This window comes from Lysinibacillus sp. NPDC093216, from assembly GCF_050280325.1.
Taxonomy (GTDB): Bacteria; Bacillota; Bacilli; order Bacillales_A; family Planococcaceae; genus Lysinibacillus.
Genome location: NZ_JBNNVB010000030.1, coordinates 1 through 57,671, shown reverse-complemented (window position 1 = coordinate 57,671; position 57,671 = coordinate 1). Strand labels below are relative to the sequence as shown.

50 protein-coding genes, 2 pseudogenes, 1 riboswitch and 2 other annotated features (1 of these 55 running past the window's edge) are annotated in these 57,671 nt (G+C 36.1%); of the genes and pseudogenes, 9 read left to right on the top strand and 43 right to left on the bottom strand.

Annotated features, from left to right (window positions below):
* The 11 genes and pseudogenes from ACQKOG_RS23180 to ACQKOG_RS23130 form a co-directional block, all read right to left on the bottom strand.
* Positions 1-1,587 carry the 5' portion of a DUF6138 family protein gene (locus tag ACQKOG_RS23180; RefSeq protein WP_427448350.1) on the bottom strand. The gene continues 96 nt to the left of window position 1, outside the view, so only the first 1,587 of its 1,683 coding nucleotides appear in the window; it begins with the start codon at positions 1,585-1,587; its stop codon lies off the left edge, out of view.
* 209 nt (positions 1,588-1,796) lie between these two features.
* Positions 1,797-1,865 (bottom strand): annotated as a pseudogene (locus tag ACQKOG_RS23175) (IS200/IS605 family transposase); the annotation flags it as partial.
* A gap of 116 nt (positions 1,866-1,981) precedes the next feature.
* Complete coding sequence (locus ACQKOG_RS23170) at positions 1,982-2,365, bottom strand: hypothetical protein (RefSeq protein WP_402871642.1); 384 nt, start codon at positions 2,363-2,365, stop codon at positions 1,982-1,984.
* Between the two features lie 336 nt (positions 2,366-2,701).
* Complete coding sequence (gene proS / locus ACQKOG_RS23165) at positions 2,702-4,138, bottom strand: proline--tRNA ligase (RefSeq protein WP_427448349.1); 1,437 nt, start codon at positions 4,136-4,138, stop codon at positions 2,702-2,704.
* A gap of 64 nt (positions 4,139-4,202) precedes the next feature.
* Positions 4,203-4,422 (bottom strand) — a binding site (T-box leader).
* Positions 4,423-4,689: 267 nt separating this feature from the next.
* Positions 4,690-6,393, bottom strand: coding sequence for a putative bifunctional diguanylate cyclase/phosphodiesterase (locus ACQKOG_RS23160; RefSeq protein WP_427448348.1), 1,704 nt, complete (start codon positions 6,391-6,393; stop codon positions 4,690-4,692).
* 385 nt (positions 6,394-6,778) lie between these two features.
* The gene (locus ACQKOG_RS23155) at positions 6,779-6,949 is read right to left on the bottom strand and encodes a transcriptional regulator (protein WP_370083439.1); all 171 of its coding nucleotides are present in this window, start codon (positions 6,947-6,949) and stop codon (positions 6,779-6,781) included.
* Between the two features lie 259 nt (positions 6,950-7,208).
* On the bottom strand, positions 7,209-7,358 hold the full coding sequence (locus tag ACQKOG_RS23150; protein WP_049665318.1) for a hypothetical protein: 150 nt from the start codon (positions 7,356-7,358) through the stop codon (positions 7,209-7,211).
* 379 nt (positions 7,359-7,737) lie between these two features.
* Positions 7,738-8,561 (bottom strand): annotated as a pseudogene (locus tag ACQKOG_RS23145) (DUF4037 domain-containing protein).
* Between the two features lie 551 nt (positions 8,562-9,112).
* Positions 9,113-9,625, bottom strand: a complete 513-nt coding sequence (locus ACQKOG_RS23140) for a DinB family protein (protein WP_402871629.1) — start codon at positions 9,623-9,625, stop codon at positions 9,113-9,115.
* A 173-nt stretch (positions 9,626-9,798) separates the two neighbouring features.
* Positions 9,799-10,761, bottom strand: coding sequence for a tyrosine recombinase XerC (locus ACQKOG_RS23135; RefSeq protein ID WP_402871626.1), 963 nt, complete (start codon positions 10,759-10,761; stop codon positions 9,799-9,801).
* 347 nt (positions 10,762-11,108) lie between these two features.
* Positions 11,109-11,522, bottom strand: a complete 414-nt coding sequence (locus ACQKOG_RS23130; protein WP_402871623.1) for a hypothetical protein — start codon at positions 11,520-11,522, stop codon at positions 11,109-11,111.
* A 174-nt stretch (positions 11,523-11,696) separates the two neighbouring features.
* Here ACQKOG_RS23130 and ACQKOG_RS23125 point away from each other — a divergent pair, with 174 nt between their 5' ends.
* The 3 genes from ACQKOG_RS23125 (at position 11,697) to ACQKOG_RS23115 (ending at position 15,022) form a co-directional block, all read left to right on the top strand.
* Positions 11,697-13,187, top strand: coding sequence for a circularly permuted type 2 ATP-grasp protein (locus ACQKOG_RS23125; RefSeq protein WP_427448347.1), 1,491 nt, complete (start codon positions 11,697-11,699; stop codon positions 13,185-13,187).
* Complete coding sequence (locus tag ACQKOG_RS23120) at positions 13,141-14,106, top strand: alpha-E domain-containing protein (RefSeq protein ID WP_427448346.1); 966 nt, start codon at positions 13,141-13,143, stop codon at positions 14,104-14,106. Before ACQKOG_RS23125 ends, ACQKOG_RS23120 begins: the two co-directional genes overlap by 47 nt.
* 61 nt (positions 14,107-14,167) lie before the next feature.
* On the top strand, positions 14,168-15,022 hold the full coding sequence (locus ACQKOG_RS23115; protein WP_370081371.1) for a transglutaminase family protein: 855 nt from the start codon (positions 14,168-14,170) through the stop codon (positions 15,020-15,022).
* Positions 15,023-15,181: 159 nt separating this feature from the next.
* Here ACQKOG_RS23115 and bioF read toward each other — a convergent pair whose 3' ends face one another.
* The 16 genes from bioF to ACQKOG_RS23035 all read right to left on the bottom strand — a co-directional run bounded on the left by bioF (position 15,182) and on the right by ACQKOG_RS23035 (position 33,650).
* A complete protein-coding gene (gene bioF / locus ACQKOG_RS23110; protein ID WP_370081373.1) occupies positions 15,182-16,351 on the bottom strand; it encodes an 8-amino-7-oxononanoate synthase in 1,170 nt (389 codons plus the stop codon).
* A 3-nt stretch (positions 16,352-16,354) separates the two neighbouring features.
* Positions 16,355-17,086, bottom strand: a complete 732-nt coding sequence (gene bioW, locus ACQKOG_RS23105; protein ID WP_370081375.1) for a 6-carboxyhexanoate--CoA ligase — start codon at positions 17,084-17,086, stop codon at positions 16,355-16,357.
* Positions 17,067-17,570 (bottom strand): hypothetical protein, encoded by a 504-nt coding sequence (locus ACQKOG_RS23100; protein WP_427448345.1) that lies wholly within the window; start codon positions 17,568-17,570, stop codon positions 17,067-17,069. The genes bioW and ACQKOG_RS23100 overlap by 20 nt, the downstream gene beginning before the upstream one ends.
* Before the next feature lie 711 nt (positions 17,571-18,281).
* The gene (gene queE, locus ACQKOG_RS23095) at positions 18,282-19,010 is read right to left on the bottom strand and encodes a 7-carboxy-7-deazaguanine synthase QueE (protein WP_370081379.1); all 729 of its coding nucleotides are present in this window, start codon (positions 19,008-19,010) and stop codon (positions 18,282-18,284) included.
* A complete protein-coding gene (queD, locus tag ACQKOG_RS23090) occupies positions 19,003-19,476 on the bottom strand; it encodes a 6-carboxytetrahydropterin synthase QueD (RefSeq protein ID WP_370081381.1) in 474 nt (157 codons plus the stop codon). Before queD ends, queE begins: the two co-directional genes overlap by 8 nt.
* 3 nt (positions 19,477-19,479) lie before the next feature.
* Positions 19,480-20,139, bottom strand: a complete 660-nt coding sequence (queC, locus tag ACQKOG_RS23085; RefSeq protein WP_402871605.1) for a 7-cyano-7-deazaguanine synthase QueC — start codon at positions 20,137-20,139, stop codon at positions 19,480-19,482.
* A gap of 257 nt (positions 20,140-20,396) precedes the next feature.
* Positions 20,397-20,443, bottom strand: a riboswitch (PreQ1 riboswitch).
* Positions 20,444-20,618: 175 nt separating this feature from the next.
* Positions 20,619-22,493 carry a leucine-rich repeat domain-containing protein gene (locus tag ACQKOG_RS23080; protein WP_427448344.1) on the bottom strand — a complete coding sequence of 625 codons (1,875 nt, stop codon included), beginning with the start codon at positions 22,491-22,493 and terminating at the stop codon, positions 20,619-20,621.
* Between the two features lie 313 nt (positions 22,494-22,806).
* The gene (speE, locus tag ACQKOG_RS23075) at positions 22,807-23,661 is read right to left on the bottom strand and encodes a polyamine aminopropyltransferase (protein WP_427448343.1); all 855 of its coding nucleotides are present in this window, start codon (positions 23,659-23,661) and stop codon (positions 22,807-22,809) included.
* Positions 23,661-24,095: an adenosylmethionine decarboxylase gene (speD, locus tag ACQKOG_RS23070; RefSeq protein ID WP_082172725.1), complete on the bottom strand. Its 435-nt coding sequence runs from the start codon at positions 24,093-24,095 to the stop codon at positions 23,661-23,663. The genes speE and speD overlap by 1 nt, the downstream gene beginning before the upstream one ends.
* Positions 24,092-25,588: an aminotransferase class I/II-fold pyridoxal phosphate-dependent enzyme gene (locus tag ACQKOG_RS23065; RefSeq protein WP_427448342.1), complete on the bottom strand. Its 1,497-nt coding sequence runs from the start codon at positions 25,586-25,588 to the stop codon at positions 24,092-24,094. Before ACQKOG_RS23065 ends, speD begins: the two co-directional genes overlap by 4 nt.
* The gene (gene metK, locus ACQKOG_RS23060; RefSeq protein ID WP_427448341.1) at positions 25,588-26,763 is read right to left on the bottom strand and encodes a methionine adenosyltransferase; all 1,176 of its coding nucleotides are present in this window, start codon (positions 26,761-26,763) and stop codon (positions 25,588-25,590) included. The genes ACQKOG_RS23065 and metK overlap by 1 nt, the downstream gene beginning before the upstream one ends.
* A gap of 1,141 nt (positions 26,764-27,904) precedes the next feature.
* On the bottom strand, positions 27,905-28,402 hold the full coding sequence (locus tag ACQKOG_RS23055; protein ID WP_402871590.1) for an LURP-one-related/scramblase family protein: 498 nt from the start codon (positions 28,400-28,402) through the stop codon (positions 27,905-27,907).
* Between the two features lie 1,045 nt (positions 28,403-29,447).
* Positions 29,448-30,662: a formaldehyde dehydrogenase, glutathione-independent gene (gene fdhA / locus ACQKOG_RS23050; protein WP_402871588.1), complete on the bottom strand. Its 1,215-nt coding sequence runs from the start codon at positions 30,660-30,662 to the stop codon at positions 29,448-29,450.
* A gap of 432 nt (positions 30,663-31,094) precedes the next feature.
* Positions 31,095-31,751: a zf-HC2 domain-containing protein gene (locus ACQKOG_RS23045; protein ID WP_402871585.1), complete on the bottom strand. Its 657-nt coding sequence runs from the start codon at positions 31,749-31,751 to the stop codon at positions 31,095-31,097.
* Positions 31,738-32,226 (bottom strand): RNA polymerase sigma factor, encoded by a 489-nt coding sequence (locus ACQKOG_RS23040; RefSeq protein ID WP_402871584.1) that lies wholly within the window; start codon positions 32,224-32,226, stop codon positions 31,738-31,740. Before ACQKOG_RS23040 ends, ACQKOG_RS23045 begins: the two co-directional genes overlap by 14 nt.
* Positions 32,227-32,774: 548 nt before the next feature.
* Positions 32,775-33,650, bottom strand: a complete 876-nt coding sequence (locus tag ACQKOG_RS23035; RefSeq protein WP_427448340.1) for a tyrosine-type recombinase/integrase — start codon at positions 33,648-33,650, stop codon at positions 32,775-32,777.
* A 343-nt stretch (positions 33,651-33,993) separates the two neighbouring features.
* Between ACQKOG_RS23035 and ACQKOG_RS23030 the strand changes: the two genes are divergently transcribed.
* The gene (locus ACQKOG_RS23030; RefSeq protein WP_370081407.1) at positions 33,994-34,788 is read left to right on the top strand and encodes an enoyl-CoA hydratase/isomerase family protein; all 795 of its coding nucleotides are present in this window, start codon (positions 33,994-33,996) and stop codon (positions 34,786-34,788) included.
* 47 nt (positions 34,789-34,835) lie between these two features.
* Here the strand turns inward: ACQKOG_RS23030 and ACQKOG_RS23025 are convergent, their stop codons facing one another.
* Positions 34,836-35,651, bottom strand: a complete 816-nt coding sequence (locus ACQKOG_RS23025) for a hypothetical protein (RefSeq protein WP_427448339.1) — start codon at positions 35,649-35,651, stop codon at positions 34,836-34,838.
* Positions 35,652-35,992: 341 nt separating this feature from the next.
* Here ACQKOG_RS23025 and ACQKOG_RS23020 point away from each other — a divergent pair, with 341 nt between their 5' ends.
* Positions 35,993-37,168, top strand: coding sequence for an aminotransferase class I/II-fold pyridoxal phosphate-dependent enzyme (locus ACQKOG_RS23020; RefSeq protein WP_427448338.1), 1,176 nt, complete (start codon positions 35,993-35,995; stop codon positions 37,166-37,168).
* Between the two features lie 30 nt (positions 37,169-37,198).
* Here the strand turns inward: ACQKOG_RS23020 and ACQKOG_RS23015 are convergent, their stop codons facing one another.
* From ACQKOG_RS23015 to ACQKOG_RS22970, 10 genes are all read right to left on the bottom strand, one after another.
* Complete coding sequence (locus ACQKOG_RS23015; RefSeq protein WP_427448337.1) at positions 37,199-37,669, bottom strand: NUDIX hydrolase; 471 nt, start codon at positions 37,667-37,669, stop codon at positions 37,199-37,201.
* A 39-nt stretch (positions 37,670-37,708) separates the two neighbouring features.
* Positions 37,709-38,089 carry a hypothetical protein gene (locus ACQKOG_RS23010; protein WP_427448336.1) on the bottom strand — a complete coding sequence of 127 codons (381 nt, stop codon included), beginning with the start codon at positions 38,087-38,089 and terminating at the stop codon, positions 37,709-37,711.
* A gap of 371 nt (positions 38,090-38,460) precedes the next feature.
* The gene (locus tag ACQKOG_RS23005) at positions 38,461-38,664 is read right to left on the bottom strand and encodes a DUF2798 domain-containing protein (protein ID WP_427448335.1); all 204 of its coding nucleotides are present in this window, start codon (positions 38,662-38,664) and stop codon (positions 38,461-38,463) included.
* A gap of 270 nt (positions 38,665-38,934) precedes the next feature.
* A complete protein-coding gene (locus ACQKOG_RS23000) occupies positions 38,935-40,128 on the bottom strand; it encodes an MFS transporter (protein ID WP_370081419.1) in 1,194 nt (397 codons plus the stop codon).
* 73 nt (positions 40,129-40,201) lie between these two features.
* Positions 40,202-40,729 carry a TetR/AcrR family transcriptional regulator gene (locus tag ACQKOG_RS22995; RefSeq protein ID WP_370081421.1) on the bottom strand — a complete coding sequence of 176 codons (528 nt, stop codon included), beginning with the start codon at positions 40,727-40,729 and terminating at the stop codon, positions 40,202-40,204.
* Between the two features lie 377 nt (positions 40,730-41,106).
* Positions 41,107-41,526: a DUF1801 domain-containing protein gene (locus ACQKOG_RS22990; RefSeq protein ID WP_370081423.1), complete on the bottom strand. Its 420-nt coding sequence runs from the start codon at positions 41,524-41,526 to the stop codon at positions 41,107-41,109.
* A gap of 100 nt (positions 41,527-41,626) precedes the next feature.
* Positions 41,627-42,190: a GyrI-like domain-containing protein gene (locus ACQKOG_RS22985; protein ID WP_370081425.1), complete on the bottom strand. Its 564-nt coding sequence runs from the start codon at positions 42,188-42,190 to the stop codon at positions 41,627-41,629.
* A 64-nt stretch (positions 42,191-42,254) separates the two neighbouring features.
* Positions 42,255-43,208, bottom strand: coding sequence for a helix-turn-helix transcriptional regulator (locus ACQKOG_RS22980; RefSeq protein ID WP_427448334.1), 954 nt, complete (start codon positions 43,206-43,208; stop codon positions 42,255-42,257).
* Between the two features lie 151 nt (positions 43,209-43,359).
* A complete protein-coding gene (locus ACQKOG_RS22975; RefSeq protein ID WP_415730485.1) occupies positions 43,360-44,559 on the bottom strand; it encodes an AI-2E family transporter in 1,200 nt (399 codons plus the stop codon).
* Positions 44,560-44,623: 64 nt separating this feature from the next.
* On the bottom strand, positions 44,624-45,574 hold the full coding sequence (locus ACQKOG_RS22970; RefSeq protein ID WP_427448333.1) for an LCP family protein: 951 nt from the start codon (positions 45,572-45,574) through the stop codon (positions 44,624-44,626).
* Positions 45,575-45,750: 176 nt separating this feature from the next.
* Here ACQKOG_RS22970 and msrA point away from each other — a divergent pair, with 176 nt between their 5' ends.
* Together msrA and ACQKOG_RS22960 are read left to right on the top strand one after the other, a co-directional pair.
* A complete protein-coding gene (gene msrA / locus ACQKOG_RS22965; protein WP_427448332.1) occupies positions 45,751-46,272 on the top strand; it encodes a peptide-methionine (S)-S-oxide reductase MsrA in 522 nt (173 codons plus the stop codon).
* Between the two features lie 953 nt (positions 46,273-47,225).
* The gene (locus ACQKOG_RS22960; protein ID WP_427448331.1) at positions 47,226-47,573 is read left to right on the top strand and encodes a VOC family protein; all 348 of its coding nucleotides are present in this window, start codon (positions 47,226-47,228) and stop codon (positions 47,571-47,573) included.
* 72 nt (positions 47,574-47,645) lie between these two features.
* Here ACQKOG_RS22960 and recQ read toward each other — a convergent pair whose 3' ends face one another.
* Together recQ and ACQKOG_RS22950 are read right to left on the bottom strand one after the other, a co-directional pair.
* Complete coding sequence (recQ, locus tag ACQKOG_RS22955) at positions 47,646-49,421, bottom strand: DNA helicase RecQ (RefSeq protein ID WP_370081441.1); 1,776 nt, start codon at positions 49,419-49,421, stop codon at positions 47,646-47,648.
* A gap of 8 nt (positions 49,422-49,429) precedes the next feature.
* Positions 49,430-50,590, bottom strand: coding sequence for a TcaA NTF2-like domain-containing protein (locus ACQKOG_RS22950; protein WP_427448330.1), 1,161 nt, complete (start codon positions 50,588-50,590; stop codon positions 49,430-49,432).
* A 378-nt stretch (positions 50,591-50,968) separates the two neighbouring features.
* Between ACQKOG_RS22950 and ACQKOG_RS22945 the strand changes: the two genes are divergently transcribed.
* Positions 50,969-51,517, top strand: coding sequence for a MarR family winged helix-turn-helix transcriptional regulator (locus tag ACQKOG_RS22945; protein WP_370081445.1), 549 nt, complete (start codon positions 50,969-50,971; stop codon positions 51,515-51,517).
* A gap of 3 nt (positions 51,518-51,520) precedes the next feature.
* Entirely contained in the window at positions 51,521-52,510 is a 990-nt protein-coding gene (locus ACQKOG_RS22940; protein WP_427448329.1) for an alpha/beta fold hydrolase, read from the top strand.
* A gap of 122 nt (positions 52,511-52,632) precedes the next feature.
* Here the strand turns inward: ACQKOG_RS22940 and ACQKOG_RS22935 are convergent, their stop codons facing one another.
* From ACQKOG_RS22935 to ACQKOG_RS22925, 3 genes are all read right to left on the bottom strand, one after another.
* Positions 52,633-53,805, bottom strand: coding sequence for a CynX/NimT family MFS transporter (locus ACQKOG_RS22935; RefSeq protein ID WP_427448328.1), 1,173 nt, complete (start codon positions 53,803-53,805; stop codon positions 52,633-52,635).
* Between the two features lie 149 nt (positions 53,806-53,954).
* The gene (argS, locus tag ACQKOG_RS22930; RefSeq protein ID WP_427448327.1) at positions 53,955-55,634 is read right to left on the bottom strand and encodes an arginine--tRNA ligase; all 1,680 of its coding nucleotides are present in this window, start codon (positions 55,632-55,634) and stop codon (positions 53,955-53,957) included.
* A 337-nt stretch (positions 55,635-55,971) separates the two neighbouring features.
* Positions 55,972-56,192 (bottom strand) — a binding site (T-box leader).
* Between the two features lie 80 nt (positions 56,193-56,272).
* Complete coding sequence (locus tag ACQKOG_RS22925) at positions 56,273-57,301, bottom strand: hypothetical protein (protein ID WP_402871526.1); 1,029 nt, start codon at positions 57,299-57,301, stop codon at positions 56,273-56,275.
* Positions 57,302-57,671 lie beyond the last annotated feature (370 nt).

The window sequence follows — 57,671 nt, the reverse complement described above, 5'->3', positions numbered from 1 at the left end:
AAAAATTTGATATAACACATAACTACGTTGGTAATCTTCTTTGTTCTCCAGTTGATGTATCAATTCAGCTAGCAATTCTAGTTCATCAATGTGAATACTTTTTAACTGCTCGAGCTCCCCCTCATTTGCGCTAAGTAAAATGTCAATCAGTACAGGCATCCGTTCCACTGATAGGTCGTGCATGTTAAGAAAAGCTTCTGTATAGTTATTTTGTACAAGCTGGTGTTCTGAATCAACAAGTGACATATAGTTTTGCACAAGGGGAAAATAAGCATCGCTAAAAAGCCCTAAACCAAATACAGCATATGTTCCAGGCATAGTGGATAGCTCGCTAGGCTCCACGTCCTCATACCATGCATATTCCTCCATTGCCACTTTTGCATAGTCGGCAATCAATGGGAACAGGTTTGGATACGCTAGGCAATTTGCAAAAAATTGATGCAGCTCCGTTTTCGCAAGGCCTTGAATCGGTAAATAGTTTTCTTCCTGACTCTCTAACTGTAAGCTATAGCCCTTGACAAAGCCCGCTTGTAACAAATCGATGATGTAATGCAACGCTTCACGATAGGTTTCTTCTTCCTCAACAATGATGTGAATTGAAATGAATTTTCGAATATCATTGGCTGCTCCTTGAAAGCGCGCACTTTTCCTTCTATGTTCAAAATGATCACTGCCATTTTGTAAATAATCCTCCGCCTCTTGTGAACCAAGTTGCTGCGCCAATTCAAGATATTGCTTACGTGTATCAGGTTCTTTAGATCCGATTTGTAAGGCAATATAAACAAAGAACTCTAGCTCCTTCTGCTTAGGTCTAGCCGCTGAGTTTAGTATCCATTTCGTTTCATATTCTCCTGTCTCCTCAAAATAAACCGATAAAATATACTCCTCTGCCCAATCTTTAAATGCCGATGTATAATCATATTTCCACTGGTTTAAGCGTTCTTCATTCCCGCTATACTTCTCCAATAACCGTTGCATTATTGGTTCGATATCAGCTACGCGCTGATGGAAAAAATGAGGATTGACTAGGCAACGAGCAAAGAAAAATCCATCTTTCTTAGCAGGACATACAGGTAAATCAGCCATCACTTTTGTTTCAATAAAAGTAGCTAACGTTTGTTTCGCTAATGTGAATTTGTCGTTATTTAGTAGCTCTTTTTGATAGCATATCTCACGCCCATCATGCTCAAATTCCAAAATAAGTTGAAGGCGATAATCAAAAAGCTTCGCATGATATTCATCGGATTGGAAAACCGTATCCATTTTGGCACATAAAGCGGAAAATAATTCTTCTATTTGGTTGATGTCTGTAATTTCTTGCATGTAATCGCCCGCTGCTACTTTATAAGCATCATCATGCCAACTAAATGGTTCGTTTGTATAAATAGAAATCGTTCCATAATGAGGGGTTCCCCATTGTAATTTATTCAATTTTTCTGATGTCCATTTCACCTTTACATAATGTTTCACCCCTATATGGAGTCTGCTCCAGTCCTTCGTATTACTAATTCGGTCGTTTTCCTGCTGATAAAATCGCTCTAACTGCTGCCATACATCCGCCAAAAACTGTTCTATATACTGTGACAAATTCATTTCCCCCCATTTGATTGTTTTGTTCTATCAGTAGTTGATTTCGCGTCACAAAAAGGACAATCGTGATTTCTTAATTATCAAACTAGTACCTAATTTTTTGCACCAAAACCACGACTATCCTTGTTCGTATATTTCAATATCCATCAATTCATCACTAGACGGCAAAGTCAGTGCCCCCTTGGATATAGTTTGTGACACAAGTTTCACCCCCTTGTCTTTTGATTTTCAACATAATGTTTTATTGTCTCACTAGATACATTTCCAGCAGTTGAACTTGCTCCCTTAGCTTATGCATGGCGTTAATTGCTTTGACTTTCTTTGCTCTTGCCATTGTGCAATAAGATTTTCTGTCATTTCTTATCCACCTCTCGACATACGATGTAATGATTTAGAAAATCTCCCCCTTACCACTCACATCAAAAAAACCGACTCCATGTTTTTTTGCAAGCTCCTTCATCGTACTATATGCTTCATCCGCTACAGACCAGGCAAAAGCTGTGTAAATCATGGCATAGCCAATACTATATTCAGTCAAACGACTCTCTAACTCGTCCTCTTCATCCGCATCCAATAATTCCTCATCCACCAGATTCATATTGGGGAATTGTTCCACCATATCCTGATACCATTTTTGTAATGCTGGTGTTGTAACTGTTATTGTTACGTAGTCATGTGGTTCAGCCCATTTTGTTTGTTCATCATACCATTGCAAAAATGTTTCTTTATTGTTTGGAGCTTGCTCTTTATCAAAGACCATTAAATCATAACTCATTGTTTTCACCCTCCACAAAAAAAGAATATATGTTCTGTTTTTTATTCTAGCATACTAGCATTTTTTTGAAAACACAGAAAAAAAATCAAGATAAAAACACTGCATTTCCAGCTGGAGATGCAGTGGAAAACGAGTCGTAAACAAACAAAAACAGAAGTGAAAGAATATACCTTCTACGTTTGTTCTACTCAAATAGAAAACATAGAGGGGCATGCACACGACACAGTATGAGTATAGAGAACATCACAGAAATTGTATTACGAGCATTCAAGCGCAAATAGCACTCGTCGATAATATGACCACCGTCATCAAGGAAATTAATAAACACTACTCTTTTTAATATGCTTGAGCAAACCAAACTGTATGTTTCGCTTCATTTCCACAACAAATACAAGTTGTCTTCGTAGTTGGTGGGTTAAATGGAATGTTACGAGAAGTATATTTTGTCTCTTCTTTCACTTTTTCCTCGCAAGCATCAGCTCCACACCATCCAGCAAGAACCCAACCAGGAATAGATCCGTTTTCCTTGGAAATGTTAATGTGTTGCTGTAAATCTTCCAGTGTATCGATATTTGTATGGGCGTTTTCATCACGGAATTTACGTGCTTTATCGAATAAACGACTTTGCATCGTTGTTAGTTCTTCTTCTATTGCCACAACAATGTCGTTCAGGTCAATGGATTGCTTGTCATCTTCATCTCGTGCTTTTAACAATGCCTGGTTTTTCTCTAAGTCACGTGGTCCTAATTCAACACGAACTGGTACACCTTTTAATTCCCATTCATTAAATTTGAAGCCTGGTGATTGGTCGAAGTCATCAAGACGTACTCGAATTCCCTTCTTCTTAAGAATTGCAAAGATGTCATCTAGTTTCTCCATAATTTCAGGGTTCTTTTTCCATGGACCTACAGGGATTAAGACAACTTGGGTCGGTGCAATTCGTGGCGGCAAAATTAGACCCTGCTCATCACCATGAACCATAATTACTGAACCAATTAAACGTGTAGAAGTCCCCCAGGATGTTGTGTGTACATATTCATGCTGATTAGCTTTATTTAAATATTTAATATCAAAGGCTTCAGCGAATTTTGTTCCTAAATAGTGAGAGGTACCAGCTTGTACGGCCTTGCCATTTTTCATCATTGCTTCAATAGAAAATGTATCGACCGCCCCTGCAAAACGTTCTGAAGGTGTTTTTTGTCCATCATAGACAGGAATGGCAAGTAAACCTTCTACTACCTCCTTATAGATAGCCAACATTTGCATTGTTTCTTTTCGTGCATCTTCTTCATCAATATGTGCTGTATGACCCTCCTGCCACAAAAATTCAGATGTTCGAATGAATGGGAGTGTTTTCTTCTCCCAACGAAAAACATTTGCCCATTGATTAATTAAGACCGGCAAATCACGGTAACTTTTGATCCAATTCGAATAGAGATGGCCAATCATCGTTTCAGAAGTTGGACGAAGTGCTAAACGTTCTTCTAATTTCTCGCCTGCTGCCTCCGTTACCCAAGGAAGCTCAGGTGAGAAACCTTCGATATGATCTTTTTCTTTTTGGAAGAAGGATTCAGGAATTAACATAGGGAAATAAGCGTTGCGATGACCTGTTTCTTTAAAACGACGGTCCATCTCTTCTTGAATATGTTCCCAAATTTCATAGCCGTCTGGTTTAAATGCGATACAGCCGCGAACTGGTGTATAATCCATTAAGTCTGCCTTTTGGATTGTCTCGATGTACCATTTTGAAAAATCATTTTGTTGTGTTGTCATTTTCTCTCCTCCATTTCTGTAACTTTACCTACTGAAAAAATAAAAAGCACAAAGCTGTCCTCTAAATAAGGACGTCTTTGTGCCGACTAAACGTGGTACCACCTTGAATTTAGTTTTAAGAAAACCTTAAAACCCTCTAAAGTTTTGTAACGAAAACGACTCGGTTATGTTTGCATAACATCTCCGTGGTAGGTTTCAGATAAGAAGCGGTGATATAGCTCTCAGCAATTGCTATATTCTCTGTTTCACTATTCTTACTTACTTGGCCACATCAACAATTTATATTTTATATAACTTTAGCAAAACAGTTGAATAATTTCAAATATTAAAACGATTATTTTTCGGGAAATATCAGAAAATTGACTTTACATACTAGTGACCAAATTGTTTCTAACTAGTAAAAATTCACTATCTCTGAAAAAAGAAATATAGTAAAAGTCGCTACTCCTTTGCTCTTTCTGTATTCGTTGTAAAGTTGCTTTTCATAATAAAATAACCATAAACACTTAGAGGATCTTGTCCTAAATTTAGGTCAAGATCCTCCATATTGTCTACATGTAACTTTCTACTATCAGTTTCGTAAAGTCCTTTACCGATAATGGCTTACTGAAATAATAGCCCTGTACGTACTCGCAGCCATGTTCACGCAGCACATTTAATTCTGCCTCTTCCTCGACACCTTCAGCCACTACTTGCAGATTTAAGGCATGCGCCAGTGAGATCATAGCTGAAATCATAGCAATGCCTGATTTTTCAGGCACAATATCACGGACGAATGCACGATCGATTTTCAAAACATCTACCGGGAAAGTTTTTAAATAATTTAACGATGAATAACCAGTACCGAAATCATCTAATGAAATCGTAATACCAAGTGCCCTTAATTGCTTGATTGTATTAATTAAGTCCTCCGTATAATCCAGCATACTCATTTCTGTTATTTCGATTTCTAAAAACTGCGGATCAATTTTTGTTTCTGCAATAACTTCATGTACCATTTCGACAAAGCCTGTTGTACTAATATGAATCGGAGAAATGTTAACGGCAACACGTAAGTTTATATTATGTACTTCATTCCAAGTGCGTACCTGGGCAGATGCTTTTCTTAACACCCAAACCCCTATATCATTAATGAGCCCACATTGCTCAGCAAATGGAATAAAGCGATCTGGTGGCATATGACCTAGTTCAGGGTCATGCCAGCGAAGTAATGCCTCCATGCCAATCACTGTATTCGTTTTTAAATTGATTTTTGGTTGATAATGTAATTCTAAAATATCTTTTTTTAACGCTTGATGTAACTTTGTTTCAAGTAATAACCATTTATCGTTGATTTCCTCCATATTTGGACGATATAAGCGATATTGATTACCACGTGAAGATTTTGCAGCATACATGGCGATATCTGCATTTTTCAATAATTCCTCAGGAGAGTTCGCATGATCTGGGAAAATACTAATTCCTATACTAATACTTGCGTAAAATTCATACGAATCAACAACAAAACTCTCATTAAAGACGCTGATTATTTCCTCAGCCTTGTCCTCAATATAGTCAACGTCGTTTAGTATAATAACAAATTCATCACTGTTGTGGCGGTAAATAGAATTTGATGTATAATCAACGTTGCGTAGACGATTCGCCATTTCTACTAAGAACATATCCCCGATGATATGACCAAGTCCATCGTTAATGTTTTTAAAACGATTTACATCAATGAAAAATAACGCAAACTTCTCTCCTGTACGTCGAGATTGATGGAATTCATTTTCTAAACGTTGTTCTAACTTACGACGATTGGGTAGTCCTGTTAATTCATCATGATAAGCAATATGAGTTATCTTTTTTATATCTTTTTGTGCGGTAATATCGACCCTTATAGCAATATATTGATACGGTTTACCATTGTCATCAAGAAAAGGAAAAATCGTTGTCTTCACCCAGTAAAGGCTGCCATCCTTCGCTCGATTACACACCTCGCCATTCCACATTTCACCATTGCCTATAGTTTTCCACATCTCTCTAAAGAAGGATCTTGGATGGAAACCTGAATTGAGTAAACGGTGATCCTGCCCTAATAATTCTTCACGGGTGTATTTAGATATTTTGCAAAAATGATCATTAACAAACGTAATTTTCCCAGTTCGATCTGTAATTGCTACAATGATTGAACTATTCATTACTGAAAAAATATCTTGTAATTCTTTCAGACTATAGTTAACTTGATTGATACTATCAGGCGTGATATTCATCATTTTCATTCTCCGTTCATTAGAAGGGTTTAGTACTTTTGTTTTATATTTCTACGAGGTATAAAGTTATGGGATATCGCCCTTTTTTATGTAATTATATTATAGTCTTAGAAAAGCAGTTAATTCAACCTAAATATCAAAACATTCAAATCTACATTTGATGGTTTTCAATAAAACAGCCCCTAATAACAAGGTCTTTTAACTTACTTGATACGATAGTTTTTGATTACTTTAATTACCTTAGTGCTATTCATATGTTATTTTTAACCTAGTTACTTTAGAATATATAAATCTTCTGTAATTTTACTACACTTGAATAATTTCTTCATTTATGATACGAATCAAAAATGCCTTACTGTCACATATAGACAGTAAAGCATTTTACAAGCTAAGAGACTTCATATTGTATTTGACCTCCCAATGTTTTAGCTCTTTCATTGTAGGCATCTAGTTGTTCCTGAGATAAGTTTAAAATATAATAGTGAAAATTTATTGGCTCTAAACCATGTTTCTCACACACTTGTCGATAAAAATCATAGCCTTCTCGATAATCTGTCATACTAATATCTTCCTTTCAATTGTGCAGTTTCGTTATAATATTCTAATTGTACTTGTGATAATTGAGTGACATATCTTGTTATATAACAGTATTATATTTTCATTAATAATATATAACAGATAGTGTGCTGTGTCAATAAATTTTCTGATATTTCTTTCAAATATACGAAAGCCCAGTCCATTTAAATTAGTATGGCTGGGCTTTTCATAAAATATTCACGTCGGCTTCCGTAATAACCACATCCTTTAATGACAAACCATTAAATTCCTAATTGTTTGGCTTGCATATTATAAGCTGAAAGTTGTTGCTGTGATAACTGAAGCAAATAATAGCGGAATGAAATTGGTTCAAGACCATAACGCTCACACATCTCACAATAAAATTCATAACCATCACGATACTTTGACATAAGAATTCCTCCTAGATCAAACTGTTTTATAACAGTTGTTTTTATTTTTATTTAATATATAACAGATGATTTGTTTCGTCAAGCTTTACAATAAAAAAACCTTGAAGATTTAATTCCACGACACAACAAAAGCCATTGTTTTGAAAAAAGTTGGATCAAAACAATGGCTCTCGTCATTATAGAATATTAAAGTCTTTCGGGAAGTAACGCTACCTTTACTTTTAGTTTTATGTCTACCGGAGTCTCTTCCTCTTCTACAAAGAAGCTCCTTTGGGAAATCTTTTAAATACCTTTTCAAAACTTTCGTTACTTTTTAAAACACCTTCTACAGATTTTGTATTTGTTGATGGTGCTCTTTACTCATTAATTTTATAATCCATTACTTCACAAATCCTATTTGCTTCATTTGTTCACTTATATTCAATTCTGGGAAGTAATTTTCAGCCAGTATTAGTACTTCTTCAATTAATACTTCCAATTCATGCAGACCTTGTTCTGGGTTTCTTAACAAAATATTGGTCATTCGATCATAGAGATTTTTAGGTTTGATTCTCATTTGTTCAATACTATATTGCATCCACTTAAATGCAGGGTGATGCACATACATTTTATTCATACCGAACAAAACACCAAGCAGCTTCTTTTGTACTTCACATATTACATCATAAAGCATAAGCCAATCTTTTCGTTTTAATAGGGCTTTTCGGTTATTCCATCGATTTCCTAACCAAAGATTTTCGGAAATCATATGTTTAGAAAGCTCTAAAGGATATTCTACTACTCTATTTTTCAACTCTCTAATTTTTTCATTTCCGTATAAACTCACTCCATCATAAATTGAAGCTACAATACATTGTTTGTCATAGTCAGTTTCGTACTTCTCCACCACATTGAGATAAAACGTTCAACTGTTGAGGATAAAAAGTTGCTTATTTCTAATTTAATTCCTTCTTTCATTAGATAGGATTCAGACCACTCTTCCTCCTCATAAGGATGATACGCCAAAATGGTTCCGCCAATTTTTTTAATAGGGAACTTTCGATCTTCCTCTTCTGGTGGTGTTGACCACAAAGTGTGCAATTCAATGTCTGAATTTTCATCCTGTAAGTTTCTTGATACCGATCCTGCCAGTATTATAGCTTCGATTTTCGGGTTTTGCATATAAACCTCTGCCATATCTTTTGATTTCTGTAATAAGAACATTTGCATCCTCCTATATAATTGTAAAAACTAATTCATCAAGCATTAGTCATATAAACTAAAGTACTTGTTTCCTAAATAACTTAATGTTCTTTCTTTATTTACCTGAACAACAACTTCAAGAAAAAATACTATCAATTATGCCTCGGCATAATTGTGTCCAGAATCGGCTTGATGCTTATGCCTGCAATTGTTTATTGTGCGAAAGCGCAGCGGCAACAACAACAACAACAACATGAGGGCCATCACGATGTCAGTCATTTCGGTCATGCCACAGGACATGGCGTTCTTAGACTGAGTTCCTCTATTTCGACGAGTGTTTGGACATCCGCTGAAAAAAGTTTAAAAAGCCCAATTTCTCAATATTAATATCGAGAAATTAGACCTTTCACCATATATTTTTCAATAATCGGATTATCATTCTAGGGATAAATATAAAAATGTTCCAGATTATTTCTGATGCAATTGAATTGTTAATGTCTCTAATAATTTCTTTAATATAATGTCGCGCTTTTCTTTTTTTCATTCTTTGTACTGTGTCTCCAGGAAGTTCATTAGTGTTCAACTTTTAAAAATGCTTTGATTTCTTTGATTTGTTCAATATGTCGTTGTTCATGAAAATGAATTTGTTCTACCCATTGATCAAGGGGCAATTCACCAATAGCAGGATGCTTCACGGACTTTTCCGCTAATATGGATGGGTCTTCGATTGTATTAAGAAAAGTTGTTAATTTTTTTCTTGAATCGTCTAGCAACTCAATGATTTGCTGAACTGTAAAAAAGCCTTCAGTTGGTTCAACAATTTTTGGTGCTGAAATTTTCTTTGTTCTATCTACGATAAGTTGAACATTTTTACGTTCCGTTTGCTTATTATCTTCTTGTTTCAATCCCCATGCAATCGCTTTTACAGAAGACTCCTCCACTAAAGCTAAGTGATGGCAAACCTGGGCGATACTCCAACTGTTTGCATCAGGCTTTGCATTCAACTGAGTATCACTTAATACTTTAATCTCCTCTAGTAAGTTATTTCTTGTTTCGCATAGACGGTCGTTAATTAATTGATTCATAAGCTACTCCCCTTATCAAACGATTTTTGATTCCTATTCTGTATATGTTCTATACAATATAAAATATTCTATTTGATTAATAAGATTTCCTTTAATATTTTGGAAAGTTGTCATCAATTATGCCTCTGTATAAGCGTTCTTAAACTGAGATTCTCTATTTCAGCGAATGAAAATTATCTTGCTCGAACAATATTAAACGGATTATTTTCGAGTACATGTTGCAACTCTTCATCTTCAATATGTGTATAGATTTGCGTTGTTGCTACACTTGAATGGCCCAAAATATGTTGGAGACTTCGAATATCTGCCCCTGATTTATACATCATCGTAGCGGATGTATGACGTAACTTATGTGGCGTCAGTCGTTCTTTTTGAAGCCCGGATTGCTGATTAATTTGTTTAACGATTTTTGCAACGGTTTGACGGGTGAAGCGTGTTCCCTTTTGTGAGACGAAAAGAGGCTCTTCTTCAATCCCTTTAAAGGCCGTCTTTCCGCTATTTTCATAGTCTGCAAGTGCCTGGATGCAGCTATCATTCAAATAAACTGTCCGCTCCTTATTCCCTTTACCAACAACCGTTAAGTAGCGACCTTGTATAGATGACCTATTGAGCTGACAAAGCTCTGTCACACGAATCCCTAAATTTAAGAAAAACATCATCATACAATAATTCCTTGGTGAAGCACGATTTGGCTGGATGCCATCGATAAATTGCGTGGCTTCCTCGATGTTCATATAGATAGGTTTTTTCCGTCCTATTTTTGGCGTTTCTAGTTCATCTGCCGGATTTTCCTCTAGTAAACGTCGTTTTCCTTTTAAATATTTAAAAAATGACTTCAATGTTGCTACTTTACGCGCTCTTGCAGATGCTGAATTCCCTCGCTGGACCTCGCAATATTCCATAAATAAATAAAGATCCTCTAGTGTCATTTCACGAATTTCTTCTATTGAAATAGTAGAAATATCTATTTTCGTTAAATCTGAACTATCATGATCATTTTGAATGGCTATGTAAAAACGAAAGAATAATGTCAAATCATATTCGTATTCTTTTCTTGTGCGGTGAGACTTCCCTTTAATCGTCGTTAAATAAACAAGGAAATCTCTCATTATTTTTGGTAGCTTCGGCTTTTCCATAAAATCACCTCTATTTTTTCTATTTTACCACGAAAAAACGTTCCCAAATATAAATTTGGGAACTTTATGGTGAAAAACAAGCTCTTTTTACAATCCGGAACAAATGTTCTATTCATGAGCAAAAAAAAGATGATTCCCTTTAGAAAGAAAATCACCTTTTTTAAAAGTTTTTATGAAAGTTTCATTTTTTAGGCATAAAACACGAAAAAAATGAATATTTAAATCTAGTGAGTTAAATGCTCTGAGACGATTCGAAAAATAAAAAGACGGATAACTATACGTGTCGATTCTTCTCACAACGCGCATGGTATTATTTGGATTTTTGTCGATTTCCGTATGAAAAACCGTTACTTTACAAAAATACTATACGTCCCATCTACTTGTTTTGCTAGAGACCAGTTTGTTGATAGCATATGTTGAAGCTTAGCAATAACTTCCTCATCACAAGTTAAATGTTGGATTCCTGTTTCTAACAATTGATAATCTTTCCCTTCTTCTAATTGGAAACGAATATACAATAAGCGCTGAATGCCTGGCAAAGTTACATATTTGATACTGTAGTTACCGTGCAGAGCATTTAAAAACCTTTGCTCCCCTTCTTGGTAAAGTGCCATTGTTTCGGAAAATTCATAGTTTGGTACTTTTTCCTGCCAAACTGATACATCCCCTGTTTGCAATGTACGTACAATCTCCTCATCAGTAAAATCTAATTTTGAAAGCTTGTCTAGCTCATAAGCTTGCATTAAATTAATGATTGTCATTTTATAAGCTCCTTTTATATGTATTTATCTTCATTCCTCTAAAAGTGATGAGATGAATGCAGATGTGGTTCCATTTCAATTGGTACCCATTTACTACAATTTTGCCAAGGCGAAATTGATTCTTACTAAGTGTAACACGTTTTCTCTACTACTTAAATTCGGAGGGCGATCCATATGATGAAGTTCTATGAATCTGGTATGTTTTTTGATGAGATGTTCGAAGGTAATCAACCGAAGCCTCATTATCGGTCTTTCCACCATAAGCTCAATGCTTTCACTAAGGAACAATTAGATGAAAAATATCAGCAAGCACAATCAACATTCCTTAAACAAGGCATTACATTTACCGTATATGGTGCACAAGGTGGAACAGAGCGGACAATGCCCTTTGATTTTATACCTATTATTATTCCATATGAACAGTGGGAAGAAATTGAATCTGGTATGAAGCAGCGTGTGAAAGCCTTAAATTGTTTTTTACATGATGTTTACCATGAACAGTCCATTTTTGAGGATGGCCTTATTCCGAAACAGCTCGTTGAAAACAATCCGTATTATTATAAAGAAATGCTTGGTGTAAATGTACCTATTGATAATCATATTTTTTTAGCAGGCATAGACTTGATTCGTGATGAAAATGGCGTTTACTACGTGTTAGAAGATAATTTACGCAATCCTTCAGGGATATCCTATGTTTTTCAAAATCGATCTGTGATGAAGGAAGTGTATCCTGAATTTTTCTCTAAACATACGATCCAGTCACTCGATAAACAAATGGCCTTTATGAAGAAGGCACTTCTCGCTCATCGGCCACCTTCTATGAACCCAAATAGAGAACCTAAAGCTGTCCTCTTAACAGCAGGTATGTATAATTCGGCCTATTACGATCATGTTTTCTTAGCACAGCAACTCAATATTCAGCTTGTCGAAGGGCGTGATTTAGTTGTCCGAGATAATAAAGTGTACATGAAGACAATCTACGGTCTAGAGCAAATTGATATTATTTACCGTCGAATTGATGATGATTTTTTAGACCCTGCTGTTTTTCGTGCGGATTCTTTACTTGGAGTCCCTCATATTATGGCTGCTTATAAGGCTGGAAATATTGCTATTTTAAATGCTGTTGGTAATGGTGTTGCTGATGATAAAGCGATGTATGCCTATGTACCGGATATGATTCGCTATTATTTGAATGAGGAACCTATTTTACGTAATGTAGAGACTTATCATCTAGCTGATGATAGACAGCGAGGTTGGGTCCTTGAGCATATGAGAGAGCTTGTCATAAAAAACGTTAGTGCCTCAGGTGGCTATGATATGCTAATTGGTCCGCATGCGAGTGATGAAGAAATTGCTATTTTTAAAGAAAAAATATTGGAAAACCCGGTTCAATACATTGCACAGCCAACAATTAGTCTATCTAGAGCACCAGCTTTTCAGGAAGGGAGATTTTATCCTTGTCATGTCGATTTGCGTGTTTATGTAATGAAGGGCGAGGATATGTATGTGCTTCCTGGAGGTTTATCGCGTGTAGCATTAAAAGAAGGATCTTTAGTCGTGAATTCTTCCCAGGGCGGAGGAGCAAAAGATACATGGATATTAAAGGAGGAATTGCAGTATGCTAAGTCGAGTAGCCGATGCACTATACTGGATGGCACGATATAGTGAACGATCACAAACAAATGCACATATATTACAAGTACAGCTGTTGAATATGTTGGAGCAATCTGGCAAAGAAAATGAATACATCGATCATTGGGAAGCGGTGTTAAATATTTGTGCTTCGAAGGAAGAATACTTGTCCTTTTATGAGTCGATTCGAGTCAATCCACTTATCGAATATCTACTCTTTTCTAATAATAACTGGAACGCCCTCCATGCTACTTTACGTGCGGTTCGAGAAAACGCCCGTGTAACGCGAGATAGCATACCCATTGAGCTTTGGGAATTGCAAAATGCTTTTTATTTATCATTACAGCAAGAAATGATGAAACGCGAAAGACCAATCCCACTAATTGTTCTTAACACTTTTTTACAAAATGTTCGAAAAACTTCTTTGACGGTAACGGGGCTTATCGAAGGCTCGATGGATCGAGATTTACCCTTTTATTTCATGCAAGTTGGGAAATGGTTAGAACGTGTAGAAAAGACGATTCGTATGGCTTTAATTATACTGGAGCAACATAAGGAAATAGCCGTCTCTTTAATAGAAGCGGACGGATCGTTTTTACTCGATTTATCGGAGGCGACGGAGTCTTATTTGCGCAAGCATCGCCAAACCAATTTACTTTATGTTATTCAATATTTATTACAAGATAAGCATTTTCCACGTTCAGTAATGTTTTGCTTAGAAAAATTAGAAGAAGCATTTATTTGTTTAGAAAACGATCCTCTTTCAGCAAGATTTTTAGAGCTTCATACCCCATTAAAGAGTTTAATATTTGCTGTGATGAATGTAGATTTATGGAATATTACCTTAGAGGAAACTATTTTGTTAATGGAGGAAAGATTGTGTCAATGTATTGATTTTGGCAATACATTTGCAACAATTTATCATTTATATGAACCCAGCGTACAACTTTGAAAGGAATCATCCACAGCTCCCTTTCAACAAGCAAGTCAGTAATCTAAAGGAAGCGGACACAATGAAATTTGAAATTCAACATACTAATATTTTTCAATATGAGTCTGAAGTCGATCAAAGCTTAAATACAATCCGCTTAAAGCCAAGGGGTGATGAGCGTCAGCGCTTATTATCCTATCGAATTGCCATCACTCCTTCATCTTTAACTCGTGAGCATACAGATATATGGGGCAATACGGTTGGCACATTTTATATACCTGAGCAGCATCAAGAGCTAGAAATTCAATCGACCTCTATTGTCAGCATTCAACGTGCACCATTTATTCATCGCATTCAATATTCACCAGAAATGCAGACCATTTTTCACTCGAAACTGTTTTATGAACATTATTTGCCCTATTTAAAGTTTACACATTTTACGTATATGACAGAAAATCAGTTAGAGGAAGTTTATCATGCCATTGGTCATGCTGAAAATCCTGTACTATTTTCATTAAATTTAATGCAATATTTATACTCTACTTTTGAATACGTTCCTGGTGCAACCAATGTTACGACAACTGCAAGCGAAGCCTTTTCCCTTAAGCGAGGCGTTTGTCAGGATTTCACACATGTCATGCTTGCAGTACTAAGAGCTAAAGAAATTCCAGCACGCTATGTGAGCGGCTATTTATACGTCGATGAAAACTCTGCCTTGGTCGGTGATATTGCAACCCACGCTTGGGTAGAAGTTATGATCCCAGGGATCGGCTGGATTGGTCTTGATCCAACTAATAATGTAGAAGTATTAGAAAATCACATTATTTTATGCATTGGCCGTGATTATTCGGATATAAGCCCAGTTGAAGGTGTTTATTCAGGTGGAAAGCATGATTTAACAGTCAAAGTGAGCGTCAAAGCATTGAATCATTTGTAAAATGGTATAAATTAAACCCCTGATTTTTCTACGCAAATTAGAAGAATCAGGGGTTTATTAAGATCTATTGTTTTCAGATTTAAATCTTCAATTTTGAGTCATTAAACTTTCAATATATCAAAAGAATTACTCTCGGTATCGTTCTTGATCATATAAGGATTATACAATACCCATTTCTTTTCCTATTTTTTCAATTTTATTTATGACTGTATTGAGCTGCTCCATTGTATGTGTAGCCATCACTGTAATCCGCAACCGGCTTGACCCTTTTGGCACAGTTGGTGGTCGAATCGCCGGAATAAAGACACCTTCATCCAGAAGTTTCTCAGAAAATTGCATAGCTTCATGGGCATCACCAATAAGAAGAGATAGAATTGGTGTTTCCCCTTCCGTAACTACAAAACCGGATTCCTCCAATTTCAAACGTAAATACTTAGCATTTTTCAACAATCGTTCCCTGCGTTCGGGCTCATTTTGAATAATAGCAATCCCTTCTCGCGCTGCTTCAATCGCACTTGGAGATAAACCCGTTTGGAAAATAAATGATCTAGCGTTATTCAGTAAATAGTTTTTTGCAATTGACGACGTCGCCACAAAACCACCTTCTGCACCAATCGCTTTACTCAACGTGCCTACTGTAAAATCAATGTCATCTTTCAATCCAAAATAATCAGCAGTACCACGACCATCACTTCCTAAGACACCTGTCACATGCGCATCATCAATCATTATGTAAGCATTGTATTTCTTTGCTAACGCAACGATTTCGGGAAGTGGAGCAATATCACCATCCATACTAAAGATGCCATCCGTCACAATTAACTTCTTTCCATCTCCACGTGAATGCCTCAATTTATGCTCTAAATCCACCATATCCGCATGTTCATAAACAATTGTTTTTGCTTGACTAAGTCGACAACCATCTATAATACTCGCATGATTCCAGGCATCAGAAAATATCATATCCCCTGCCTTCATCACACTCGAAATCACACCAATGTTCGCTAAATAACCACTGCTGAAAACAATAGCGGCTTCCGTTTTTTTAAAATCTGCAATTTCAGATTCAAGCTGTTCATGAATGACGAAATTTCCGGTTGTTAATCTCGAACCACCAGCTCCTGTACCGTATGTACTAATACCTTCAGATGCTTTCTTTCTCAATCGGAAATCAGTTGCAAGACCTAAATAGTTATTAGATGAAAAAAGCAAGAATTTCTTACCATTCATGATGATCTCGCTCTCATTTCCATTTGAAAACGAACGTAACTTCCTTGTCAACCCTTTCTCTTCTATTAATTGTAGTTCCCGCTGAAACCAATGATCCATTTTTCAATCCCCCTTAATGAGAACCGGTACGCTTTCTAAATAGTCTATAAAAGATTCTAGTTCAACTTCATCTGACACAAAATAAATACGCCCTCCACTCTCACAACCTTCTCTTTTTAACGGTGTAATTCTGACATAACCAATGGCACGATTACTTACATATCCAGTCACGTAATCTGGATCATCAGACCAACATAATTCTGCAATTGTAAACGGAGAATTCGCCACTTTCGTCGCCAAAGCCAATGCTTCACGGACACGCTCATTAAGCTCCTCATTAGTGTCTTGCCAATCGATTCGTGATACACGCACACCCTTTTGCCCCCGACCGTCAAGCCGTAAGCCGGTTTTACTATTTAGGATGATTGCCCCACGGAGGTTTTGATTACTAGCAAGTTGATGAAAAGCAACATTTAGTGCATGTTCCGAAACACCTAAAGATGTTAGTATCTTTCTTGCTTCACTATGGGCCTTTTCGATTGAAACCGCCTCAACTGTCGTAATTTCTAAGGGTGGCAAATACTGTATCTGATCATGCGCTATTTTTTCAACGGTAATTTGAATAAAGTCAGCATCTCCACGTGAATGATTACTTGCTTTATTCAATAGCTGTTTTACAATGGGCTCTATCTGAGATTTACTCCCTATCCGTTCACCACCAGATATATGCTTTTCCCCTAGTTCAGGACTTCTTTCAGCCGCACGCATTCGTATGCTATAACACGTTTTTAACATGATTATTACCTGCTACTTTCCTATTAATTGTTTGTAACAACTTCGTTATGGGATAAACACTAACAGCTGTGATTACCATGCCTGGAATAGCCAAAACTAATAACGGTAAAAATGGAGTCCCTAACGTAAAAGCCAAACCAAATCTAGCAATCGTTGTTCCAATGGGGCCTGCCAAAACAAGTACCGGAATGGAAGTCCCAAATAAAACAATAAGTAAGCCTACAGTCAATCGAAAAATTAAGGAGATCTCCACATTTAAGATTGAGTGTATACCTAATAAAAATAAGATTAAACTTGCAATGATTCCTGCTAGAAAATATCGCTTAAATCCAAATACCGTAGCAATCGCAACTGCAATAGGTGCTGATAATTGAAATTCAGACCCAGGAAAACCTGTTGGAATTTTAAACATGCCTGTAACGATAATAAGACAAGCTAGCAATGAAATCTGGGCAAGATCATATGTAGAAAACTTTCGGATCATTTTATTCCTCCATCTTACTTTTGAAATACTTGATGTCATTTCCTCCTATTCCCCTCAAATTGAGTTAACCTTGATTAATAATAAGTTAACACAAAAATAGATTGGAAAGTAGATAAAATGGTAGGATTTTTTATTATTTGTGAAAAATACAGTTTTGTTTATTAGTAGGTTTCAAAAAATGAAGTTCGTGTTCCTCAGGCTAGAGAATGGCCACATGCTTTTTTCAGATTCCGCATCGCCACGAGCACCCTTGCACTTGGCTAGTTACTACTTCTGTCTTCACGGTTCAGGTATGTATTCTATAGATTCCATCCATGCTGGGTGCGCAAAAAAAGTATAGGCCCAATTAGCCTATACTTTCACACCTATAAACGTTAAATAAATATGTACAAAAATGCTTGTTTAACCAAGTACATTTTTGATTTCCTTTGTTACAGGAAGTGGCGAGCATGATAGACTTGACCGGTTAGCCAGCCCTTGATATAGCTGGGTTCTAGGCTATCGAATCATGCGAGTAGAGGCAGCGTGTCAAGTTGTAACTATTCACGCACTTGTATAGAAAAGTAGTTGATCAGCGAATGGGTACATGCTTAGAATAGCAAAAATGTACATTGTTATTTTGACATTTATACACACCTAGACCAGTTCTGATCTTTTCCCTTTCGATTCGAAGGTTAACAGCAGACGCCTATTCTTGTAATGGCACACTATCTATACACCTCTTTTATTCCCCCAAACAAGGGCATGCAACTGTGGCAGTACTTTGACATCTCTGAATTCCTCATCCTTAATCACTCTATCAATCAGCGCATGATATTTATCTAATAAATGTAGTATTAATCGTGAATTGTCAGTCGTCGTGAGATCATCATTACCGACTTGGAGATAAAAAGGAATCGTTGGATATCGATGGTGAATTTGTTTAGCATAATCGTAATCCTCTTGATTAAAAACGACTACTTTGAGGGATATATGATGATTACTGTTTCGTTTTTTTAGCTTTTCAAAGATATCAGTGAGCACCGAATAGTCTGTGGTCATTCCAGAACTAGGTGGCTTTGGCGAGATTGTCAGTTCATCAATCTCATACATCCATTTTTGCCACCTGCTTCCCTGTGTTTCCACTCCGACCTTTATGTCGTTTTCTTTTAAAATGGCAATGAGTTCTTCCAAATTTTGATAGAGTGCAGGATTGCCGCCTGAAATCGTGACAAATGAAAAACCATTGCCTCCAAGACGTTTCAACTCAGACCAAATCTCTTCCGCTGTCATTTGGACTATAAGATGCTTTCCGCTGCCATCCCATGTAAACGATGAATCACACCAAGAACAGGAATAATCACAGCCGGCAGTTCTCACAAACATTGTCTTCTGGCCAACGACCATTCCCTCACCTTGAATCGTCGGTCCAAAAATTTCTATAACAGGTACCTTACTCAACTTCCATCCACTCCCGTCTCGCTTCTGCATAGCTTGTCGGAGTTTCGTATAGCCTGATAAACTCTACACGCGCACCGTTATACCTTTGTTCGTCAAGCAAGGCCTGAGCCAACTTTTCGTAAATCCAAACAACAATGTTCTCTGCCGTCGTATTCATGGGCGGAAGCGTTTCATTTAAATAGCGGTGATCCAAATGAATCTCTATTTTTTGTTTCCATATTGCTTTTATATCGCCGAAATCAATCACCAAACCGCGATCATCTGTGTATCCACTCAGTCCTAATATTACACGATACGTATGACCGTGTAGATTTTTGCATTTCCCCTCATAATTATGTAAATGATGAGCAGCATCGAAGGTAAATTCTTTGCTTATGAGAACACGCTTTGCATGATAGATCAATTGATTTCTTTGAATATCTTCATCTATCTTTTGGAGCTTATCGACGATTTTAAAATCTGACATGTTTTAAGACTCCTTCCTGTAATTCAAATACTCATCAAGCCCTTTTTTTCGCAGTTTACATGCTGGGCATTCACCACAGCCATCTGCTATTACACCGTTATAACAAGTCAACGTTCTTTCCCGTACAAAATCAAGTGCCCCAAACTGATCAGCAAGCTCCCATGTCTGTGCCTTATTCAACCACATCAACGGTGTATCAATCACAAAAGAATCATCCATCGATAAATTTAACGTTACATTCAAGGATTTAATAAAAACATCTCGGCAATCCGGATATCCGCTAAAATCCGTTTCACAAACGCCAGTTACAATATGCTTAGCTCCTACTTGACTCGCTAAAACGCCTGCAAATGAAAGAAAGAGAAGATTTCGGCCAGGTACAAAAGTCGATGGAAGCTCACCGTTTTCTCCCTCTTCTACCTTTATGTCTTGTCGTGTCAATGCATTCGGAGCAAGTTGATTCAGAAGTGACATATCAAGAATGTGATGTTTAACACCGAGATCCTCTGCTATCTTCTTCGCACATTCAATTTCAAGATGATGCCTTTGACCATAATCAAAAGTTACTGCCTCTACCTCTTCAAAACGTTCTTTTGCCCAAAACAAACAGGTTGTACTGTCCTGACCTCCACTAAATACAACAATTGCCTTTTCCTGCTTCATCTATAAAAACTCCCTTATATCGAAAAACAGTACTCTAAGAAAAAGTGCTGTTTTCTTCTTAGTTTTTTAACGAATATTGTGTGCCTTAATAAGTTAAATACTTCAATCTTTCTTAACGGCTTCGGCCAGACATAAAAAAACCCCCTTGTAAAATGTTTCCCAACACTTTTCAAGAGAGGCATCACCAATCATTCTATTAAAACATAAGTAAAAACATAAAAAAAGCCACGTCCGATATGGACATGGCATATTGTCATGTTTCCATAGTTTTTTATAGAGGGTATTTGCTATGAACCTCTCCCGTTTTAGTCCGGGCATTCTTTTCTTCAATATAATACAAAAAATAGTATAAAACGTCAAATGGATTTTTTTTAAGATCTTCCCATAAATGCTTTTCTAGAACAACCACTGTTATATTGTCCTATATTATACTAAACACTTTGCTGAAATTAAATTCATTAATATTTTGAGGATATATATCAATAAATCACTATTCCATTGTCTAGAACAGATTTATTTTGCACCTGATTTCCTAAAATATATAGCTTTTTCAAATTAGGCAAATTCACTAATGGCTCTACATTTGAAATAGCGTTATTTTCCAAATGAAGCACCTCAATTTGTTGCCAATTCCCCATAAAACTTAACGATTGTAGTGAACTATCTTGTATTGTGAATGAACGCAGAGCTGAAAAGCCAGCAAAGTAAGGCATAACCTTATCAACTTCATGCACCCAGTCACCATTACCTATTCGGAAGGATACATTATTCAAAGTTAAATGTTCCAGTATGTTGTTGTTAAATGAATTTTGACTATTAATTTGAAACTTACAGTCATTACAATTTAACGTTTTTACATGCTGTAAATTGAATAATTCACTCGTCTCTTCATAAAAAGATGTTTCATTTAAATTTATGGTTTGCAGATTTGGCAAACGATTTAAAGAACGAATGCCTGTAAAATCGCCAGACTCCATCGCTGTAAGTTGTTCTAGCTGTGGGTATTTCAGTAATTCTGCTCCATTCAAATACGACTGTCCCCCACTTATCTCAACAGTTAAATCTTTTAAAGCAGGTGCCTCTAACTTGGATAAGAAAGAACTTTTTAATTCGGCTTTTTTTAAATGGGGTGCTACAATCGATGCTATTTGGCCACTATAACCAGTTATCGATAAATCGGTCAGTGAAGTCAGGCTGTTCACAATATCATACAATTCTAATTTATAAAGAGAAGCTAAACGCAACTTTGTCAATGAAGACTTATTTCTAAGGTGTTCTACATTCGTAATATCCATATTTTCAAGATCAAGCGTTTGCAAGTTAGGCATGTTTTGGATAAAATCAAGCGTTTTTAAATTTTTCACCGCTGTAAGTTTCAATTCTTGTAATTGATTCAGTGAATAGAACGAGCTAAAATCTGTCGCTTCACTCAAATCTATTGCTAACGACTCTAAATCAGTTAATGAAGACAACCACTTCAAATCATTGGCAGATCTTAAAGACAATGATTTTAATGGCAGTTTATTCAGAAGAGGGTAGTCTGTAACCGTCTCGTTGTGATACGAAATTTCAAGTGATTGAAGATTAGGAAACTCTAATAATAAAGCAAGTTCATCATTACTTCGGATTTGAACAGAGAGTTCTACAACATTAGACTTATCGCTAAAATATTCAGCAATTTTACTAAATGATTCATTAAAGCTACCTGTATAGCTTTTTAAACCTTCCAGATGTCGGAAGCTTACATTTTCACTTTGTGATATTTCATAATCACCCATCAAATTCAATACCGTCAGACCAGTAAAGGCTTCAAAATCTTTTTGTTCAATTTTTTGTGTATTTAATAACTTATCCATAATGGTATAGTTAGAAATTTTGGCTTGCTTATTTGTAAACGGATCGTCGAGACTGTAATCAAAATGCCATTGATCTTCAGAATAGTATGCCTTTAAATAACGGATACTTGCGATCTCTTCTTTAGTCGGCATTGCTCCACCTTTATCAAAAATATCTTTTAAAAAGAATAAAAGAACTTCGCTTTCAGGCATTTCCCGAACAGGTAGGTCCTTATGGTTACCATATTCTGTTTGATTGCCGCTCAAAAGAAAATAGCCAAGGAATACACAAAGGATGACAATCGGTATTATTAAAAGCGCTTTTAAATTCGGTTTTGGACGTGTAGCTTTATTCGCAGAAGTTGTACCATAATAATTATTAATCGTCTGATCAACATAATAAACTTTATTCTCTTTCAACATTATTTCAGTTTCACAAAAAGGACATTTGAATGATTGTCCCTCTCTATATTCAATTTTTCCATTACAATTCGGACAATTTAATTTAATGAATTCCACTGGCAATCCCCTCTGCAGCTCTATTTTAATTAAGCTTAGTTGTCCTAAAAATAATTGTCAATATTTCTATTAAACACCAATTATTTCACACCTTTAGACCTACAACAAAAAAAGCCACCTATGAGGCGACTTTTTTGTGTGTATTCACTCTTTTATACAATAAGTTTAAACTTCTGATTTACTATTACTTGTGATACGGAGGATAAGTGAGGTTATTATACGGAACTCAAATATAAATTTAACGAAGTCTCAACTTCCTTCGCAACAAGCTCCACAAAGTCCCTATAATCCTCTGTCGTAAGAGTTTTAAAGTTTATTCATCACGATCAAGCGCCTCTTTTACAAATGTAGGAAGGGCGAATGCACCAACATGTAAATCTGTATTATAATATTTCGTTTTTAGAGCAAATTTGTCCCAAGCATCTACTTGAACATCTTTAATTGGATGTAACGCTTTTGAAGCAAATCCGAATAGCCAGTGTCCCGATGGATATGTTGGCATATGGAATTGATATACGCTTGCGATTGGGAAAATACCTTTAATTTTTTTATGTGCTTTACGCATGTTTTCTGCATACTCCGCGAAATATGGTGATTCGTGTTGGTTAATTAGAATTCCTTTTTCGTTTAATACACGATAACATTCTTTATAGAAAGCTGTTGTAAATAAACCTTCACCGACTGAAATTGGATCAGTAGAATCTACTAATATTAAATCGAATGATTGATCAGCTGCGTTTTGAACGTAAGCTAAGCCATCATCGAAAATCATTTCCATACGTGGATCTTCTTCAACACCAGCAGCTGTAATCGGAAGGTATTTTTGGCTTAAACGGAATACTAACTCATCGATTTCAACCATTACTACTTTTTCTACTGATGAGTAACGTAGTACTTCACGAGCAGTACCACCATCACCACCACCGATAATTAATACTTTTTTTATATCTGGATTGGTAGCGAATGCTGGGTGCGTAATCATATCATGATAAATGAACTCATCTTTTTCGTTGACCATCATCAATCCGTCTAAAGTGAAGAAAGTACCAAACTCCTCACCTTTATAAAAATCTATTTTTTGGAATGGAGATTGTTCACTATGAATTTCTTCGTTGTATCCGATTGAAAATTTACAGTTATTGCTCCATTGTTCTGTATACCATTTCATTAAATCACGTCCTCTAATACTTCTTGTTTTACTAGAATTGTATCAATTTCTTGTTCTGCAAATTGGCGAATTTTATCAGCCATTCCACGAGGTACTTCAAATGATTCTGTCTTTTTCGCTTGCAGTTTTTGTTCTAAATATTCTGCTGCTTTCCAAGGACTTACTGAGTCGCCACAAGTATAAACATCTACAGAAGCAAATCCGTATTCTGGCCAAGTATGAATCGTTAAATGTGATTCAGCAATAATGACTGCACCCGAAACACCATATGGGTTGAAATGATGGAAGCAAGATTCTACAATGGTTGCCCCAGAATAGTCTGCAGCTTCATTCATAAACTGCTCGATTAAAGCGTTTTGCTCAATAATTTCACTTGGGCAACCATAAAATTCGATTAATACGTGTCTACCTAATGTTGATAATTCAATGCTCATTTATCTATCTCCCTTACGACTGTTATAAAATTTTCTTCTTCAGTTTCGTTTAGAACATTCCCAAAATTAAGAAAATAGAAGTTATATAATTCTACTAATTCCTCTGAAATAACTTCTCCGGGGATTACTAATGGTATTCCCGGTGGATAAATCATTAATGAATCTGCACTAATTCGACCTACCGCATCATAAATTAAAATTGTTTCTGTTTCTGCATTACACGCCTGTTGCGGTGTCATTGCTAATCTATTTATTTGATTCGCTGTCACATAAACTGACTGAATCGCATCTTTTTTAGCGTGATTTAGTTCTATATCTTTTAACGCATGTACTAATTTACCAATTGTTTCATTCGTATCAGCATGACTAATGACTGCCATTATGACATAGCCTTCAGCAAGTTCTAATTGAATTCCGTACTGTTGTTTCAATATTGTGTAAACTTCAAAACCAGTTAAACCGATATCGTTCACACGAATAACAAGTTTCGTCCAATCATAGGATTGATTGAAATTTTGATGTACGTATTCAGCTTTAAGTACTTCATAGCGTGAATTATTTTCAATTTCTTCAACTGCCGCATCAACAATTGACTTTAAATTGCTATAACGTTGTTGTCCATACAACGCTAAATCCCTTCGTGCTACATCTAAAGAACTCATTAATAAATAATTTGCACTCGTCGTTTGCAGCCTATTTAATACCTTTTGCAAATGCTTCGAATCAATTCTTTTTTCTTGTAGTAAAAGAAGCGAACTTTGCGTTAATGAACCCCCAGTTTTATGCATACTCATCGTTACTGCATCTGCACCAGCACTAATTGCATCGTTTGCATCTGGTAAAAATGTTAAATGCGCTCCGTGTGCACTATCAACTATAACTGTTACATTTTGTTCATGTGCGAGTTGACAAATTTCTTGCAGTTTATTCATCGAACCAAAATAGGTTGGATACGTCACAAGTAAAGCTTTCGCTTGTGGATTTTCTGCAAGCGCCGATTTTACATGTTCAACTGAAATTCCGTGTGCAATACCAAAATGTTGATCAACTTCAGGTTGAATAAATACTGGTTTTGCTCCACTTAATATAATGCCGTTCATAACTGATTTATGGCAGTTACGAGGAACGATCAATGTATCTCCTTGTTTACATGTCGCTAAAATCATCGCCAGAATACCTACAGTAGTACCATTTACTAAAAAGTAAGCGTAGTCTACATTAAATGCTTGTGCAGCTAATTGCTGAGCTTCTTTAATAACCGATTCCGGATGACTTAATAAATCAAGTTCCTTCATCGAGTTTACGTCCATTCTTAATGTCATTTCTCCTAGCGTCCATTTTAATGGGTTTTCTTGTAGCCCCATTTTATGTCCAGGTACATCAAACGGCGTAACTTCTTGTTTAGCATAATTGACCAAAGCTTCAAATAATGGCATGCGGTCTTGAGTGGCTAAAAATTCTTCTGTAGCCACTCGATCTTGCACGCACTGCATTATTGTCCAATAGCAACTGCTAAGAGTTGCTGTAATTCCGAAACTTTGTCTGTTATTTCCCAAGTTACGTTTACATCACTACGTCCAAAGTGACCATAAGCTGCAACTTGTTGATATTGTGGTTTACGAAGATTTAGCATGTTAATAATGCCAGTTGGAGTTAAGTCGAATAATTGACGAATCGCTTTTAAAATTTCTTCTTTCGCTACTTTTTCTGTAGCAAATGTTTCTAAAGCGATACTAATTGGTTCACTTACACCAATTGCATATGATAATTGGATTTCACATTTATCTGCCAAGCCTGCTGCAACAATATTTTTCGCAACGTATCGCGCTGCGTAAGCCGCTGAACGGTCAACTTTTGTACAGTCTTTACCAGAGAATGCACCACCACCATGACGAGCCGCGCCGCCATAAGTATCAACAATAATCTTACGTCCTGTTAAACCTGCATCTCCGTGTGGTCCGCCTACTACGAAACGACCAGTAGGATTAATTAAAATGCGGAAGTCTTCATTCATACCAAATTGCTTTGCAACAGTTTTAATTACATTTTCTGTAACATAATCAATGAATGCAACTCGGTCAAAATCATCATCATGTTGTATTGACATTAAAACAGTATCAATTTTAGGTTGCATACTATCTGTATAATCAATTGTTACTTGTGATTTCATATCTGGGCGAGCCCATTTGAATTTACCATTTTTACGTTGCTCCGTTGCACGTTTTACAAGCATATGCGCCATTTCAATTGCTAAAGGCATATAGTTCTCAGTTTCATTAGTCGCAAAACCGAACATAATCCCTTGGTCACCTGCACCAACTTCTTTTGTATCGCTTGAAGAATCAACACCCATTGCGATATCAGGAGATTGCGTGTGTACTAAAACTTGTACATTGCAGTTATGACCATCAATGCCGAACTTATCATCTGTGTAACCAATGCCGATTAGGGTATCACGGGCAATTTTTTCGATATCAAGTTCTGCTTTTGTTGTGATTTCTCCACCAACAATTACTGTGTTTGTAGTTGTGAATACTTCACATGCCACACGTGATAACGGATCTTGTGATAATGCTGCATCTAATACTGCATCTGAGATTTGATCTGCAATTTTATCTGGATGTCCTTCCGATACAGACTCCGATGTGAATAATACTTTTTCTGACAATTTTCACTGCTCCTAACAAAATAATAGATTTTAGGGCATAAAAAAAAGCTCACCCAATTTAAGGAAAGCTTCGAATACTATCAGCTGCTGTTCCTCTTATTGTTCACAAAAGTAAATTTTGTGCTCAGGTTCGGCCCACTGGATTTAATTCATTTTGAACTAAATTGTTTGGCCACCGTATCTTCGACCCCTCGTCTCAACGGTTATTAATAAGAGCTATATTATTATGCTGAGACTCATATTAAGTCATAAACAATTGAGTGTCAATTTATTTTTTCATGAATTATTGCTATGAAAATTAATTCATATACCCTTTTGCACACAAAAATACTAAGCGCAACACATTATATTTATTATTAAAAATGAATAATAATACACTCTAGGTATTATATTAATAATAATAGAACGAACTCCTATTAAATTTGTTAATAGATGCGTCAAAATAACATATTGTAAGCATAAAAAATTTTAGATCAGAAAGGTAGATATAGGAATTTTTAGAGTCTTTTATTTATAGAAAATATTTAAATTTCTATAATTCAGAATATTATTTCCGGTCAATTATAGGGTTCTTCTGAAGGAATATTGATAAGTGTTATTGGATAAAGGTAATCAAATTTATAAATTCATTAACATATAAATGTTTCCTCTTAGTAAGTAAACGATCTAAAAGGTGATACATTAATTTGTATCACCTCTAGCTATGTTTTAAAACCGACTCTATTTATGATACGGTTCACTGCACCAAGTTCTAGCTGCATTTTTTATAAAAATTCACAAACTATTTTATGCAAAATTTCGAGCATCGTTATTTCGGCCAAAATTATAAACCGTGACTAGAAAAAAAACGGCAGCAATCGCTAACAGAATCATAAAATTAAGGTAAATACCGCCAAAATGATAAGTTTCTTTTCATAAATTCAATTTTATTAAAAAAGTAGTAAGTATAAACAAAAAACAGACTAACTCTTAATCGATTTAACCTGTTATAGTTTATCTTTTTATACTTTAAGGTCTTCACATAAAAATTCCATAATAAAAAGCAGGGAATTCTTATGAGATTCCCCACTTTTTTAATATATTTCCAAAATTTGAATTTCTAAAGAAAACCTCTAAGCATTTTATATAGTACGTCCCTACGTTAAGTCGCCGCTGCTGAGGAAGCAGTAGCGTGGTCAGCCTTTACACAATCAATTGCGACAACGAGCGCAATAATGATAGCTTCCATCTCTTCATTCAATATTTGTACCTTGTAGCTATCACCCCAAGTGAACCACTCCTTATTCACTTTACCGACGACTTCACCATGCTGTAAGATTTGAAAATCCATATCCCACCAGTTACCTTCTACCTCAATGCCTGCCGCATCAATTGTATAGCGTGCTTTAAAGAAAGAAAACTCCTTCTTAATCGTTAACACCTCTTGACCGTTTACTTCAACAAAAAACTTCGGTAAAAAGCTGAACACCTTTTTCGTAATAAGCGCGACCTCATCTCTTGCTGCATTCATAATGGAGAACGTTTTTGGAATTTGCATAAAACTGCCCTCCACGTAATAAACATCCTTCTCCTGCTGATCCTTTACCGTAAATTTTCCACTTAAACTGAATACCTTCTGCTTAATAAAAAGTTGCTTCATACTACGCCTCCTTTTTAATAGCATATTACTAAAATCATTTTTATCATAGACAATAATTACAGAAGTGTGTTTTATATGTATAATATTTAATGAAATTTGCCTAGGAGAAAAATATTTTCTTTATATATATTCACCATATAAATAACTCTCTTACTTGTATCATAGAAATAAAGCCTATTCAAGACTGCTATATCTTAAATAGGCTTATTGTTTTTTTACAGAGAAAACGTACTTACTTATGATACGGTTCCCCGTAATGTATCTAAATGAGGTTCCGTACATTTTCTTTTAAAACCAATTCGCTGATTACTCGCTAGGATGTAAAAACTATAAGCTCTGTTAAACACAATGGTTGATTTTATTAGAATCCATTGAAAAGCTAGTTTCGTCTCTTCTTTTAAAATCAACACAAGCTCCAAGATAATGATAAACAATCAAATACACAGAGTATTATAATATTAAAAAAGTATAAGTTAAATAGTAAGTAAAGAATTTATTGAATTTAATCCATCAAGTACTTGTTTAACTTCAATATTTTTCGACCAATCTTCATCTTCGATTTCTACACGATTATTAACTACAAGCCATAAGTTAAGCTATGGCGTGCAGCCGCTCTACTAAAACCTATTAACTCTTACTCCTCAAGGTGAATCATATTTACCATTCCTACAAATTGAACCTTCTTTGGCTTTCTAATATGGGCTTCCTTTACTGCTGGCTAAACAAAGTACTATTCCGGCTGGCGGTGTTTAGGGAGATGCTGAACAGCTTGTTTCTTTCACTCCACTTATCTGGTTTTCAAATACTACAACAGTAGGTACGAATCCTTACAAAACTGGACAGGACAAGTTCGAAGTAGTTTCTTCATTCAGACACAACCTGAATACAAATATACTTGTGGTAAATAAGCAACGAAAAAAAGGAGACTTTGAGAAATGAAGTTCAAAGTCTCCTTAAAATATCAGCATGCTATCTAGTTCTTATTGAAAAGTAGCCAAAGATTTGTCCTCTATGCTTATTTCAATTTAACTCCTGTAGAAATCTCTTACTTTACTAGACCGTGTGGGTCGATGACGAATTTTCTTGCAGCCCCTTTATCAAAATCTTGATATGCCTTTGGAGCTTCGTCTAATGATATTACTGTAGCATTAACAGCTTTCGCAATTTGAGCTCTTCCACTCAAAATTGCCGCCATTAAATCGCGATGATATTTCATAACAGGTGTTTGACCAGTTACAAAAGTATGTGCTTTAGCCCATCCTAAGCCAAGACGAATTTTTAACGTACCAATTTTTGCATCCTCATCAATTCCACCAGGGTCCCCAGTTACGTAAAGACCCGGTATACCTAAACGTCCTCCAGCACGTGTTATTTGCATAATAGAATTTAAAACAGTAGCAGGTGCTTCAACTGCATAAGCTCCATGTGCAGATGCTTCAAATCCTACACAATCTACAGCACAATCTACTTCAGGTGCTCCAAGTATTTGGTCGATTTGCTCTCCTAGGTTTGAATGATTTCGTAAATTAACTGTTTCGCAACCAAAGCTTCTAGCTTGAGCTAACCTTTCTTCATTTAAATCTCCTACAATTACTACAGCGGCTCCTAGTAACTGAGCTGAATGAGCAGCAGCGAGACCAACTGGACCTGCACCTGCGATATACACAGTTGATCCCGGTTTCACACCTGCACTTACGGTACCATGATATCCAGTTGGAAATATATCTGAAAGCATTGTTAAATCTCTAATTTTCTCCATTGCTTGGTCTTTATCAGGAAATTTTAATAATTGGAAGTCGGCATATGGCACCATTACATACTCAGATTGACCTCCAACCCATCCTCCCATATCGACATAACCATATGCTGAACCAGGACGATCTGGATTTACATTTTCACAAATATGAGTATTCCGCTCCTTACAGCTACGGCACCGACCGCAAGCTATATTAAATGGAACAGAAACTAAATCACCTTTTTTAATAAATTCAACATCTCGGCCTACTTCAATCACTTCTCCTGTAATCTCGTGGCCTAGAACTAATCCTGTCGGAGCTGTAGTTCTCCCCCTCACCATATGCTGATCGCTTCCACAAATATTAGTTGTTACTACCTTTAAAATAACACCATGATCACATTTGCGTCCTACATTAAGTGGATTTACCCCTGGTCCATCTCGTAAAACCAAATCTGGAAAACCAATATCTTGCACTTCTACTTTTCCGGAGCCCATATAGGCCACAGCTCTATTTCCAACCACTTGCAATTCCTCCCCTATATCATAAATTCATACAATCTATATATATTGCCACTTTGTCCTAATCATTCTTATGAAAAATATTATTCGTTCGTTCAAATTATTCATTTCTTGTATAACGAAATGGCTCTATCTCTCACGTCTATTTCTCTACTTTACAATTGAATTCACCCATTCCAATTAAGTAGAGATTTTTTTCCTTGCAAACTGCATATGAACTAAAAGAAGAGAGTTAGTCCATAAAGAACTGACTCTCTTCTTTTAGTTCATACTATTAGGTCTATTTTTTCTATTTAATCAACGCTCCATTAAATGAATAGAATCTCACTTACTTGTGGTACGGTTCACCGTGACTAGTAAAAGTGAGGCTTTATTTATTGAGTAATTTAATGATTAAATGATGAATTAGAATAAAACATAAATGTTTAGCTCTCTCTATCTCTCCCAAATTAAAGTCATCTCTTGCAAAAGTTCGTCCCATGTTTGCTCTTTTGTGATGATTACTTTTTCAAAATCAAACTGTCCATAATATACTGCATCAACAGATTGGCTGTCCGGTAACTCAAAACGATCGGGACCTATTCTTTCATCTTCTCGTAGAAAATTGCTCGTAGGAGAGTTAGCCATTGTTTCAACATAATAAATTAAGCTAATATTTTTCATTTCTCCATCTATTTCAACCTTCATCGGATGCGTCATATGAGTCCCTGCATGACTTTTCCCAAAATAATTAGAAACGAGTGTCCCATCTTCCTGTTGTTCAATCGCAAATAAATCCTTTGAATAAGGAATCGTTTTTTGATAATAAAACACATATGAAAATATAGCCAAACACAATAGAGTAGTCGTTATAACCGAACCACAAATAAGCATGATTTTTTTACGATTCCATTTTTTATTGATTCTTTCAAATAAAGTTGCATTATTTTCAATCGGTACATACATCGTTTGCGTCATTTGTTCGTATTCTTTTTGACAAGTCTTGCATGCTTTTAAATGCTGATTTACTAGATCTTTCGTATCTTCACTCACGACCTCATCTACATAAAGCGGTAGCAGGTCTTGAATAATTGTACATTTAATTTCTTCCATCTTGTCTCGCCTCCATATGCGCTACTATTTTCTTTTTTGCACGATAAAACGTCACCCTAGCCCAGCCAGCACTTTTACCGAAAAGTTGACCAATTTTCTCAAAAGATAGTTCGCCAAATGTGCGAAGTGAAAAGACCTCTTTATACGGTTCTTCCATCGTGTGTAAATAATGATGAATGGCAAAAGCCTGTTCTTCATCCATTAAATGCTCCACGATTTGAACATCTAGTACTGATTCTTCCATCTGATTGATTTGACGTTGCTGCTTTTTGTAATGCGTAAAATATGTATTTTTCGCGATTGTAAAGAGCCAGGCCCGAATATCCTTTTTCCCATCAAATTGATGAATGGACTTCAATGCTTTAAAAAACGTTTCTTGCGTTATTTCTTCCGCAATATTTTCATCTACCGATAATGATTTCATATATAAATACACATCATGAAAATACATTTGATAGATTTCCTCAAAGTCCATAGCTTTCACTCCCTTCACTTATATAACTATTGAACTTGTATTCCGTTACAAAAAATTTTCATTGCATAAAAAATAGACATATTCATTTTATCTGAATATGCCTGTCAAATTTCCGTAAGTTTATAATAAATATTATGTGCTTCTAACTGATTGAAAAAAGGAAAGTAATATGTGAGCTACCAACCCTGGCTACTACCTTTTGATACTTACACTTTATCTACAGTAAAGACATAATTTTTCTCAATTCTAAAAACCGCACTTACTTATGATACGGTTCATCGAAACTAATATGAAAACGTAATACCTATTTTCGATCGTACGCCTATCTTTATTGTTAAATGATAAAACAGACATTTTATTTAAGGAGTGATGCAAAGTGCATATATTAACTTCTTTCAGAAAATGTTCTTTGTAGCGAAAGCGAAGCGACAGATAAAGAAGTCTCCCATCTCTATAGAGGGTGAGATGAATGTGGGTTTAAGTTACTTTTTAGCGGGTGTTTGGACACTCGTTGAAAAAAGTTGAACATTTTTATAAAAAATCCATCTTTATTCAAAACGCCCCTGTCTTTCAGTAAGCACCCACTTTCGAACATAACCCATCTTTTCTTGAATATTTTCGATTGTTTTTTCACTTTGAAATGCCTTTTGCATGACGGTGTAGCGCAAATCCGTAGCTCTCACATTCGTATCGATATCCTTTGACATCGTTTGGAAAATTCGCTCAATTGTTTTTGTTGAAATGGCTTTTGATTGACTAACCTCACTTACCCAAAGCCATTCTCCTAACTTTTCTTCATGTAATTCCTCTGTTGCCTCCTTATAGTGCGAGAGCATGTCCATTAATATCGGTGAAAGCTTCATTTCTCTACGTCCATTATTGTTAGCAATGTAAACTACAGATGAATCAAAGTTAAGATGAGCCCATTTCATACGTACAAGCTCTGCTGGCTTACATCCTGTTTCCATCAGTATTTGGACGATGCAGCCATTACGCCTTGCTAGCCATGCATGCTCCATAGTTTTAGCGTACCGAAAATAGGTTGGCCAGACATTTGCAATTTGCAGCAATTGCATATTTGTCAGTAATGTTAAAGCTTCTTTTTGCCTCTTTTTTGGCTGTAAAATGCCCTCATAGTCAAATGGCTCCACCCACTCTCTTAAAAAGACAAAGTCTACAAAGCCTCGTATTGTAGCAATTTTATGATTAAATGTGTTGACATTTGTGTAGGTCTCTTTCAAATAATTACTATATACAAATAACAATTCTTTTAAATGATGATCCACATACAAGTAGTTATTGTCATGAGCAAACACTAAAAATTGCTTTCCATCTATATTATATTGCTTTTTAGTAGCAGCACTTTTCTTTAAAGAATTTAAAAGTAATAAATAGCTGTTCCATGCGTCTACTAGTGTGTTCATCTTGCTACCTCCTTAAAAACTGTGCGTGTTTTTACTTTAGTTTACTATATTTTGGGTGCGTACGTTTATTATTAATTTATATAAATTGTAATGTCGGATAATCTGTAGTATACATACACGATCCTGCCTCCACTGTTCAAATGGTCCGCTAGCAGTGTCTCATATCTTTTGCTTTCTTACAATAGTAATTCCACTCTTACTGTTGTAGTACAATTTCTTTAAAATGCCTCTATTCTTGTATAACAGGACTTATTTACATGAAAATTCGTATAATTTAGTGTTTATTGCCGTTTGTGTTATATAATAAGTGTATCAACTAAAACATGTAGGGGGCTTTTCAAATATGCAAGTAAAAACAACTCGACTTGAAGCAGAAGACGCAAAGATTATTTATCAAGAAACAGCTGGCCTAGCGATTATTACGATCCATCGCCCACAGGCTAAAAACGCGCTAACAGCAAATATGTGGGATCAATTAGCTAAAATTGCCCTACAAGTATTAGGTAATCCGAAAAATAAAGTATTGATTTTACGCGGCTCTGGCGAAAACTTTACGGCCGGCTCTGATATTAAAGAATTCAACGCTATTTCCCTTGAAAAAGCCGAAGAAGCATTTGTACATATGGAAAAAACGATTTCCACAATTGAGCGTTTACCAATTCCAACGATTGGCGTCATTAATGGACCCGCAATGGGCGCTGGCTTAGAGCTTGCATTAGCTTGCGACATTCGCATTGGCTCAGAAAAAGCAAAGCTTGGGATCCCGGTCGGTAAATTAGGGATCACCTTAAATAACAAATTTGCCCAGCGTTTAGTTCAACTAGTTGGCCCTTCTACAACGAAGGATTTAGTATTTACCGGTCGTATGTTTAAAGCTGAAGAAGCTTTCAAGCTAGGCATGCTTAACTATTTAGTCACTGAAAAAGATTTAAATAAATACATGATTCGCATGGGTAAGCTTGTTGCAGGAATGTCTCCTGAATCTTTACTAGCTGTAAAGGAATCTGTGCAAGAATGCGTGGACAGTGCTCCAACATTATGGCAAGGTTCAACACCGTTTGTTGGTAAAGATTTTGAAGAGGGCTGCCGTGCCTTTGTAGAAAAACGTCAACCTCGCTTTACACGTCAATCAAAATAAAAAAACAGGTACTCTACTCGCCCTCATGCGAATGGAGTACCTGTTTGTTAAGATTTCCGCTTTAGCACGACCGATTTAATGTGAAGATGAATCGCATCTAATTCATAACCAAATTGTTGATGAAATTCCTCTTGTATCATTTTTTGTAATGCATACAATCGATCTGGTAAGGAATAATTAATGGGTAGCTTTAGCTGTAATGTAATTGTTGCTTGCGCTAGATCACCTAATACGAATTGTACGTGCTCAACTTTGTGTACAATATCTTGCTTGGCACAGCAATATGTTAGTAACTGCACGTAAACATGCTTTCCAATATCGATATACTCCTGTTGAAAATCCGGGCGAACAATCGTCGTCTCCCCTATTTTTTCACGCTTTGAAGAGAAAATCTCCATCCCTCTTTGAACGAGTCGTATAAAAAAGTTTTGTTCGACTTGTCGGTACGGTATTGGCATGACGTGCTTCCCTTGTGTCTGTCGAATAAAGCGAGCTTTGGCAATTTCTTTTTGGGAACGTACATCTTCAACATAGTAATATTGATCGATAGGACCAAGTTCTAGCTGTCTGGCTATCGTTTTTGTCATTTTATCGGATGTTCCAATCAGTAAAATCGATTGTACTTTATATGTATTAAGTGCTTTTTTTACTTCATCGCGATGTGTATCATCTGTAAAAATAGCTCGACGAACGGCTGTTATCGTATTTTTCTCAAATTTTGCGGAAATTCCCGCTACTTTCACACCATCGACAATGAGAAGACCATCATCAATAAGAGCCTCTACTCCGATTTTATGAGCGAAAACAAGTGCGCTTGTACTTTTCCCCGTTCCACTTGGACCACTTAAAGAATAAACATTCATGACTAACAGCTCCTTTCCCTTTCATGATAGCAGAAACATATCACATTTACCTTCAAATATTATTATTTACATTATTATCAATTATGCCTTGGCATAATTGCGTCCGGAATAAGTTTTGTTCTTGCACAAAGCACTCCTTTCTGATTCCGTGACATCCGCCGGAGGCTTTTACTTTTTTCAGCATTTTGCTGAAAGAAGTAAATTATTTCCGCTAGCCTACGCACACATCTTCTTCTATATAGAAATATATTCTTTTTTCAGAATAACTTTCCCTTTAGGTGCTTTAGTATGATAAAATGTGAACTACTATTCTGTTATAGAACTATAAGGAGTGTACTAGTTTGAAAATCGTACCATCTAAAAAAATGTCTTTATTTACAGCAGCAATTTTCGGAGATTTAAAAAATCATGCCAAGCTACAGGAAGCGAAAGGTATGAAATTGATTGACTTAAGCTTAGGTAGTCCAGACCTACCCCCTGACGCTAAAATTCGCGAGCATTTATCGTATAGAGCGGGCTTAGCAGAATCCTACGGGTATACATTAACAGGCACGCAACGTTTTTATGAAGCTGTTAGTCGTTATTATAAACGTCGTAGCAATGTAGATTTAGATCCCGCTTCTGAAATTATTCAAACAATTGGCTCTCAAGAAGGATTAGTACATTTACCAATCGCCTTTTGTGATCCAGGAGATATCGTATTATCCACAAACCCAGCTTACGTTGCCTATGATGCAGGAATTCATCTAGCAGGTGCAACTCCATACTATATGCCTCAAACAGCCGATAACGATTATTTACCAGACTTAGACGCTGTTCCTGAAGATATTGCACAAAAAGCAAAGCTACTAATTTTAAACTTACCAGGTAATCCAGTGCCTGCAATGCCTTCAATGGCCTATTTTGAAAAAGTCATCGCCTTTGCGAAAAAATATAACATCATCGTTCTACATGATGCAGCATATTCTGAGTTCTACTTTACAGGTGATGGTCCAATTAGCTTCCTAGCCGCTCCTGGCGCAAAAGAAGTTGGCATGGAGATTAACTCATTATCGAAAAGCTTTAGCTTAGCTGGTACACGTATCGCTTATATCGCAGGTAATGCTGAGATGATTTCGATCTTAAAACAATTAAAATCTAATTTAGATTTCGGTATTTTCGAGCCAATCCAAGATGCTGCGGTCGTAGCACTTGATAACGCAGAGGAAATTACTGCAGGCCTACGTGCAACATTCTCAGAACGCCATAAAACATTAATGAACGGCTTACGTGACTTAGGATGGGATGCAGCCCCTTCTGACGGTGGCATGTTCGTCTGGGCAAAATATCCGTACGATATTGATTGCACAGAGCTAGCCTTTAAAATAATTGAACAAGTTGGTATCGTGACAGTCCCTGGTACAGTATTTGGTTCAGCTGGACAAGGTTATTTACGTTTAGCCTTAGTACAACCGAAAGAATTGTTACAGGAAGCTGTTGACCGTTTAGCACAAGTGCAAGTTACATCACAAAAATAATTGTGTAAACATATGGAAACCCTTCTAACATTATTTGTTGGAAGGGTTTTTGCTATTGCTTTTTATGTAATCTTCAAGTATTGGTCTATCAGGTGGACTAATATTTTTGGGTAAATCATCTAAAGAGAAAAAATGTAGCATTGTTGCCTCATTTTGATCATGAACAAGGACGCCACTATATTCTTTACATTCAAATGCTGTAACAACTATATAAACTTCATCACCATGCGGATATTGACAATAAAAATCTTGTCCAGAATACGTATTGATTAATTGTAGACTTTTTGCCTTCAGTCCTGTTTCCTCAAATAACTCTCGATGGGCAACTTGCTCTAATGTTTCACCCAGCTCCATCGATCCCCCAATTAACCCCCAACATCCATTATCTATCCGAAGCTGCATTAAAAGCTGGTGACGATTATTAATGACCAATACACAAGCACCACACATAATTAATGGTCTGGTTCCAACTATTTTACGCAAATCTTTTATATATCCCATACAATCCTCCTTTAATACGTAGGCTCCTATTCAACTCCCTTATTCGTTAAAATTGACTGGTATTTTCACTAACAAATAGTCTCCAGTCCACTTTTGTGTCGCTACAATCAAATTTTTACCATGTCTTTTAAAGAAGAGTCCATTACCATCCTTGTGTTTGAAAACCCAACCATTTTGGCCAACCATTTCCTTGATCATATCATCTGCTACTGATATATTTCGTTCATTTATTACATACCACTCATAACCGTTTTCATTCGACAATTTAACAAGTTGTTTCTCGGTATCATTTATTTTTTCTATAACAGCTTTTTTGCTTAGATTTTCTATAGGGAGTGGTGGAAGATAGAGTTTGTTGTAAAATACGAATGCTCCAACAAGGATAATTATTATTCCGATTGTTAATAACATCTTCTTCATAAAAACACCTCCTTCTACAAATATCCATCAACACCTTCTCTCTCCTATTTTACAGCAGATTTAAATTGTATGGATACTGCTTCAGCATATCTTTCTAATGTCAATCAGAATAGTGAAATACAAAAGTAATATAGTGAATCAACATATTTAGTGGAGGTTAATATAATGTTGGGAGTGGAAGAATAAGCAGACTTTCAAGGATCAACAGTTTGTGCTGATCTAAGATCTATGAAAGTAGCATTAAGAAATGAGTATGTGAAACCGATTTACACGCTTATGTTGTTTTTCTCAAGGTTTGGGGGACGAGTCCAATGATTTAAAATAAAGTGATGATGATTTATCTATAGACGACATAGTATTTCACTTTACTCTTAAGCTTCGTTCTCAATAAATGTGAATATTTTCATTATCTTTTTAACCACAAAAGCAATTCCCCATGCTTTCATCCATGATTTAAAGAATAAAGATGTATATCCAACATTCATTGAAGTCATAACGAAAGAGATAATACTGGATATACCTAAAATCATAAGGACACTAAAAATTAATGGTTCGAATTTTTTATTGATTTTCAAAATTCACACCTTTTTCTATCTATTCTATGCTATCAAATTTAATCAACATCTAATCTTACAGTCTAGAATTTAGGTTGTTTTGCTTTGCAAATAGCAATTTTAAAGAATAACCTTACAAAAAAACCCCCGAATAAAAATATTCGAAGGAATGTAATTACTATATTCATTTATTATTTTTTCGTTTACTCTTTTCTTTAAATAATTATGTTGTATGTCATCTGTATCTGCTAAAGCTTCTTTTCTATTTGAATGAACATCCATATAGTTTAATTACTTTTTCTCGGTCGCATAATAAATCATCGCAATGGTCGGTAAAGCTATTCCAATCAAAAATGCTGCTTTCCAACCAAACATGGCGTATGCCCATCCTCCTGTCGCAGAACCAATAGCACCACCTCCAAAAAAAATGGCCATGTATAATCCATTAAGTCGGCTTCGAAACTCTGCTCCCAATGAGAAAATAGCGCGTTGACCAAGGACTAGATTAGCAGAAACCCCCATGTCTAAAAGAATTGCCGAAACTACCAATATTACTAATGCTAATGTCGAGCCTCTTTGAATCATAAGGGGTAGAATGACAGAAATGATAACTAAAGCTAAAGCTAATCCTGTAGCTGGTCGAACCCAACCTTTATCAGCAAGACGACCTGCCACAGGTGCAGCAACCGCTCCAGATACTCCTACCAATGCGAACAACGCAACTTCTTTTTGCGAAAAATTGAAAATCGGACTGGTCAATAACATAGGAACAGTTGTCCAGAACAAACTAAAAGTTCCGAACACACAAAAGTGATAGATTGCTCTACGTTGTAGGACTGGTGTCGATTTGAGTAAATGCAACATAGATATCAGCAGTGTTGAATATTGTGTTGTTGTCATTGGTTGCCTTGTTGGAAGTAACTTTACTAATACAAAAGCCAGAATAAAAATTATTACAGCGGAAAAGACGAATATAGCGCGCCAGCCCATAAACTCCGCCACAATACTTGATATGGGACGAGCGAGCATGATACCAAGTAACAAACCACTCATAACATTCCCCACATTGCGACCACGTGTGGCATCGGGTGAAAGATGAGCTGCATACGGTACTAGTACCTGAGCTGCTACTGAGCCTACCCCGATAAACAGTGAAGTTGCAAGAAATAGCGTAGCACTTTTAACCACTGCAGCAATCGCCAACACGACTGCAGTGAAGAGCAATAAAGTAACAACAAGTTTTCTATTTTCCAGGATATCTCCCAGAGGAACGATAAATAACAATCCGATTCCGTATCCAATTTGAGTCAGCGTGACGATGAGGCCAGCTGCCCCGGAAGATAATTCGAGTGTAGAACTGATGGGTCCTACTAAAGGTTGCGCATAATAGAGATTAGCAACAATCACGCCACAAGCTATGGCCAAAATGAGTATAATCCACGATGAAACAGGTTTCTCCATTTTTTGTTTTGCGATTAAACTCATAGAAAACTCTCCCTCACTTTATTAAAGTCGTATTTACCGGAATGATCATTCCAGTAATGTTAAAAAAATTTGTCTACAGCATCTCAATTACAGTATTCATCATGTCATTAATAATTTTTTTGTTGTTTTTCACCTTGGAAACTACTTTGATACTGTGATTAAGGTTAAGTAGTAAATGTGATAAAGCCTTTATATCTTTCTTAGGGTCGATTTCTCCCACCTGCTGTCCTATACTTAATAGTTCATAAAAAGACTGTTCTAATTCCTCAAAGCTGTCTCGTATCAATTTACTAAGTTGTTCATCAGGTGAATCCAAACCGATGCTTGCCTTTGTAATCAAACAACCTTTGGGCAAATCATCATCAAATGCAGAAGAAATATGCTGATCAAAATACTGCCGTATTCCAACTTTCGCAGACGGTGCATTTACCAAGAGATTGCGTTTATTTTGATTGAATTTTTTGTATTGATGTATAGCCTCAATATAAAGTGTCTGTTTGTCCGTAAAGGTTTCGTATAAACTTGATCTGCTTAATTCCATAGCCTCTAACAAATCCGGTATACTCGTTGCATCGTAGCCTTTTTCCCAAAATACTAACATTGCCTTATGTAGTACGTGCTCCTTGTCAAACTCTTTTGAACGTCCGATGGTAAATTCCTCCTTTCCATAACAATAATATAATATTTTCGGAACGAATAGTCCAGTATTTTTTTTTAACTAAATACTTCTAGCCCTCGTTCCAGCATTATTCGAAATTGTCGCTGCTCGTTTTGTTCTTTCGTCCTTATACGTATTTATCTAGCCTTATAAAAAAACAGCTACTGCACTTTCGCAGTAGCTGTTTCTTCTTACACATCATATTTTTGATGCATCTCATCCTCGTAACGATTATAACGCAGCTTGAATGAAATGTGTCACAAGCACTTTAATAATGGCATAGCCCGGAATCCTCTTCTTATAATTTACACGTCTATTTATTATATCCCAAGCATTGGTAGATGTTTTCGAGTATGATAAGTGAGTGCCAATGCAATACACTGTTTTAATTCATTTACTGGTATTTCATCATTTTCAGCAAATACAATCGCTCGATTACCTTCATAGTTAAATAAATCTCTATAAACCTCTTTAAACGTATCAATTAGCTTCGTATTACAGTTAAAATACATGGCATATTGATCTGGGCTTGACTGTTTCCAGCCTAATCTAATTGTACTCCCTTTTTTTGTGATATAACTAGGTTCTCCCCATTTTAGCGTTTCTTCCACATGATCAACGCTTTCTGTCTCTATTGCCGTATCCAAAATTAACTGACGAAGAATAAATAGTTTCGACTGAATGTGTTTAGGATACTGTTTGAATACTTCTTCCACCTTGGTATTTTCGATTGTACTCATATTCATCATTCCTTTTTTAAAATAACAAACTAATCAATACTCAATCGTACGATTAATAAATTTCTACAAGCAATTCAAATTGTCTAATACAACCCGAAAGCTATTTTATCGAAATATAAATCTCTGCTTGCCCGTCCTCTGGATTAATACCCTTGCTATAATATTCAAAATCACCTGTGAATGCTCGGTTATTGCCTGGCTGCTGTGACCATTGCCAAATATCAGCCCAAGTACGCTGAACCATTTCTATAATTGGTCCACGTTCTGTGACGAATACAGCATATTTTGAAGCAGGAACAGTAAATGCTTTTATCATATCTAGGTTTTGAAGTTGTAATTCTTCCTTTATATGTACGCTGACCATTACTTCATAAAGTCCCGCATCTCCCTGATCATAGTTGAAGTAACAGCTATAATGACCATCCTCTTGGATATGAGCTCCTAGCTTCTTACCAATATTTTGAGAATGGAAATTTTCAAACAACTTACCAATTTTGCCATTTTGGCTTTGTTCAGCTTCATTTGTTGTAACGGTACTAATTCCAGCTAACGTGAAGGAGGATAGTACCTCAATTCGGCTAGGTTCAATTCGTTTCGTAGTAATGTTATCTTCAGACGATACGTGATTCCAGTCAGTCATACTTTTTTGTTCGTTTTGTTTCATCCTAAATCATTCTCCTTATTATAGAATGAAACCAGTATAAAACAATAAACCTGACAACTGATTGTCATGTTGCTTTGTCATTTTTATAAATTATCGCTATTTTTTCCGCACGACTAGCAATGATTTCCCGTAAATGTTGAGGCTCAAGCACCTCTACATGATGTCCCAAGCTAAGAATGAAACTATAGAGCCATTCATTTTCTGGATACGCCTTTTTTACTAGCCAACTGCCATCCTCAACTGGCAAAAGTTCTTCAATACCAAACCACTCTTCTGCTAAATGCCGAGCTTCATCCTGGAATTGAAAGACAACTTCGGGTACATCGGATGGCTTGAATTTACGCTTGCCTTCGACATGCTTCTGAGTAGCTGGATCTCGACGAATGAAGTTTCTTTCACGATCTACCTCGAGCCCTTTCATTCTTTTTAGTTTAAAAAGGCGAAACTCTTTTTTTTCTAGACAATAAGCTTGTAGATACCATTGCCTTCCTTTCAGCATAAGCATATGTGGCTCTACTATTCGCTGGGATACTTCACCTTCTGCATTCGAATAGGTGAAGTACACTAATATACTGCTATCTATTGCTTCGTCTAATAGTTGTAGTTTCGGACGGAGACGTTCAATACCTTCCCAAGGAGAGTAATCGATTAGTACGCGATTTGTCTTATGTTGAAATTCTTCTTCATGTGCTGGTAGTACGACACTATTTATTTTTTCTACAAGTCGTTGGTTTTGCTCTTTGCCGTATGAAGTGGAAATACTGCGAAGTGCGGTAACGATAGTAGCAAGCTCGTCATTTGTTAGCAGATTTCGATCCAAACGGTAACCTTCTGACAAACCAATGCCACCGTTTGTTCCTTGATAGGTGACTATTGGGATGCCAGCTGCATTAATTGAGTCAATATCTCGGTATATCGTCCGAATGGATACCTCAAACTGCTCCGCGAGTTCCTTAGCTTGTACCTTTCGACGGTTCAGTAAAATAATAATAATTGATAAGAGCCTTTCCAGTTCCAAAATATGGAACCTCCATTTCGATGGTACGCATGAAATTATCACTATTTGAATAATTGATAAGATGAGTATTAACATCGAGAGATAGAACATTAAAGTTTATTATAGCCTTATAAAAAAACAGCTACTGCACTTTCGCAGTAGCTATTTCTTCTTACACATCATATTTTTGATGGCTCTCATCCTCGTAACGATTATAACGCTGTTTAAATAGCTTGAATAAATGTGTCACAAGCACTTTAATAATGGCATAGCCCGGAATCCCTAAAATGACACCTGGAACGCCAAATAAAGAACCAGCCGTTAATAACACGAAAATAATTGTAATTGGATGGATACTAAGTGATTTACCCATAATTTGTGGAGAAATGAATTTCCCTTCAATGAGCTGCACGACCGTCCAAACAATGGCTAGCTTAATAAGCATGAATGGCGATGTTACAAGAGCGATAATGACCGCTGGTGTAATGGCGATAACTGGTCCTAAGTATGGAACCACACTCGTGATCATAGCAAGGAATCCAAGCAATAAGGCATATTTCATACCGATAATCAAAAAGCCAATAGTCACCATGGAACCTATGCACATTGACACTAAAATTTGTCCTTGGATATAGGAACTAATTTGCTTGTCCATGTCATGGAAAATTTCGTGTACTTCTTTACGCATACGTGGCGGGCACATTTTTAAAATAAAGCTTGGTAGTTTTTCGCCATCCTTAAGTAAGTAAAATAAAATAAATGGCACCGTTACTAATGATAGAACAATTCCTGTTAAGGCTGAAACGAAGCCAGTAATACCAGAAGCCACGCCTTGTGCTAAATTCGCAGCCGTATCTTTTACCGTCTCCACCATATCCGTAGTAAAATTTTTCACCATTGCGTCATAGTTTAAATTAATTTTATCTAGGTACTCGTTGATACGTGCATTATTCAGATAATCAGCAATATTTTGTGTAAACGCCATAAAATATCCTGGGAATTCCTGCGCTAAATTAGTAAACTGGTCTCGTAAAAACGGATAGACAAGTACTACTAATAACGTAATTATACCAATTAGAATGATATATAGAAGAAAGATACCCCAAACTCTTGGGATACGCCATCTTTCGAATAGCCCTACTATTGGGCGTAATAAATAATACCCAATAATGGCAAGTACCCCTGGTAGAATAACTACCTCAAATAAAACTTTTAGCGGGGTAAATATAAAGGAAACCTTTTGGAACATAAAAATAACACATGCTACTAATAATAAAATAATTAATGTAAAAAATAAGTTTTTACCACCTAAAAAGCGAATAAACTTCGTTGAAAAGAAGTTCGAACGCTCTTTTGGTCTTTCTTTTTCCATCTACTCACCCCAATACAAATCCTATATCCATATAGTACAGGAATATGTTGGATTTTGCGAAAAATCACTCTAGGGAAATGCCTAAAAACTTACGTAAAAATTCTTTGTTTTTTTCTACGTCAATTACAATTGAATCACCGACACCACTAAAGCTTTTGAAACTATAACTACCTTCTACTGGAATAGTTGCTTTTTCTATTTTAACTTTACCTTTCGACACCATTTTCAGTACTTGTTGAATCTCCCCTGCTGATGAATAGTCCGATGTGATATAACCTTGCGCTGCACCAACGAATTTTGGTAAGTTCAACATATTTTGAGGCGATAAAATTTCATTCTTTAAGGCTTCGATAACTTTTTGCTGACGTTCCACTCGACCAAAATCACCTTTTTCATCGTGACGGAAACGGGCAAAGCCAAGTAATTCTTTACCGTTTAAGTTATGCACACCTTGTTTTAATGAAACGCCAATTTTTTCAGACATATCTTTGTCTACATCGATTTCAACGCCATTTGGCGCAATAATATCTACAAGTGATTCAAAATTTTTAAAATCGATAATTGCATAATGATTAATCGGCAGTCCAAACATATTACCAATCGTATCCTTTAATAATTGAACACCGCCTAAATAGTAAGCAGTATTAAGCTTATAGGATTTATAACCTGGAATATCCGCATAAATATCTCGCATTAATGACACGAGCTTAACATCATTTGTTTTCTTATTCCAAGATAATACCATCATTGTATCTGTACGTGATTTTTCTTCACCACGAGTATCGATCCCTAATAATAAATAGTTTTCAACATCGCCTTTTACTGGATCCCCGGTGAAATCCTCTTGGGCTACCTTTGTTTCACTTGCCAATTTTAGGCCACTCCGATATTGCATAACGGCATAACCTGCAATCACAATGACACAAAGTAATAACAATGTGAACAATGCTCTCCCTTTACGCAAGTGACGTTTTTTTGGACGTTGTGAGCGTCTTGAATAATCTTGCTCTTCCATAACTGTTAACTCCTCTATTTTTTATAGTTAATGTAACGATTCCATATAAAGAAAGGTTCATTTTATATGATGTTTCGAATCCTATCAACAACTATTTATAGGTTATTTTACACCCTTTTTGCCAGTAATGAACAAAATAATGCTATAATATTTTCACAAAAGAAAGGATGATGAATATGATCGAGAAAGCTACGTTTGCTGGCGGTTGTTTTTGGTGTATGGTAAAGCCATTTGTTGAATGGGATGGTATACATAAGGTCACTTCAGGCTACATGGGTGGCCATTTAGACAACCCTACTTATGAGGATGTCAAAAAAGGAACTTCTGGCCATTTAGAAGTAGTCGAAATTGAATTCGACCCTAGCGTTTTTAGTTATGAACAGCTCCTTGATATTTACTGGATGCAAATTGATCCAACAGATGCTTATGGTCAATTCCATGACCGTGGTGAATCATATACGACAGCAATCTTTACTTATTCAGAGGAACAAAAGCGCATTGCAGAAGCTTCCAAGGGAAAGCTAGCAAAAAGTGGTCGCTTTGATAAACCTATTGTAACCACAATTCGCGATGCCAAGTACTTCTACCCTGCAGAAGATTATCATCAGGACTTTTATAAAAAAGAGTCGGGGCACTATCAGAAGGACCGAGCGCTTTCTGGTCGAGATCAGTTTATCGCTGAGAATTGGGAGAAATAGCTAAATATAATCATTTATTTCGATAGCCTAATCAGAATAAAACCGTTTCCGAAATGTTCTTTTCATAATAAGATATAGATTTCAACCTAAAAAAGTCGAATTCCCTTACGTGAAGGATTCGACCTTTTTATATACTTGTTACATTAATGCCCCGTAAATTGGCTACTTTGAAACATCTGATTAAAAGCATCTGATGATCCTTTTATAATTTATCTTATTGAAATTGAAACTTTTTTATTAACGTGTATATAAAATAATGAACGGTCTATACTATTAGAGATTTCACTTCAAATCCAATGACAAGGAGGGTTAACCCGATGAGTGGGGCTGACCGGTAACTCAGAAGGACCATCAAAGCTGAAAAGCTAAAGCACAGTTGTCTTAAAAAATTAAGATCTATGCGGAAGCGAGGCAGTGTGTCATGGAGCACTATAAGTAAGTGAGGATCAAGCCCGGGAATAATATCCCGGGTTCTTTTTTTGTTTTGGTACTATAGCTTTGTTAAAAAATCACTTCGCTAGTTATTCTTCAAGATAATCTTTTTTAAATAATGTGTATAAAAAATAATGAACGATCTATACTATTAAAGATTTCACTTCAAATCCAATGACAAGGAGGGTTAACCCGATGAGTGGGGCTGACCGGTAACTCAGAAGGACCATCAAAGCTGAATGAAGCTAAAGCACAGTTGTCTTAAAAAATTAAGATCTATGCGGAAGCGAGGCAGTGTGTCATGGAGTACTATAAGTAAGTGTGAATCAAGCCCGGAATTTATTAATTCCGGGTTATTTTTTGTTTTGGTCAGAGCTTTGAAAAAAATATGATGAAAATTACCTCTTTAGTTATTCATTAAGGTAATTTTCCAATGGATATTTATGCTAAAATTATACTTAAAGAGCCTTAACAATAAATCGAAAAACTAAAAATTTAAAGACAGATAGGAGTTTGCTACGATGATTAAAGGTTTCGGAGGAATATTTTGGAGAACTAAGAATCTTGATGTTATAAAAAAATGGTACAGTGAAGTCTTGAAGATTGAAATAGAAAATTGGAATGGGACTATGATTAAACCCCAATCAGGAAATGAGACGATTTTTTCTTTCTTTACCGAAGATGACAGTTATTTTCCAACAGAACAACAAGTAATGTTAAATTTCCAAGTACATGATCTAAACGAGACGATTAAGCATCTTGAACAAATGGGTGTACCTCTTGCAAAAGAACAAGAGATTAGTGAATTTGGAAAGTTTATTTGGATTGAAGATCCTGATGGTCGACTAGTCGAGCTTTGGGAGAAATAGTGGGTTGTAAATACGTTGCAAATATAAAGGAAGTGCCTAATTCTATAGAATTAAGCACTTCCCTTTTTCCTTTTAGTTTGACGTTGTTTTCAAAAAAGACTGAAGAGCATCGAAGAAACGCTCACCGTATTTTTCGAATTTCACTTCACCAATACCACTTATTTGACGTAAGTCTTCTAGCTCTGTTGGCTTTTTGTCACATAAATCACGCAATGTTTTATCAGAGAACACCACAAATGGTGGTACCTTTTCCTCATCTGCAATCTCTTTACGCAGTAATCGTAAGTGCTCAAATAACGGATCATTGTCTACAAGCTTACGAACAGTAACAGCTTCTTTTCGCATGACCTGTCGATTCCCCAGTAGAACTTCTTTGCCATCCTCTGGTACATATATTGTCGGAAACGTGCCGTGTTTAACAGCAAGTAAGCCTTCAGCAATTAAAAACTCAATAAAGTTTGAAACATCCTTAGAGGAATATTGGCCTTTTAAAATGCCATAGGTAGACAGCCTTGCAAAGCCAAATTCCGATACCTTTTGGTTTTTGGAACCAATTAACACTTGGGCCACCATTGTTTTACCAAATTTTTGCCCCATCCTTACAACACAAGCTAACACCTTTTGTGCATCTACCGTTACATCTTTGACTTCCCGTCCATCATTACAATTACTACAACGACTACAAGGAGCCCCTGCTTCGTCGTCAAAATACGTTAAAATAGCATTTTGTAAACAACCTTCAGTATGACAATAATCAACCATCGTTTGCAGCTTTGCTAATTCCTGTGAAATACGTGTTTCATCCTGTGTTTGTTCAATTAAAAAGCGCTGTGTTTGAACATCACCTGATGCATAAAGCAAAATACAGGCACTTGGCAAGCCGTCTCGTCCTGCACGTCCTGCTTCCTGATAATAGCTCTCCATATTGCGCGGCATTTGATAATGAATAACAAAGCGTACATTACTCTTATCAATCCCCATTCCAAATGCATTGGTAGCTACCATTATGCGTGCCTCATCTTTTAAAAAGCGCTCCTGCTCTGACATACGCATGTCTTCTGACAGGCCCGCATGGTATTTTGCCACAGCTTCGCCCGAGCGACTTAAAAGCTCATAAATTGCGTCTACAGCCTTTCGTGTCGCTGCATAAATAATGCCCGCTTCATTTTTATTTTTCACTAAATAGTTTTTAATATAACGCTCTTTGTTTTCACCAATTAACACTGAGAAAGATAAATTATCGCGCGAAAAGCCGGTAATCACCGTCGAATGCTCGTCAATTCCTAATAATTGTCTAATATCATCACAAACAGCTGGTGTAGCTGTTGCTGTCAGTGCTAAGACAGTTGGCTTTTGTGGCCACAATGTAAATAATTTTTGGATTGCTCGGTAACTTGGTCTAAAATCATGCCCCCACTGGGAAATACAGTGTGCCTCATCCACAGCAAGTAAAGGTACAGATAAATTCGATAGTACCTGTAAAAATGTTGCACTCTCTAATCGCTCAGGAGCTATATAAAGAAGCTTTAAATAACCTGCACTCGCTAGCTGAATCGTTTCATTCACTTCTTGCACGGTTAAAGTACTATTTATATACGCGGCCGGAATATTTGCAGCACGTAATGCTTCTACCTGATCTTGCATAAGAGAAATTAAAGGAGATATGACGACTGTGAGGCCATCTAGCATGAGTGCCGGAATTTGATAGCAAATTGATTTACCTCCGCCAGTTGGCATCACACAAAGACTTGATTGACCTCGTAATGTTTGTTCAATAATTGGTTCTTGTCCATTGCGAAATGAATCATAGCCAAAATGATGTTGTAGCATTTGTCTTGCTTGCTCCATCCAACTTTTCACTCCTCAGTTGTTAGGCGAATAAGCTTATACTCGCCCTGTTCATTTTTATTTATTTCATATACCATCATAGAGTTCGTAAGTGCCTCTTGACCAGCAGAATTTGTTAGTACATATTCTATTTTGGCACGAACTACAATATTTTGGCCCTTCATACTGATGTTTTTAATCGACGTATCGTAAAAACGAATTTTCGCTTGTTTCGATGCGTAATTCGCTACCATATTATCCAGCGTGCTTTGCAAGTCGTCTGAACTTACAAAAGGCTTCATAACACTAGCGTCATGATTATCAACAGCTGCCTTTAGATGCTTATAAAATGTATCTAAAAATAGCTTTATCTCATCGGCATTATAAGCAAAAATATTCTTTCCGTATTGTTCAATAGCTTGCTGGACTGCTTCTTTATCGCCATGTTCAATATATGGATTTAAGTTTTTGGATTGAGTTAGTCGATCATTTGTCTTCATTGTACCTGAAATCCAGTCATCCAATAACTGTACAATATCTTTATATGGCAATATAAACGGCTGTGATACACCGTTTTGCATGCGTTTAAAATAGATGCCCACAAGTTCACCATTCTCTGCTTCTAGAACCGGGCTCCCTATAAGTGTATTTTGTTTTGCATCTATGTAATAAGCTGCTACGCTGTCACTATATTTTTTAATGATGTGCGGTAAGCTATCGACATAAACAGCTAACTGATTTAATTCACCGTTATAGATGGTCGGCATCTTAACGGATGCATTATATGGCACTTCTAAAATGGCTATATTATCAGCTGTAGATATATAGTGCACTTCAGCTTCCATAAGTTTATCATTGTTAAATTGCACGAGAGCAGCTGGCTTTGAAGCGACGAGCGCACCATTTGTCAAAATATAGAGCTTAGCGTCTTCTTTTTTAATAATGACTCCTGCACCAATTCCGTTCTCCCCAACTACTTTTACTTCCGGTACAATTTTTTCTTGCTGCTTCGTCACAACTTTTTCCGATTTCACATCGGTCTTTTTAATATGAAACACTTCTGCCAATGTTTCATTTTCACAGCCCGTTAATAATAAAGCTGTTGCTCCAAGAATGAGCACCTTTTTCCGCATACGTTCACCAAAACTTTCTATCAAATCTGCCTTTGCATATGGCACGATGTTGGTCACTCAGGCATTCTCACAAGATGAGAAGTACATGGCCTGAGTTACTCTACCTCAGCGGATATTTTTACACCGCTAAAAAGTAACCTCACTCGCATTCATCTCATCACCTGTGCTGAATGCAAGTTAAACATCTTTCTTTACTATCATAAACAAGGTTACTAAACGTTTCAAGTTTACATAATAGTATTATTTATGAAAAGGTGTTATGAAAATATTGCCCTCACCTTTTACTCAATTCGTTATACCTAAAAAATTCAGCTCTTTTTTAGGTTTGCTATGAAAAATGACTTATAATTTGCGGTTAAAATGTTATTTAAAAAAGAAGTCTTCTCGTTCATTAATTTTATAGACAATATATTGTCTAAAAGAAAGGATATCTTTATGAACAATGACTTATTTCTAATGCAACAAATATATTCAGCCCTTTTTTCTGTTGGCAATAAAATTCAAGTACAATCCGATCAATATTTAGAAAAATTAACATCTAGACAATTTATGGTAATCCTAGCTATTGCTCATTTACCTGAAGATCAAGCATCGTTCAACAATATCGCAAGAAAACTAGGAACGACTAAACAGAATGTAAAACAACTAGTCACTACTATGAAAAACAAAGGATATGTAGAAATTGCCCCTAGTCAGCATGATAAACGTGCGGTCAACACGACGATTACTGAGTTTGGTAAACAAGTTGCGTTAGAGGCAGGAGAAAAAGGAACATATTTTTTAGCAGATCTTTTTAAAAATTTTTCTACTAATGAACTAGAGACAATGTGGGGTCTATTAAAGAAATTATATAGTTTTGATGGTGAAGAACAGGATGGTTTTGAAGAGCACAGTAATTTAACAATGGATGAAAATCAAAATGACGTTCAGCTGAAGGTTTTAAAGGAGTTTGAAAGACGAAGAAATCATATAGAGGGAGAATGAGAAATGAAAAATAAATCCGAGAAATTAATTAATATCGAAGAATTTGTCTCGGTTAACGGTGTAAATCATTATTTATTTCATTCAGGTACTAATTATGATAACCCAGTATTACTTTATTTACATGGTGGTCCTGGTAGTGTTGAATCTCTTTTTGCCCATGCTTTTCAAGATAAATTAGAAGAAACTTTTACGATTGTTCATTGGGATCAGCGTGGTGCTGGAAAAACACTTACTAAAAACCCAGATAAATATCCTACAATTGATGTCATGCTAGAAGATTTATATGGAATTATTCAATATTTAAAGAAAAAATATAATAAGGAAAAGATCGTTTTACTCGGAAGGTCTTGGGGCACTATTTTAGGAAGTATATTTATTAAGCAATATCCTGATGACATTTCTTATTATATTGGCGTGGCACAAGTTGTCTCCTTTCTTGAAAATGAGCGTGTTGCTTATGAAAAAATGAAGGAGCAAATAGTAAAGGCTAATGATAAAAAAGCTCTAAAAAAGCTAGAAGCTATAGGAACTTATCCTGGAGAAAAAATAAAGTTTGATCGAGAGTTTTTAAAGAAATGTATGAAAATTCGAAAACTTCAAGGGAAATATTGTTTAGCTGTGAAGAGTGATCTTCCTGTATTTATATCAGCGTTTAAAAGTCCTATTTTTAAATTATCGGATCTTTCCGCATTTTCAAAAGGACTGAAAGCAAATAGCAAGGTACATGAATTTTTAGAAGACTTTGACCTGACGACAGAATCCTCAGTTTATAAAGTTCCCGTTTATTATATTTTAGGTGAAAATGATTGGCAGGCTCCCTCCATTATTGCCGAAGAATATTTTACTAAAATTATTGCTCCCCATAAAAAATTATTTATCATTCCAAATGCCGGTCATCGAATTATGATGGACCAAACCACCTTGTTTTCTGATGCATTATTACAGATCTTTAATAATGAACAGGAAGCGTCCAGATCTTATAAAAATTCATAATAAAAAATGAGAACTAAAGAAAAGCCGATTTTTAATACACAAAGTGAAATCGGCTTTTCTCGTGTCCTATAGTTGTAGCTTCGAAAAAGAGACATGCTCGTATATCAGCGCATGTCTCCGCATTATTTTTTCTTAAGCATAATTGTAGTAGCTATTATGCCAATCATTAATATTATAAAAATCATATAGGTAAATGTATGGTTACCTGTCACATCATAGCAATAACCAATCAGTATAGGGATAATGGAGCTTATCATAAAGCCACCTGAAAGCACCATAGATGACCAGCTATTTGCCTCCTCGTCATTTCTTGCCTCATCCAATGGTAACAATAACCCAATTGGAAATAAGCCACTTAATACGATGCCTATTATGAATACTGCAATCCATAATAAAGTCCCTGAGCCTAACCATAGCAACACAAAGCCAATCAAGCCTAGGAACCCTAAAGAAAAGAGCCAACCGATTCGACTGAACCATTTTTCCATTAGTATAGGAACCAAAATGTTTCCAATCATTTGTACAATAGACATAAATGTTAGCATAGAGCTTGCAGCCCCAAGAGAAAAGCCCTTAGCCTGTACTATCGGTACTAGCCATGACATTATTGAGAAGAACAAAGATGTTTGTATGCCAAAGTAAATTAAAATGGTCCAAGCACGGGCATTTTTCCAAGGATTCCGTGCCGCATTTTCTGTCAATGCCTCTGTCTCTGGCAGCTCTTGATTTTGTATTGCAAGTAACCATATACAAAGAGCAATGATAGCAAGTATTGCCCAACTGCCAAGTGCCATCGTCCAGCTCTCATGAAAATGATTATAAAATGTCACGGTTAACGCAGCACTCAATGTTGCCCCTGTTCCTATTCCAAATGAATAAATACCTACAACAGTTGTAAAACGGTTCGGGAATTTTTTCTTTATATAGGCATTTAAGATGGGTCCAATAAGTGCAATGGCAAATCCTGCAGCAAAACTTGTGACTACAAGTAGTACATAACTTTCTTTTAAAAAGCGCAGCCCATTTGCTAATGCTAGGGTCATTATTAAGAGCGTAATTGCTGTTTTTGTTCCGAGTTTTCTTTGTAATGGTACTGCGAACGGTGCAAAGAGACCCATACAAAACACCGGAATAGAAGTTAAAAAGCTCATTTTTGTATTTGATATATGGAGTGATTCCAAAAGTACATTAAATAGTGGTCCTATTCCTGTGACTGCTGGGCGCATATTGAGTGCAACGAAGAAAATACTAACAACCACAAGTACCATGGAAACACGCCATTGCTTTTTCTCCATACTTTCTAAAAACCTTCTCTCTATTTTTACGGTTAAAAATTCAACTAAATTTGTCAAATCTCAGAATTCTCACTATTCCCTTTTACCATTTTTTCTAGTATCGGTCAATTTCATGGCAATTAATGATGAAAAGATGCGGCTTATTCTACTTACATTTTTTTAGGCGCAGCCATTCCCAGTAAGGCTAACGATTCTTTTAAAACAATGGCTACACAATGACAAAATGCTAATCGTGATGTTCTCTGGTTGTCATCGACCAATATTTTATTTTGAGCATAATATTTATTAAATACACGCGCTAATTGCAATGCATATTTAGCAATTTGTGATGGATCTGCTTGCTCAAAAGCGTTGGCAATTACATTCGGAAACTGTTCTAGTAATACAACGACTGGCCATGCTTGCTCCCCTAATGCTTCAAACGATACTTCGTAACTTTGTTCATTTGCTTTTTCCAGAAGAGATGAGATACGAGCATACGTATATTGAATATATGGCCCTGTTTCACCTTCAAAATGCATCATGTGCTCAATCGAAAACTCAATATCATGAAGACGATCATTTTTCAAATCATTAAATATAACCGCTCCTACACCAACCTGGCGTGCAATGTTCTCTTTATCCACTAGATTTGGATTTTTTTCCTCGATATTTCGCTTCGCAGTGGCAATCGCTTCTGTTAGTACATCTGCCAATAAAACGATCTTTCCTTTACGCGTCGACATTTTTTTACCCTCTTTTAGGATCATTCCAAACGGCACATGCTGTAAATCTTTTGCCCAACCGTACCCCATCTTTTCAATGACCTTAAATAGTTGGTGAAAATGAAGAGATTGTTCATTTCCTACAACATAAAATGATTTTTTAGGGTCATATTGGTGTTTACGATAAAAAGCAGCTGCTAAATCACGTGTAGCATAGAGCGTAGCACCGTCTGTTTTAGTTATTAAGCAAGGTGGCATATGATCTATTTCAACGACATAAGCACCCTCGGATTTCACAAGCAGGTCTTTTTCCTCCAACTCTTTAACAACAGCAGTCATTTTGTCATTGTAGAATGCTTCCCCCGCGAAAGAATCAAAGTTAATTCCTAGTAGTTGATAAATGGTCTTGAATTCTTCGAGTGATGCATCTCTAAACCATTGCCATAAAGCTAATGACTCTTCATCCCCATCTTCTAACGCTTTAAACGCAGTACGAGCCTGTTCATTGAGTGTTTCATCCTGCTCCGCTTCTTCATGGAACTTTACATAAATTTTTAACAGTTCCTCGATTGGGGCAGCTTCAATTGTTTTTGGGTCTCCCCATTTTCGATAGGCAACGATTAACTTACCAAACTGTGTTCCCCAATCTCCTAAATGATTGATGCGAATTGCTTGATAGCCGTTTTTCTCGGCAATGTTGGCCAATGCATTGCCGATCACAGTAGAACGTAAATGACCCATGGAAAAAGGCTTTGCTATATTAGGTGAAGAAAAATCCAACACTACATTCCCCTTCGATTCCTGCTGAGTCCCGTATAAATTTTCTTCTTTTACTATTTGACTAAGCACTTGATGTGTAATCGTTGGCTGATGGTAAAATATATTGACATACCCACCTACTACTTGAACCTCTTGTATGAACTCACAGCTTACATTGTTTTTTAAGTCGGATGCGATACTATTTGGAGATTTTCTTAATTTTTTTGCCAATGTAAAGCACGGAAATGCCAAATCCCCTAAGTCCAAATTTTTCGGTTTCTCTAGTAAACTTTGAATGTCATTGACAGATAACTCATTACTTAATGCCACAGCGATACTTTTCGCAATTTGTGTATGCATGTTCATTCTCCTCTCAAATAATCAATTTCGCCTTGGCGTAATTGCGTCCGGATTTTGAATTGTGCCCGCACAATTCATTCCTTTGAAAATCTGTGACATCCGCCGGAGGCTTTAGGCCAACAAATGTTTTCTGTGCGAAAGCGCAGTGCTAACGTAGCGTCAGCAACATGATGTTGGTCACTCAGTCGTTGCCACAGGACGTGGCGTTCTTAGACTGAGTTCCTCTATTTTCGGTAGGTGTTTGTACATTCACTGAAAAGGGACCACAGCTCCTTTTCATCTCGTACCAATAGAGGTAAGAGACTTCTACTGAATGAAGATAAAAAAAGCCCCCGTCTCTAAATATAGAGACGAGAGCATAGTTATCCCGTGGTACCACTCTAGTTGCCATATCAATATGACCACTTTCCATTGTTAACGAGGTGACTCCCCGATATTCTCTACTACTAATTCGAGAACCTTCTCCAAAGTGCGTTTCATTTATGGCTGCTGCATTAGGCTCACACCATCCCTAATTCGCTTTCCAGTAGCTCCATAAACTACTCTCTTTTTCATCGAATTTACCTGTAATTTCAGAACATTCTACAGGAACTCCAGATCGAAGTCAACAGCCTTTTCAGAATTATCAAGAAATAAATTGTATATTAAAAATGTTCTGCTGAATAATTAACAATAACACTTCTTTCAGCCCTCCATACATTTCGCACCTTATTTTTCTTGATGTCATAATACGAGAGTACGCTCTCTTTAGGTATTTCCAAAATACTATAACCCTTTTTTTCATCAATAAAACTAGATAAGAAATAAAACCCTTCTTTTTTTTCATCGAATTTAACGGAGCGAATTTTCGAATAAATACCACTACTATCTAGTAAAGGCTTTACGGTGTTGGATTGGATATCTATTTCTACAACATGCGAAATAGGACTGTCTACAGCTTCATCATAACTGATAATTACAGAGCTAGCATCTGGTGCCAATGATGCGCCACTTATAAATCTCTCTACATCGGCTATATGTTTTATTTGTTGACCTTCTATATTATAAATATCTAAACTGTGTTTAATCGGCTGTAATTTCGTTTGATTTTTATTAGCCTCTGTAAGTTTCTTCTGATCTTCGTTCTCGGAGAAAGAGACTACAATTAATTGATTATTATTCGGGTTATAATTAAAATCTAAAACACTTCTGTCCTTATTGTCTTCTTCCCATATTTGTATTTTCTTTGTTTGAAGATTGTACGTAGCTATATGAAAATTTCTAAATTCATCTCTTAATAGTACTCTCATCAAGATAATTTTTTGGTCTTTGTCTATTTGGATAAAATCAACGTTATTAAATAAAGTGGTTAACTGTTTCATTTGATTCGTGTTTAGATCATTTTCAAATAATTGTATTGTATGATCTGATATGCCATCAGCAAAATACAATTTATTAGTACGTTCAGAATAAGCGAAAGCAGTATAATCCGCCGTTTCCTTACTAAATAGTAATTTACTTTTATTTTGAATCTGGTCAAAATGATAGAATGTAAACTTCAAACTTTTAGGATCAAACACATTGATGTAAAGATTAGACTCAGATGCGTTATGATCATCAATTGAAAATATTTTTTTATTAAAGACAATGCAAATCATTACGATAATTATCAAAATAAATGTAAATCTCTTCAAGATTCCCTCCCTTTCTACTATAAAGTTTGCCATTTCATACTACTATTTAAAGTACCCCTCACTCTTACCTTCTAGAACTCTCCCTGAAGATTATTTAGCTTACGGGATATACCACGTTTTTAATATAGGCTGTTTTCGTATAGATTGTTGCTCTATTGAAAATACTGAATATGGTTGAATATAATGCATTTTCAGGAGGCGTTCAATAATGTGGAGATATGTGTATGAAGCAGTCGGAGAATTAGGAAAAGCAGATCAACTAGCCTTATTTAAGACAATGAAACAAGATCTATATCCAAAAGAAGAAAATAAAATGGAAAAATTACTTCCTAAGATCAAAGAGTCTCGATTTTCGTCTGGTTTAGGTTGT

Excerpts from the sequence above, each read along its gene's own strand:
- ACQKOG_RS23170 (WP_402871642.1), bottom strand. The coding sequence starts at position 2,365 with ATGAGTTATGATTTAATGGTCTTTGATAAAGAGCAAGCTCCAAACAAT.
- proS (WP_427448349.1), bottom strand. The coding sequence starts at position 4,138 with ATGACAACACAACAAAATGATTTTTCAAAATGGTACATCGAGACAATC.
- ACQKOG_RS23160 (WP_427448348.1), bottom strand. The coding sequence starts at position 6,393 with ATGATGAATATCACGCCTGATAGTATCAATCAAGTTAACTATAGTCTG.
- ACQKOG_RS23155 (WP_370083439.1), bottom strand. The coding sequence starts at position 6,949 with ATGACAGATTATCGAGAAGGCTATGATTTTTATCGACAAGTGTGTGAG.
- ACQKOG_RS23150 (WP_049665318.1), bottom strand. The coding sequence starts at position 7,358 with ATGTCAAAGTATCGTGATGGTTATGAATTTTATTGTGAGATGTGTGAG.
- ACQKOG_RS23140 (WP_402871629.1), bottom strand. The coding sequence starts at position 9,625 with ATGAATCAATTAATTAACGACCGTCTATGCGAAACAAGAAATAACTTA.
- ACQKOG_RS23135 (WP_402871626.1), bottom strand. The coding sequence starts at position 10,761 with ATGGAAAAGCCGAAGCTACCAAAAATAATGAGAGATTTCCTTGTTTAT.
- ACQKOG_RS23130 (WP_402871623.1), bottom strand. The coding sequence starts at position 11,522 with ATGACAATCATTAATTTAATGCAAGCTTATGAGCTAGACAAGCTTTCA.
- ACQKOG_RS23125 (WP_427448347.1), top strand. The coding sequence starts at position 11,697 with ATGATGAAGTTCTATGAATCTGGTATGTTTTTTGATGAGATGTTCGAA.
- ACQKOG_RS23120 (WP_427448346.1), top strand. The coding sequence starts at position 13,141 with ATGCTAAGTCGAGTAGCCGATGCACTATACTGGATGGCACGATATAGT.
- ACQKOG_RS23115 (WP_370081371.1), top strand. The coding sequence starts at position 14,168 with ATGAAATTTGAAATTCAACATACTAATATTTTTCAATATGAGTCTGAA.
- bioF (WP_370081373.1), bottom strand. The coding sequence starts at position 16,351 with ATGGATCATTGGTTTCAGCGGGAACTACAATTAATAGAAGAGAAAGGG.
- bioW (WP_370081375.1), bottom strand. The coding sequence starts at position 17,086 with ATGTTAAAAACGTGTTATAGCATACGAATGCGTGCGGCTGAAAGAAGT.
- ACQKOG_RS23100 (WP_427448345.1), bottom strand. The coding sequence starts at position 17,570 with ATGATCCGAAAGTTTTCTACATATGATCTTGCCCAGATTTCATTGCTA.
- queD (WP_370081381.1), bottom strand. The coding sequence starts at position 19,476 with ATGTCAGATTTTAAAATCGTCGATAAGCTCCAAAAGATAGATGAAGAT.
- queC (WP_402871605.1), bottom strand. The coding sequence starts at position 20,139 with ATGAAGCAGGAAAAGGCAATTGTTGTATTTAGTGGAGGTCAGGACAGT.
- speE (WP_427448343.1), bottom strand. The coding sequence starts at position 23,661 with ATGAAATGGTATACAGAACAATGGAGCAATAACTGTAAATTTTCAATC.
- speD (WP_082172725.1), bottom strand. The coding sequence starts at position 24,095 with ATGAGCATTGAATTATCAACATTAGGTAGACACGTATTAATCGAATTT.
- ACQKOG_RS23065 (WP_427448342.1), bottom strand. The coding sequence starts at position 25,588 with ATGCAGTGCGTGCAAGATCGAGTGGCTACAGAAGAATTTTTAGCCACT.
- ACQKOG_RS23055 (WP_402871590.1), bottom strand. The coding sequence starts at position 28,402 with ATGAAGCAACTTTTTATTAAGCAGAAGGTATTCAGTTTAAGTGGAAAA.
- ACQKOG_RS23045 (WP_402871585.1), bottom strand. The coding sequence starts at position 31,751 with ATGGAAGAAATTAAATGTACAATTATTCAAGACCTGCTACCGCTTTAT.
- ACQKOG_RS23040 (WP_402871584.1), bottom strand. The coding sequence starts at position 32,226 with ATGGACTTTGAGGAAATCTATCAAATGTATTTTCATGATGTGTATTTA.
- ACQKOG_RS23035 (WP_427448340.1), bottom strand. The coding sequence starts at position 33,650 with ATGAACACACTAGTAGACGCATGGAACAGCTATTTATTACTTTTAAAT.
- ACQKOG_RS23030 (WP_370081407.1), top strand. The coding sequence starts at position 33,994 with ATGCAAGTAAAAACAACTCGACTTGAAGCAGAAGACGCAAAGATTATT.
- ACQKOG_RS23025 (WP_427448339.1), bottom strand. The coding sequence starts at position 35,651 with ATGAATGTTTATTCTTTAAGTGGTCCAAGTGGAACGGGGAAAAGTACA.
- ACQKOG_RS23015 (WP_427448337.1), bottom strand. The coding sequence starts at position 37,669 with ATGGGATATATAAAAGATTTGCGTAAAATAGTTGGAACCAGACCATTA.
- ACQKOG_RS23010 (WP_427448336.1), bottom strand. The coding sequence starts at position 38,089 with ATGAAGAAGATGTTATTAACAATCGGAATAATAATTATCCTTGTTGGA.
- ACQKOG_RS23000 (WP_370081419.1), bottom strand. The coding sequence starts at position 40,128 with ATGAGTTTAATCGCAAAACAAAAAATGGAGAAACCTGTTTCATCGTGG.
- ACQKOG_RS22995 (WP_370081421.1), bottom strand. The coding sequence starts at position 40,729 with ATGTTAGTATTTTGGGAAAAAGGCTACGATGCAACGAGTATACCGGAT.
- ACQKOG_RS22990 (WP_370081423.1), bottom strand. The coding sequence starts at position 41,526 with ATGAGTACAATCGAAAATACCAAGGTGGAAGAAGTATTCAAACAGTAT.
- ACQKOG_RS22985 (WP_370081425.1), bottom strand. The coding sequence starts at position 42,190 with ATGAAACAAAACGAACAAAAAAGTATGACTGACTGGAATCACGTATCG.
- ACQKOG_RS22975 (WP_415730485.1), bottom strand. The coding sequence starts at position 44,559 with ATGGAAAAAGAAAGACCAAAAGAGCGTTCGAACTTCTTTTCAACGAAG.
- ACQKOG_RS22970 (WP_427448333.1), bottom strand. The coding sequence starts at position 45,574 with ATGGAAGAGCAAGATTATTCAAGACGCTCACAACGTCCAAAAAAACGT.
- msrA (WP_427448332.1), top strand. The coding sequence starts at position 45,751 with ATGATCGAGAAAGCTACGTTTGCTGGCGGTTGTTTTTGGTGTATGGTA.
- ACQKOG_RS22960 (WP_427448331.1), top strand. The coding sequence starts at position 47,226 with ATGATTAAAGGTTTCGGAGGAATATTTTGGAGAACTAAGAATCTTGAT.
- recQ (WP_370081441.1), bottom strand. The coding sequence starts at position 49,421 with ATGGAGCAAGCAAGACAAATGCTACAACATCATTTTGGCTATGATTCA.
- ACQKOG_RS22945 (WP_370081445.1), top strand. The coding sequence starts at position 50,969 with ATGAACAATGACTTATTTCTAATGCAACAAATATATTCAGCCCTTTTT.
- ACQKOG_RS22940 (WP_427448329.1), top strand. The coding sequence starts at position 51,521 with ATGAAAAATAAATCCGAGAAATTAATTAATATCGAAGAATTTGTCTCG.
- ACQKOG_RS22935 (WP_427448328.1), bottom strand. The coding sequence starts at position 53,805 with ATGGAGAAAAAGCAATGGCGTGTTTCCATGGTACTTGTGGTTGTTAGT.
- argS (WP_427448327.1), bottom strand. The coding sequence starts at position 55,634 with ATGAACATGCATACACAAATTGCGAAAAGTATCGCTGTGGCATTAAGT.